Genomic DNA, 57,671 nt, shown 5'->3' on the forward strand with positions numbered 1-57,671 from the left:
TCGCGATACTGATCCTGGCCTTTTTACCGGCAACAAAAGCGCTTAATGTAACCGCTATAAAACAAACTGCTATAAACCATTTTAGTGTTTTCATTTATCGACTTATGTATGAGGTAAGTTACTAAAAAGTTATTTAAGCAAAAACTTTAAAATTTATATACATAAGTTTGTTATGTATATAAATTATTTATATGTTTGTTTTATTATGAGCACAAACCCGTTATTAAAAGGCACTTTGCAAACCATTATATTAAGACTGTTAGAAGACAATACAGAAATGTATGGTTATGAAATTACGCAAAAGGTAAAAGAAATTTCGGCAGGCGACGTACTGCTTACTGAGGGCGCATTATACCCTGCCTTACATAAACTGGAAGCCGACGGCTTTTTGGAAACTTTTACCCAGGTGGTTGATAACCGGGTGCGTAAATACTATCGCCTTACAGAACAGGGCGGCAAAGAAGTAACTAACAAAATTACCGAAGCCGAAGCTTTTATAGATCAGTTGCAGTTATTGCTAAATCTTAAACCTGCTGTAAAATGAAGCCAAACCAGGAGCAGCAAAACTTTATAAAAGCACAGCTACAAAGTATAACATACGTGCAAGAAACGTATGAAGAGTTGTATGATCATGTGCTTACTGCATTAGAGGGAGTACCCGATGATGCCCCATTTTTTGATGCGGTTAACAACATCATTGAAAATGACCTGGGCGGAGCGAAGGCCATAAAATCAATTGAGGCTAAATATTTAAAAATAGCTATCAAAGAATATATATTCGATTACTTTAGATGCTTGGGCCAATGCTTAACATCTTATTTCATGTTAATTATAATCGCGGCTACCGTTGGATATTATCTGTTGATGCAGTATGAGTGGTTTAATGCGGTTATAGGGCAAGTTATAACTTCATTTATAATTTTAATTCCGGCAGCTATTGTTGGGAGGAAAACTGTTAATACAATAGCAAACGCGCCGGTAAAAACCCTAATAATGGATTATGCAAAAACAACCATAAGGCCATTTGGAAATATCTTTATGCTCTTTTTTCCGATGCTGTTATGGACAAATGTTTCTTTAGTATGTATGAAATTACAACGAGCTAAGTTAATACCAAATCAAATAGACTATAACGGAATGCCTGTTAATGTAGCGTCAGTGCTGTTTTTTATCATCCTTATACACGCAGTAGCCTATCATAAACTATATAAGGATTGGCATAAAACATTAATGGCAAGCTATCTATAATACCTAAACCTTATCACAATTATAGTTACATTCACCTAAAAACAATTCACTAATTCACTCATTAAAAAGGATACCCGATAGCCAAATTAAAGATCAAATTCTGACCACGCCATTCGGCGCTTCTAAAGTCTATCTGGTTAATTACTACGCGCTGACCCGGTGGCAATTGTGGTTTGATGATAGGGAAGGCCAGGTCCGTACGTAATATCAATACTGATAGGTTAAAGCGTAAACCCGCGCCGGCATCGGCAGCCATTTGGCTGATAAAATTCTTGCCAAAAGCCCCCCCCGGAATAACGCTCTTGCTGTTTAACAGCCAGATGTTACCGGCATCAACAAATAAGGCGCCTTCAACTATACTGAATAGTTTAGGGCGATACTCTAAGTTAGCCTCTATCTTTATATCTCCCGATTCGTCCGGCAGGAACTGTGTACCCCCCGTAACGCTTGGAGGTGGGTTGTAAACACCCGGGCCTAACGACCTTGCCTGGAAACCACGCAGGCTGTTAGCGCCCCCAATAAAGAACTGCTGCGTATAAGGCATGACGGTTGAGTTACCATAAGGCAAACCAACGCCAACTTGTAAGCGGGTGGCAATTTTACTTGCCGGCCCTAATTTATGGTAGAACCTAATCTCGTTCTCCAACTTAACGTATTGGTTAAATGGAGTGCCGAATAATTTGCGGACTTTTCCGCTTAAGGTGTCTGCCCCGCTAATAATGCCATAAAGATTACCCGATAAACTGATCTTTCCGTTATAATAGAAAGTGTTAACCCTGGCATCTTCCATTGTGTTGGTATACGTATAGCTATAGCTTGGTCCAAAAGTAAACTGGTTATCAATAACGTGCTGTAAGGCAGGATTACGGGTTTTTGCAATGCTATCAGTATATATTTTGCTTACGCTGGCCGCATTAACATACATTACTTCTAATAAGTTTAACTCATGCTGTTTGTGTAGGTTGGGTTTCCATTGGTAACCAAACGATGCATTGAACGAATTAAGCTTATATAGTTTACTACGGTCAATAAGCGTATAGCCAGTATTTAAAATGGTATGCGGAATAAATGCACCATCGGTTTTAAAATCCCAGGGACTAATAAATCTTGGCCATGACAGCGATGGCTTGATACCAAACTGGTAAACGTTATAGCCGTTGTTACGTGCGCCAAACTGGATATCGGAACTTACAAACCCGGTTACCGCAAACAGCTCGCCGCCTTTAAATGTGTTTTTATTACGGAAGGTCAGGTTAAATTGCGTACCGTTAAAATTGGCGGAGGTCTGGCGTCCCAGGATCTCGGCTTGTAATGATTTGCGTTTGTATTGGGTCAGGTAATAAAACACGTCCAGTTTAGCCGAATCGGGTGTTACGTCCTCAAACCTGTTTTTTACATAACGAAACGGACCCAGCTCAATAAACCGGTTCAGGCTTTTGTTATGCTCTGTACGGTTATAAACTTCGCCGGGATGGAGCAGCACCGCGTTTTTAAACATAAATGCTCTTACGCTGTGTTTAGGGTCGATAACGTTATACCAGCGATAACGCTCGGCCGAATCGAGCTTCGTCGAAGTATCCCTTAAACTATATTTAGGGTAAACATAAATATCCCTGATCTGGTAGATCCAGCGGGCTTGGTCGGGGGTGGTTTCCTTCACCTTAACAAAGATATCCACCTGGTGATTGGCAATGGTACTATCATACCGCATGATCAAATAATCAGGACCGAAATAAAAGAAACCTTTTTCTTTCAACCGGGCATCAATACGGATACGTTCGTTTTTGATCACATCCAGATCGTAGCGGTCGCCAACTTTTAAAAAACTTTCTTTAGCGGTACCGGCAACTGCAGTATCTAAATCGTTATTATCCGTAGGGAATATAACCTTGCGGTAATGGTATGCCGGGCCGGTTTGTACCGTATATACCGCTTTAGCTACTTTTGATTTTTTTTTACTCACCGTATCGCCGCTAACGTTAGCCACGAAGAACCCTTCGTTTTGAAGTCGGTTGGTTAAAATACTTGCGTTTTTTACCACATCAACATTGCTTACCAAAACAGGCGGCTCGCCTAATTTAGTGTTCAGGAAATGCTTAAGCCCTCTTACTTTATTGGTGCGGGTTTTATTATAGATCCAAAGTTTATAACGCAAACCCAGGATATTGGTGTTTGGCTTAGGGCGCAGTAATTCTTCCAGATCAGTGGTTAATGCCTTGGCTTCGCTTTTCTTAGTGTTTTGTTTGTCGGTGATATTCACCCGTGCACCCGTGTATAGCTTTTGGCCGGGCGCCAGGTATTTGGTATTACTGCAGGCGCTTACAAATACAGCAAATAAAATAAAAAGTATGTATCTAAGTTTGGCCATAGTTAGTTTGATGTTTGTTTTTGTTCGGCTGGTTTGTCCGCCGGTTGCACAACTGGCGCCACAGTTTCGTCGTGTGCTTTCTCAGCCGCTTTTTGTTCTTTCTTTTTCTCTTTTTCCTTCTCTTTATATTCCTTCTGCAAATCGCGTTCGGCTTTAGATTTTCGTTTAAACAGTTCTATGAAGCGGTTATACTCGTAAGTTAAAGAGAACGCCAGGCCGGTTTCTATCACCTGCCCTTCAACCACAATAAACTGGTCGCGGCGATAGGCGCGCAGCATATAGCGGCCATCCTGCGTTAGCTTGTAGTTTATAGATAAGTTACCGGCAATGTCGGTTGTTTTTTGTCCCGGCTGATTTTGTCCCTCCAGGTTAAAGTTGTTGCCAACTGTTACTGTCAACCTGTCGTTCAGGAATTGTTTGGATAGGCCGACGTTCAGATCGGTGCGGTTCTGTTCAACGCCGCTCGAATAATCAGCGCCCGATGTTAAACCAAAGCTTAACTGTACGCCGCCACCCAGGTTTCCCGCCAGTTTATTTAACTGATCAGACAATAAGCTGCTCACGCTGTTACGGATTGCACCATTTATACTGGTACCACCACCCAGGCTTTGCAGCGGGTTATCGCCAATAAAGTGGCCCAGCACCAATACACCCAATACCTGCTTGTTTAATTCGTTAGGGTCCTGCCGTATTTGTGCCAGGCGCGTATTGACAGTCGCAATCACATCCGGCGATACGGTATAGCTGCTATCAGGCAGCACAATATCAAAAGTGATATCGGGTTTCATCAACTCATTACGCAGGTTAAGGTTTACATTAAACGGCAGCTTTTGCTTGTACATGGTAAGATTGGTACCGTCATCGCCTATTTGCTGATTTACCAGGTCAATAGGCGGTACGTTAGCTACATAAACTGCTGTCAGGTCAACATTAGCTGTAGTCGGGTCGCCCGTCCAGGTAATGCTGCTGCCTTTTTTAAAGTTGAAGGTGCGTTTTACCGTTGCATAGGCCAGGTTGTATGATCCTTGTTCCACCACATAAGTACCAGTCAAAGTAGTTTTGCCGCTTGGGTCAATACCGCCATTTAAATTTGCTTCGCCTCTTATATGTACCACGTCGCCATTGCGTTCATCAACTACGATGTTAAAGTTGGCGGCTTTGTTTATTTTGATAGTTGCGTTAACGTCCAACCCGCGTAAGTTGCTTTGTTTAAGCGAGTCGAGCTGTTTAGCCAATAGGATGGAATCCAATTTCGGCGCGTTTTGATTGATAACTTCCACAACCCCCTGCCTGTCTTCAATACCCGGATCATTTGACGGTAAAACAAAGGTCATATCTGTTTTATCATTCACGGTTAAGTTGGCATCAACCCTTGGTGATTCCTGCGTGCCGCGGACCTGGATGCGGGTATCTATATATAGCTTACCGTAGAAAAGTTTATTATCGGCCTGGGTAGAATTAACCGCCCTAAAGTTGGTGGCGTTAATATCAATACCAAATTTAAAGCTGGTAAAGGTTTTGGTGTACAAAGTACCGGTAACAATAGCTTTGTTCCCGGTTGAATCAACCAATGTAAAATCACGGAACAGTACGCCATCCTCATTAAAGGTTATCGTCTCTTTAGGCATGGTGAAGTACGAGTTAAGCATGGTGACGTTAAAGCCTACCTCGTTAAAATGCACATCGCCTCTTACCACCGGCGCTGATGTATTGCCGGTTATTTTAAGCTGACCGGTAATAGTTCCTTTAGCATTGCGGATGGCGCCAAAACTAAATCCCTCTATGCTTTTCATGTTCAGCTTAACAATGTTCAGGTCAAGATCGAACTTGCTTTCGGGACTGGTATAGTATACGCCCTGCAAATCAACCTGGTTGCCTCTGCCGGTAATACTCATGTTGGCAGCATAAGCGTTCTCTGTCTGATTATTTACTTTCAGGGCTATGTTGCCTACGGTATCGCCTTTAAAGCTGAAATCGGTAACGTTTAAATCTGCTGTAAACTTCATGGCTTTCTGGAAGTCACTGATATTGGCCTCGCCATTAATAACACCGCCAACCTGTAATGAGTCCTGCTGCGCCATTCGGGTCAACGTTTCGATATGGAAATCGCGGAAGCCAACTTTAATGGGCGAGTTAAACGCGGTGCCGGTGCTGTTAACGCTTAATACCTGGTTAGCATTGGTTATGTTAAAATTGTGGGCCAACACACCTTTGCCGCCAAACTGGAAGTAATTGTCGGCATTTACCGCCCATGGAATATAGTTAAACATTACCCCATCCTGCACAAAGCTAAACTGGTAAGCATTTGGCAACGCGCTAAATACACCAGCAATGCGATAACGTTCTTTCTTTGCTGCATCACGCACCTGCACACTCAGGTTTAGCTTATTATTTTGGGCGCTGCCGCTGATACTTGGGAAAAGCAAATCTAATGTAGATGACATTTTTATCTCATCTACTGTCAAAGCATAATTAAGCGCGTTGTTAGCCGTATTAATGGTAAGCTTACCATTGTTAATAATATAAGTATCATACACTACTTTAGGGATGGTGCCGTTAACCACAAATTCGCCGGTCGCGCTATTAAAACGTCCTGTAATATTCACCGGGTCCATTTGCTTAAGCGATGGTGCAAACTGGGTAAGCAGCGGCGTTTTCAGTATCCGCACCGCGAAGGTGAATTGTTGCGGCGAGTTAACCGGTTTAGTTTTGGCAACCGCGCTGCCCATGCTCATATCAAAATATTTGTTGATCAGATCCTGCATGGCATCGCCAACCTGGGTAAGCTTATATTTGCCGCTCAGCCGTGCGTTCATAAACGGTGTTTTTAAACGTAACGAGCTGCTATCGGCATTTGCGGTTGATACCAGGCTGATAGAATCAACCCTTATGCGCTGGTCCTTATTTACCACCAGCAGGTCGGTTACTTTAATATTAGCGTTCAGGTAATCCGGATCGGCGGTAGGCACATCAGCAATAACTTTACCGTGCAGGCGCATCGGTGTAGTGGTAAAATGCAATGCTTCCAGGTTAATGCTATCCAGCATTAAATTAGCTTTTACTGATGGATACTTTTTATTCAGATTGGCTTTAGCATCCAATGTAAAGCTGATGTTTGCGTCCCTCATCTTAGATACCACCGTATAATTACCATTGGCAGCCGTACCCTTTAGCTGCAAATTTTTATAATTATACCCTTTAACATAAGCCTGGGCCACGTTGCCATTAAACTGCAGGCTGGCTTTTTTAGGATCGAGCCCGCGGCCTTTAACATTTGCCGATAACGAAACCATACCCACCATTTTTGGCTGTTTGGTTAGCGCGCCAACGTTTAAATTATTAGCCTTGATGTTGGCCGAATAAGTGGCCCCGGTTTTACTGCCGCCGTTTTTCAGCGAAGCAATCAAATCGGCGGCGCCGTAAGTTGAACGTAAGTTTAATTTCGTGTTAAAATTGGTCATGCCGCCTTTAAAGCTGCCTTTAAGGTTCATGCTGGCCGGTATGCTGACATTTGCCGGGATGGTACCCTTAGGAACCAGCTTGGCTATATCAGTAGCGCTGGTATTGAAGTCGGCTATGTTAACGTCAAAATAAGCTTTCTTCATATCCGGCAGGCCCCTTAATTTAGCTGATGCTTTAATATGGGTGTTGCTTAGTCCGCGGACCTCCAACGAAGGAATATTTAAGTTGTCTACCTGTCCCTGTACTTTACCGTTAATAGCAAACACCGAGTTTGGCGAACTTTTAAAGGGTTCCATGCCGGCCATTGTCGGCATTAACAACAAAACATCTTTTAAGCTGATCCTGGTGCCATCAACATTAGCGTTAACCCGCAATAAGCCTATATTTTTGGTGATGGCCGCGATAGACGGATAACTAACCTGTACCTGTTTTTGAATAATAGTGCGCGGTGTTTCAACCAGCAGGTCATTCAGGTAAGCATTAGTTGGCCCGTAAAAAAAGGCGGTATGAAACCTGTTGATAGTTAACCCGCTCTTTTCATTAAACGTGAACGAATTGATCTTTCCGGAAAGAGAATCAGGGTTATAGGCAATATTTTCGGCATCGGCATTCAGTTTGGTGATATGCATGTGTGCATAGTCCAAGCCTTTGACAATTGGTGCTTGTGCTTCGTTATCAAATTTAATCTCGTCGTTAACAAATTTTATCCTGCCTAAAGTAGCGCTCCAGCCTGTTTTGTTTGGGTTTGACGTAAGGGTATCTAATTTCTTTAGCGCCTTAACAATTTCCTTTTTAACCGTTTTAGGTTTTGCAAAGGTTAGTATGGCTTTGGTATCATTAAGGTCGATGCTTTTAATACCTACCTTTTGGTTTTTAAGGTCGATCTTATCCATCTCTACCAAAAACTTGCTCAGATCTACATTGGCAGCCATCTCATCCGTACGGTAAACCACACGTACTTTCGAAATATCAATGGTACCCAAACTAAGCTCCATATTAAGCGGGGTAGTAGTGGTATCGGGCGGTGGTGGGGTTACAGCAGTTTGGATAACCTGGGCATATACGTTGGATAGGTTGATCTTTGGGATAGTGAATTTCATTTTATCCATATCAAAGTCTTTGATCCGGGTGTCGAAATGCCCCAACAGGAATTTTACATCATTACCGCTTATAGCATCCTTATAAGTTACATTTATCCGGTCGAGGATGATCTTATCCATCGAGAATTTCATGGTGGACGTAGTATCCTCGGGCTTAACTTCTTTCTTTTGCTCGCCGGTAAAAGCTTTTAGGATATAGTCATAATTAAACACGCTGTCTTTTCCGCGGCTTATTTTGGCGGTGATGCCTTGCAGATTAATCTCGTTGATCTCCACCTTATGATGCAGCAACTGCAGCATGCTGATATCAACTTTCAATTTATCGCCGGCAATAAGCGTATCTTTCTTCTGGTCCTCAAAATAAACATCCTCTAAAACCAGGAGCTTTGGCAGGCCAAGACTGATATGGCCGATCTCGACCTTAGTATGAATTTTATTTTGCAGAAAAGTTACCGCTTTGTTTTTTACAAAGTTTTGTACAGAAGGTACCTGTATTAAAATGACTACAAGTAACACCAGAAAGATGACACTTGCAATTATCCAAAGAATAGTTTTTAGAGCTATACGTCCAAATCGTCCCAATTTTATATTATTTTCAAAGTTTAAGTCGTTACTGTTGTATATTAAACAATAAGCGTGCAAAATGTTTAAGTTTTATACTTAATTATCTCATTCGGTTTAACAGAAAGTAATTACTGAGTTTTCAACATCCAATAAACGCCCACGTGTTTTTTGGTAGATTTGTATTCGTCAAAAAAAATATATTATTATATAATGCCTGATTTTTCGCACTTACACGTACATACCCAGTTTTCATTACTTGACGGTGCCGCCGATATATCAAAATTATTTAAAAAAGCAGCCGGCGATGGTATGAAGGCCCTGGCAATTACCGACCATGGTAATATGTTTGGCGCGTTTAAGTTTGTAGCCGAGGCAGGTAAGCACAATGTAAAACCAATTGTAGGCTGCGAGTTTTACGTAGTGGAGGACAGGCATAAAAAACAATTTACCAAAGAAAAGAGGGATGTACGCCGCCACCAGCTATTATTGGCTAAAAATCCCGAAGGTTATAAAAACCTGGTTAAGCTTTGCAGCTACGGCTACATGGAAGGCCTGTACAGTAAATGGCCGCGGATAGATAAAGAGCTTATTTTAAAATATCATAAAGGACTTATTGCCACTACCTGTTGTATTGGTGCATCGGTACCACAAACTATTTTAAGGGGAACCCCTGACGAAGCCGAAACAGAATTTAAATGGTGGCTTGACCTTTTTGGCGAAGATTATTACATAGAGGTACAACGCCACGAGATCCCCGAGCAGGAGATCATTAACAATACCTTGCTTAAATACGCCAAGAAATATAATGTAAAGGTTATTTGCTCTAACGATTCACACTATGTGGATCAGCAGGATAGTAACGCGCATGATATTTTATTATGCGTAAATACCGGCGATATGCAAAGCACGCCCATAGCTACGGATGAGGAGGGTGGTAAAGGCTACAGGTTTGGTTTCCCTAACGACCAGTTTTATTTTAAAACGCAGGCCGAAATGGGTAAGGTGTTTCATGATATCCCTGAATCATTAGATAATACCAACGAGATAGTTGACAAAGTAGAAGTGCTAAAGCTTAAGCGTGACATCCTGCTGCCCAACTTTGTTATCCCGCAAGAGTTCAAGATCCATAGTGAGAGTACGCCGGATGCGGATACGCTTAACCAATGGGAGTATTTAAAGCACTTAACTTTTACCGGCGCTAAAGAGCGCTATATAGATATTACACCGGAGGTTGAAGAACGCATCAACTTCGAGTTGTTTACCATACGCACCATGGGTTTTGCCGGTTACTTTTTAATTGTAGCGGACTTTATAAAGCATGGCCGGGATATCGGTGTGTTTATTGGTCCGGGCCGTGGGTCGGCAGCCGGATCGGTGGTGGCCTATTGTACAGGCATTACCAACATCGACCCGATGAAGTATAACCTCCTGTTCGAGAGATTCCTGAACCCGGATCGTAAGTCAATGCCCGATATTGATACGGATTTTGACGATGCCGGCCGCCAGAAAGTTATTGATTACGTAGTTGAAAAATATGGTAAGAACCAGGTAGCCCAAATCATTACCTATGGTTCTATGGCTGCACGTACAAGTATCCAGGATGTGGGCCGTGTGCTGGATATGCCGCTGTCTGACGTTACCGCGTTAAAGAAATTAGTGCCCGATACTTTGGGCATCAACTTAAAACAAGCCATAGAACAGGTGCCAGAACTGGCCGAGATCTATAAATCGACAGGAGATTTAAAAGGCATCGTACTTCGCGAAGCTGAAAAACTGGAAGGATCGGTACGTAATACCGGTGTACACGCGGCGGGTATCATTATTGCCCCTTATGACTTAACGGATATTGTGCCGGTTGCCACGGCAAAGGACTCCGACTTATTGGTTACCCAGTATGACGGTCGTGTAATTGAAGATGCAGGTGTAATTAAGATGGACTTTTTGGGCCTGAAAACCCTTACTATCTTAAAAGATGCTTTGAGATTGATCAAACAAAATCATGGGGTAGAGATCTCCATCGATTATATCCCGCTGGATGACGAGCTAACTTTTGAGCTATACCAACGCGGCGATACCAATGGTACATTCCAGTTTGAAAGTGACGGCATGCAAATGTACCTGCGCGACCTGAAGCCCGATAAGTTTGAAGACTTAATAGCCATGAACGCCCTTTACCGCCCGGGGCCGATAGAGTACATACCATCGTTTATTAAACGTAAACACGGTTATGAACCTGTTGAGTTTGACCTGCCGGACATGGAAGAGTACCTGGGCGAAACCTATGGAATTACCGTGTACCAGGAGCAGGTGATGCTTCTGTCGCAAAAATTGGCAGGCTTTAGTAAAGGCGATGCTGACGTTTTGCGTAAGGCCATGGGTAAGAAGCAAATTGAGGTACTAAACAAAATGGAGGCACAGTTTATGGACGGGGCAATAGCAAAGGGCCATCCGAAAGATAAGCTTACCAAGATCTGGACCGACTGGAAAGCCTTTGCGCAGTACGCGTTCAACAAATCGCACTCCACCTGTTATGCCTTTGTGGCATACCAAACTGCCTATTTAAAAGCGCATTACCCATCCGAGTATATGGCGGCGGTTTTAAATAACCAGAACAACATGGAGAAGATAACCTTCTTTATGGAAGAATGCCGCCGCATGGGGGTTGAGGTTTTGGGTCCGGATATTAACGAGTCGGACATGGCGTTTGCAGTTAACAAAAAGGGACAGGTGCGTTTTGGTTTAACCGGTGTTAAAGGAGTAGGCGATAAAGCGGTTGAAAGTATTATTGAAGAACGTGCAGAACGCGGCCCTTATAAATCTGTATATGATTTTGCACAACGATCAAATACGCGCAGTGTTAACCGCAAATCATACGAAAACCTGGTAATGGGCGGCGCATTTGATGAGTTTGGACTTAAGCGGGCACAATTCTTTGCTAAGACAGAGAACGGCATATTAACAGGTGTTGAACGTTTAATTAAATATGCTAACGATTACCAGAATACGCAAAGCACCACGCAGTCGTCGTTATTTGGCGGGTCGGTAGCATCCTATATCCCCGAACCGGCTATGCCCGAGTGTGAGGAATGGCCACTGATAGAAAAGCTGAAGTACGAAAAGGAAGTTATCGGCATATACTTAACCGGCCATCCGCTGGATAATTATAAGCTTGAGATGGAAAAGTATTGTAATACTACCATCAGCGAGTTAAAAAACATGCAGAAGGCCCGGTCGGGTGAAGGGGGCGAAGAAGTAATGGCGGCATTTGCCCAGCTGCGTAAACGCGGCGAGGTTTGTGTTGGCGGCCTGGTAGGTAATGCCCAGCATAAAATGACCAAAACAGGCAAGCCCTTTGGCACTTTTGTGTTAGAAGATTATAATGAGTCGTACGAGTTTGCCATGTTTGGCGAGGATTATATCAAGTTTAAAAACCTGATGGTTAACGGCTATTTCCTGCATATTAAAGGGAATATCGAAGAGAAATTTCGCCAGAAGGATAACTGGGACCTGCGCATTGTCAGCATGAGCCTGCTATCAGAAATGCGTGATAAGTTAACCAAATCGCTTACCGTGTTTATAGAATTGAACTCGCTTAGCGATCAGCTCTTGAATAATATACAGGACGTTATTGAAACCAATAACCAAAAATACCCCATGAAAAACTGTACCCTCAGGTTTAAGATAAGGGATGAGGCCATGTTAATCGAAATGCCGTCAAAAAGCTATAAGGTAAACCCAAGCGATGATTTAATGGCTGACATACTGAGTGTGACCAATAGCGCCGCGGTGTTGAATTGATATTTGTCACCCTAAAATCACAGTGTTATAAACACGCCTATTGTTAGTAATTTCTTTGTCAGTTTGTCAGGTATGCATTTGTGGCAAGCAATTTGAATAGTATATATTTGTACAACAATAAAATAAAAATATCATGGCTTTAGAAATAACAGACGCAAACTTTGATGAGTTGGTGCTTAAATCAGATAAACCTGTACTAATTGACTTTTGGGCAGAATGGTGTGGCCCTTGTAGAATGGTTGGCCCGGTAGTAGAAGAAATAGCAAAAGATTATGACGGTAAAGCAGTTGTAGGCAAAGTAAATGTCGATAACAACCCTGGCATATCTGTAAAATATGGTATCCGCAATATCCCTGCTTTATTATACTTTAAAAATGGCGAAATTGTAGACAAACAAATTGGCGCAGTTCCAAAATCGGTTTTAGCCGGTAAATTGGATGCTCAGTTAGCTTAATTCATTTATATATTAAAGTTTTTAAAAAGCCTTACAATTTTGTAAGGCTTTTTTTGTTCCTTTATAATACAGCATGGGGCAATTAAACGACGATCAGCAAATAAGGCATTTGGCCAACCTGGAGCTTTTGGCCCGCCAGGTGGTTGAAGGTTTTATAACTGGCCTGCACCAAAGTCCGTTCCATGGTTTCTCGGTTGAATTTGCCGAGCATAGGCTATACAACAACGGTGAGTCGGTAAAAAATATCGACTGGAAGCTGATGGCCCGTACCGATAAACTGTTTGTAAAACAGTTTGAAGAAGAAACCAACCTGCGCTGTTATTTATTGCTTGATAGCTCATCATCCATGAATTTTCCTGAAAAGGGGATGGATAAGCTGCAGTTCTCTATCTACGCCATTGCATCATTAATGTACCTGTTTAAAAAACAGCGCGACGCGTTTGCACTAAGCATATTCTCAGATAAAGTGGATTGGATAAGCCCGGTTAAATCAACCTCGACCCACTTGTTTTACCTCTATGCTGAATTAGAGAAGCTGTATAACAATCCGAAGGAAAAAACTTCAACCAGCATTACTAATGTATTGCACCAGATAGCAGAGCAGGTGCATCAGCGGTCGTTAATCATTATTTTCAGCGATATGCTTGAAAACAACCTTGACTCGGAAAAAATGAACGCCTTATTTGCTGCCATTCAGCACTTAAAATATAATAAGCATGAGGTGGTAATATTTAATGTTAACGACAAACAAAAAGAACTTGACTTTAATTTTGACAACCGCCCGCATCATTTCATCGATATAGAAAGTGGCGACGAAGTAAAGGTACACCCCGGCAAAATTCGCCAGGCATATCAAACCTCACTGCAACATTATAAGCACCAGCTTGAATTAAAATGCGCGCAATACCATATCGATATAGTTGATGCCCCTATACAGGACGGATATTATAACATACTTAAATCATACCTTATTAAACGTAACAGCATGGTGTAGGCTGCTGAAGATTGAGCGTGTGCTTTTCCCAATAAATATTTAGTAAATAATTAAACAAACCGCTCGCCAATCGCTCTAACTTACTCAACCATAAGTTCAAACAAGTAAAATCAAATTATCCAAATCAATTTACAATAGTTAGTGTTAACTATAAAACGCATAAATTATATATGAAGTTAGCTGTTGAACGTAAACCCGTAAGAGTTAATCCAGATCCCAAACGTGTTATTGCAAGATTCTTTTTTAATGGAAATGATCGCGCCAAAGAAGTTTTAGAACGTGTTATAAATATAAGTGAGGAAGAAGCATTCAGTATTATCTCTCCCTTGCTGCAAGAGTACTCTAAGCGCCACCGTAATATAACTCGTGTTTTAAACCGCCATTGCAGCAAATTAAAACCGCTTTTTACAGAATTAAATATTGATTATGATACGCTTACCGTATACCGTAAGTTATTGATTGGGTCGTATTTTACGCATGAGTATTCAATAGAGTCGGCGGCATTTTTTAACCCGTCTATTGTACAGGACCCTGATCAAAATGAACTGTCGGAGGGCGAGCGCCGGGTTATTATGAGCTTTCGGGCAGTAGGTGAGGGGCATATTTCGTCTATCACGTTCCGCCGGGCGTTGATCGACAAAAATAATAACATTACCGTTTTACCGGCAGGTAATTATATTGACGAGGCCGAAATTGTGCGTAATGCGGTTTACAATAAAAAACTGTTTTTTGATAAGGCTGCCATTACACAGATCAACATTGATGTACTGCATGAGTTGGAATCAAAACTTGATCATCACTTTGAATATTCTAACCTGCGCCGTATCATATCCGATTCGCAAAAATTGCAGGAAAGCGATATGAAAAAGCTGGAGTATGATAAGGTATTATGGCTTGCCGATTCATACTACGAGATTGTGTTTTCTTTGGACACCGATATATCGGATCGTGTGATATTCCCGATATCAGAATATGAACGTAAGGGTATTGAAGATGCACGGTTTGTTGAGTTTAGAAACGAGGATGGCAGCCGTGTTTATTATGCCACCTATACTGCTTATGATGGCGCCCTAATAATGCCTAAATTGCTGCAAACAACTGATTTTTATAATTTTAAGATAATGCCGTTATATGGTGCCGGTGCTCAAAATAAAAACCTGGCGCTATTTCCACGTAAGATAAATGGTAAGTATGTAATGATATCACGGATTGACGGTTGCAATAACTACATTATGTACTCTGACAAGATCAATATCTGGGAGAAACCGATATTACTGCAAAAGCCCAAATTTAGCTGGGAGTTTGTACAGATAGGTAATTGTGGATCGCCGATTGAAACTGAGCACGGCTGGATAGTGATCACACACGGCGTTGGCCCTATGCGCCGGTATGTGCTGGGTGCAAGCCTGCTTAAGCTGGATGACCCGGAAGTAGAGATTGGAAGGCTTAGAGAGCCTATATTGATACCTAACAGCGACGAACGCGAAGGTTATGTACCGAACGTTATTTATTCGTGCGGCTCTATTATCAATAATGGTAAACTGATTATCCCTTATGGTTTATCAGATTACTCAACCTCATTTGCCGAGATCGATCTGAATGATTTAATAGCTAAGTTTAAAGAAGACGCCAAGGAAACAAAGAAACTGGATAAGAAAGTACCGGCTTAATGTATATTAAAGTGCTATCCAATATGTATTAAATACTATACGCGGATATTTAAGATTTATTAATCTAAAAGGCCCTCAGAATTAACTGCAGGGCCTTTTATTATTTTAGCTGGATTTGGCATATCCCTTGTAATACAAATAGTGACAGTGAATTAATTAGGTAACTGTTTAACAAATTTGTATGGCGATAATTTTATATACCCCATGGATCATTTTAGAGAAATAAAAAATAATCTTGCCTGGCATAACGAAGGCAAATTTGAGGCTGAATTAATTAATGGTATAATTACCAAATTAAACTTTTGCGAACCCGGCAAAGGCCCCGATGACGTGGGTAAATGCCTTACATCAACCAACTACAAATACCTGCAGGCCGTTCACGCTTGCCTGGGCGATCTGTTTACTTTTATCGACGAAGAGAATAAAAGACTTGGTTACAAATATGCCGAGCATATACAGTTATCAAACTATCATCATGAAGACGCTGATGACAGCCATCAATCGCAGGAAGCCACGTTAAGGCCATTAATGAATTATGATGAACAGTCTCACCAAGATCAAAAAGAAAATATCTTAGGTAACAATATTGAATTATCTGCTTAGTTGAATATCAAGCGAGTTTAATACCTCAAAATCTTACGATAAAGATTCAAATAATCAGCAACCATCTTATCGCATGAGAATTGGGTGGTTGCCCAGGTATAGCAATCGACACGATTAATATCCCTTAGGCTTTTAACAGCTTCAACGGCAGTATCAATATCATTTACCAAAAAACCGGTTTCACCGTTTTTAATCAATTCAGGCATTGACCCTCTGTTAAAAGCAATAACCGGGGTGCCACAAAGCATAGCCTCTGCAACACTCATTCCAAACGGTTCATCAAAACTTATGGGGTGTAGTAAGGCCGAAGCGTTGCCTAATAAAATGTTTCGCTTTTCAGGGCCGGCACTGCCAATATAGGTTATTTGGTCGTTAAGCTGGGGTTCAATTTTGTTTTTAAAATATCCCTCGTCCTGCACTATACCGGCTATTATTAATTTGCGTTTACTTTTTTTGGCGATGTCGATAGCCTCGGCAGTTCCTTTATGTGGATGGATCCTTCCGAAATACAACAAGTAATCGTCCGGGTTTTCATTTAGTTCAAAATCTTTGGGATCAAGCCCATTATAAACTGTGGCTAAGTAATTAAGCTCGGGGCTCCGGTCGCTATTACTTATGGATACGTAATTACCGATTGAATTATATTTTTTATAAACCGGAATAATCCGTTCAGACGAAAACCCGTGAATAGTAGTGATAACAGGCGTTTTTATTAACCGCGAATAGGTTAGCGGCAAAAAGTCAAAGTTGTTGTGAATGATATCAAACTCGCCTGCCTTCTCCATTAAATTGCTAATGTGAAGGCACTCCAGCACCTTGGCGTCCTGGGTACGGTCCTCCTCATAACCTTGTTCGCAAATAGCATCCAGCTTGCCGGCAGTAATAGAATCGCCGGTAGCAAAAAGTGTAACATCAATGCCAAGCTTAATTAAGCCTTCAGCAATATTTGATGCAACCTGCTCCCACGGGCCGTAGTGCCTGGGCGGTGTGCGCCAGGCTACGGGGGCCAATACTGCTACTTTCATTTATTTAGCGGTTACCAGTTTGTTCGAAAACCGATTGTACTCGTATTCCAACTCAAACGCTTGCAGCACTGTTAAATGCGATATTAAGTAAGCTAATGTACTTTCTGCACCCTGGTTACGGTTTATACCGGTTGGCAATAAGCCGTCGCAGCAACCTTTGGTTTCATGATCATATAATGGCGCACGCAAAGTGTTTTCGCCCAGGAACCATTTATAGCATAAAAACATTTTCTCGATATGCTCGGGCTTGCGGAACAGTTGGTAAGCCTGGAAGTGCATCAACACCATCGCCATCGTCTCTATAGCCTGCTGATCGAACGTTGGGAATTTACCACCACGATAATACCAGCCATCATTACCAACCGGGCTTAAATAGCCGTTTGATAAGGTCAGGTTATCCAAAAAACCCATAGTTTTTAAAGCTATCTCTTTAACACGCTCATTACCTGTTACCTGGCAAGAGTGTAGTAAAGCTAACGGAAGGATGGCATTATCATAGGTCATGCCTTCTTCAAACCATTCCCAGTCGTCGCTACGGGTTTTTTCGTAAGCATCAACCAATGGTTGGGTCATTCTTGCCAGTTCATTCATCATACCTTCATCCGTAGGATGCATTTGCAGATAAAGCGCTATACCGATAATGGCATTACCCATACCCCTTAAATGTTTCAAAGATCCAAAATGCGGGAATGATCGCTGAAAGATCTCGGTGGCAAATTCTTTATATGAGTTACTGCTGGCATAAGCTATTAAATAGCCCAGGCTCCAGATGGTACGGCCAAATGAATCTTCGGATCCTATTTCATCCAGGTAACGCCTGTCAAAGCTCAGGAAGTTGCGGAAATTACCATCATCCGTTTGCATGTAGTGAATGTAGCTAAGGTAGATGGGCAGCAATTCAAATGCTTCCTTACTGTTACTGCGTTTATGAGCCATAATGGCCATGATCAATGCACGCGCATTATCATCCAAACAATAACCTTCTTTTAAATTAGGAATGCCATATTTAGCGTGTTGAACTATACCAGTATCGTCGGTTAAACGTAATACATGGGTAAGGCTGAATTTTGGCATTATCTCAGGGTCAACAATACTGTTCTTTAAGATCTTATCTCTGAAATCATGCTCGTAGCAGGCTTCCTGTGCAACTTTAATATACTCGGCGCCTACAACCGGCCAGCGTAAATGCAAGCCATATTCGTACGCGTTTTGTTTTAATTCTTTCAACACCCTGTCCTGGTCCAATAGTTCAATTACGATATCGGCCAAAGCATCGGCATTTTTAAAATCAAATAAACGGCCGCGGTTATGGTCCAATAGTTCGGTAGCATGCCAGTATGGTGTTGATACAACAGCAGCACCTGCACCAACGGCATAAGATAAGGTTCCGCTGGTTATTTGTGCTTCGTTTAAATAAGGCGTCACGTAAACTTCGGCAGCCGACAGGTATTGAATTAATTCTTCTTCGGCTACAAATTTATTTACAAAACACAGGTTTTGCGACACACCTAATTGATTAGCCAGTGTTTTTAAATGGTCGCGGTATTCCTCGCCCGAGTTTTTTATTACGCCGGGGTGGGTATTACCTAAAACAACGTACATAACGTCCGGGTGGTTTTCTACTATCCGCGGTAACGCACGTACCACGGTTTCCAGGCCTTTGTTACGGCTTATCAAACCGAAAGTTAAAAGCACCCGGTGGTTTTTAAACGGAGTTAAGTTTTTTACCGGGTTATCTTCCGGTGCTTCCAGGTCGGGTACACCATGTTCTATTATTTGTATTTTCTCGGCCGGGATATCATAGATAGTAGTTAAGAACTCTACAGCACGCTGGCTCATCACGATGATCTTGGCAGATTGCTCTGCTATCTCCCTGATGATAACGCGCTGCACATAACTTGGATCTTTAAGTATTGTATGTAAAATAGATATTAATGGTTTCTCTAACCTGTTTAATAATGGTAAAATATAGATCCCGCTTTCACCGCCATAAATGCCAAATTCATGTTCCATTATAACTGCATCGGCGGTGCTGGTGTTGATATAGTTTGCGGCTCTTATATAGTCTTTTTGATGATTTTGACGGATGACATATTTCACCTCCTCAGGATATTCGTATTCATGAACATCTTCCGAATCAGTTAGCGCTACTACAAAATCTCCTTTTAATAAATTTCCCCGGTCAGGGAAATTGGAGCCAATGGCACGCATTAAATTTTGGTTAAACGTAGCGATACCGCATTCGCGGGGCGGATAGGTTGAGATGTATGCTATTTTCATATTTTTTGGTAATGTGATAGTGCTGGTCATGGTGTTAGTAGCTCTTTTCGGTTAGTGTATAGTAAACTGACTAAAAAACCGTGCATTTTCACTGAAAAAATGTTATTTATACCGTTTAAGTGCACTTTTTAACAGCGTACTCTACATTTTGCATAAACCATACCAAGATTTGTGGAAACAGCTATGGAAATAAGAGAAGGAGGAATTTTACTGTAGCTTAACAATAATAACTTATTGCCTCTACTATAACCGCGCATGCTGTTTTAATTTCGTCATCACTAATGATAAGGGGAGGGGCAATGCGCATGGAATTATCGCAATGTAAAAACCAGTCGGTTATTACACCGCGTTCAATACAACGGTCTATTATTTTTTTGTTGAGATCGAAGTTTTCAAGCTCGATAGCCAGCATCAGCCCTATACCGCGGATTTGTTTTATAGTAGGGTGTACCAGTAAGCTTCGCATTAAAGTTTCTTTTTCGGTGACTTGTGCTATTAGGTTATCATTCAACAATACCTCCAGCGCAGCCAGGCCCGCTGCGCAACAAACCGGGTGGCCGCCAAAGGTGGTAATGTGCCCAAGTATCGGGTTTTCTTTTAGCGCGCCCATTATTTTGTTTGATGATATAAAAGCACCTAGCGGCATACCACCGCCAAGAGCTTTAGCCAGCAATAAAATATCCGGCACAATACCAAAATGCTCGAAAGCGAAAAGCGTACCTGTACGGCCAAATGCGGCCTGGATCTCATCTAATATCAATAAGGTGCCTGTTTCATCACAACGCTTGCGCAGGGCTTGCATATAGGCCATGTCGGGCACACGGATACCTGCTTCGCCTTGTATGGTTTCGATAATGACGCAGGCAGTTTGATCTGTTATATATTGCAGGTCATCAATATGATTAAAGCGGATAAAATTAACACCCGGCAATAATGGACGATAGGCTTGTTTAAAATCCTCATTACCCATTACGCTTAAGGCTCCATGGGAACTACCGTGGTAGGAGTTATGGCACGATATGATTTGATGCCTGCCGGTAAAACGCTTAGCTAATTTTAAAGCACCTTCAACTGTTTCGGCACCCGAATTTACAAAGTATACGGATTGCAGGTTATCGGGCAGGATAGACACCAGTTTTTCGGCGAAGCGAACTTGCGGGGTTTGCACATACTCGCCATATACCATCAGGTGCATGTACTTATCAACCTGTTGTTTTATTGCATTGATAACATACGGATTGCTATGGCCCAGGTTACTTACACCTATGCCCGATATCAAGTCGATATAGGCTTTGCCTGCCGTATCATAAAGATTAACGCCTTCGGCACGCTCAAATTCTAATAACAGTGGGAAATCTGTAGTTTGTGCATTGTTGGCTAAAAATAATTGGCGGAGGGTTAACATATCTCCCAAAAATACAAAAGGCTTACCACTTTATGCGATAAGCCTTTTTATTGTTAGTTAAAAATATTTTACTCCTGTTTGCCCGGGTTTTGTTCGTGAAGCTTACGTACCAGCTCATCATTAAATTCGCGTTCGCTTTTAATTAACTGGCTTATTTTTTCGGGAGGTAGTATCTTCATAAACTCCTCATTATAATGCTTTTTGATGTCAACCAACTGGGCCTCGTAATCCAAATCCTTTTTTACCTGTTCGGCACCATTAGCCTGCGCGTCCGAATTATTAAGGCGCTTTAAACGCCTTACTTCAAACAGCTCATTTTGATAGCGGCGATATACTGGCCAAAAACGTTCGGCCTGTGCACGGGTAAGTGCAAGCTGCTGGTTTAAAAATGCTTCTTTAACCACCTGCACACGGCGCATGCCGGAGTTTTGTGCACGGACCGCATTATTGCCGCTATTTAGTTTTTGCTCGCGCAATTGCATACGCGAATTTTGCGAATAAGCCGAATAGCTGATACATGATATCACCAACACAACAAAAACATGCTTGAACAACTTATTCTTAATCATATCTTATTGGTCGGTATAATCTTGTAAAGCGGCTTTCAATTCGGCTGCACTAACAGGCAAGCTCTCAGAAGTAACGGTATGCTGGGTATCGCCACCATCAACATTTTCTTCCAGGTAATCCTGTATATCACTTACCGGGATAGCCGATAATTCTTTATGTAAAAACGAACGATCATGTATAGCTTCCGGCGATTGCATTTGTAAAAATACACCGGTACCTATCATCAACAGGAAACAAGCAGCAGTTGCATACTTAAACGCGGTCGAAGAGATCATCCTGATAACAACGCTCTTGCGTTTTACGATATCCTGGTTAACTGTTTTATTTAAAATGTCTTTGTTTAACTTGTTAAAATAACCTTCAGGAACAGTAAGCGTATCTGCTGCATTAACCAATGCTTCTTCAATTACCAGGCGGCTTTGTATTTTGCTGCTTAGCTCCTCAAAGTAATTTGCAGGTACGGTAAAATTGTTTTCTTCGGTATTCAATAATTCCTCTACCGCTATACGGCTTTGTATGTTATTGCTTAATTCTTCAAAGTAATTTGCCGGAACTGTAAAATTGTTTCCTTCGGTATTTAATACTTCTTCAACTGCTATACGGCCTTGTATGTTGCTGCTTAAGTTTTCGAAATAATTTTCAGGAACGGTTAAACCGCTGGCCGTTATATCTAAAACTTCTTCAACCGTTATACGGCTTTGTATGTTATTCCTTAGTTCTTCAAAATAATTTTCGGGTACACTAAAGCCCTCCGTCGGAACTGATGCTTTCAATTCGTCCAGTTTAATTGCTGATGTTATACGTTCATCCAACCCCTCAAAATAGCCAACAGGCACTGTAAACGGGTTTTTTATATCCACCTGTTTAAGCTGTGCGTAATCATTTAGCCATTCTTTTTTTTCTATATCGCTTGCCATGATTACCTAATAGATGAAATTTAGATGAAAAGGTTTAATCACAATTTAAATTTAATCTTCTGCCAATAAAATAGCCTCTATTTTTTTAACTGCCAAATGGAACGATGCCTTCAAGGCCCCGACACTTGTACCCAAAACCTGCGACATTTCCTCGTATTTCATATCGTCATAATACTTCATGTTAAATACAAGACGTTGTTTTTCGGGGAGGGTAATTATTGCATTCTGTAATTTTTTTTGCGCCGCGTCGCCATTAAAATAGCTTGAATCGGCCAATGTATCTGCTAAGTTATAAGCTTCGTCCTCGATAGAAACATTATTACGTTGTTTCTTTTTATTAAGGAAGGTGATACACTCGTTGCTGGCTATACGGTACATCCAGGTATAGAGCTGCGAATCGCTGCGGAAACCTGCAAGGTTTTTCCAAACCTTTATAAAAACGTCCTGAACCAAGTCATCTGAGTCATCATGATCAATAACCATGCGGCGGATATGCCAGTAAATTTTTTGCTGATATTTAGCAAGGAGCAGGTTAAATGCTTCGTTCCGGGTCTTTTCGTCCTGGAACTTACTTAGTATCTCTGCATCTTCAACCTGTGTGGCCATGTGTAATATATTTTTTACTATAATAGTTATTTAGGGTTTTTGTTTTAAACAACTATTGGCGCTAAAGTAATTATTATTTTTTTAGCCTCACCCTAAATCCCTCTCCAAAGGAGAGGGACCTCGATGCAAAGCTGAAAACAAACTTAATAAATAATTTTAAAGCCCCCTCTCCTTTTGGAGAGGGCCGGGGTGGGGCTACAACAAATCCAGCACCTGTTGTGATGCCGCCTTGGTATCCACCTTATCAATTACCTGTTTAATAATACCATTGCCATCAATAATAAATGTAGTGCGTATGGTACCCATAAACTTTTTACCATACATGCTTTTTTCGCCCCAAACATTGTACGCATCTACTATGCTGTGATCGGTATCTGCTATCAGCGGGAACGGCAAATTATACTTGGTCTCGAATTTTTTATGTGATTTTTCATCATCAGTACTTACACCAATAACCTCGAAACCTTTACCAACCAACGATTGATAGTTGTCCCTGAAATCGCAGGCCTCGGCAGTGCAGCCCGGGGTGTCGTCCTTTGGATAAAAATAAAGGATAACGGTTTTGCCTTTAAAATCGGCTAACGAAACTGTTTTGCCATTTTGGTCCTTCGCGGTAAAATCGGGGGCTTTGTCGCCTGCTTTTAGTGTTGCCATTATCTTATAAAATCTGCTTTGTATTGTGAAAAGTTGTTTTTAGCGTCGCCAACCACCAGCTCAAATTTATGCCTGCCGGCTGCAACGCTATCATCAAAGGTATAACTTAGTATCCTGCTTTTATAATCCCATTCCATCAGCACCCATTTGTCATCTATCCGGCCATTGTAAGTTTTTACGCCTGATAGATTATCGCCTATCCGTATAAAGATCTTTTTAGCTTTCGACAGGTTAGCGCCGCTGCGGATGTTCAACGGCGTAACATAAGGCGGGGTTTCATCCAGTGTGATATAATAATCGCCAAAGGCACGGGCCTTACCCTTAATGTAGCCATTGTCATAAACGCAACTATCGCATACGCCACCAGTACCTACAATAAGCGCTTTGTCTTTTTTGTCGCCCAGGTCAACGTCCGGCTTTATCCAGATATCATACTTGTCATGAATAGGGGTAAGCCGGTTATGTAAGTGGTGGGTGATAGAATAAGCGTTAGGCTTTTTGGGCAGCGCTTCGTATTTAAAATCAACATCATCATATAAATTTCCTTGCGGGATGATGATCTTTACTTTATCGGTACTGAACTCGTTGCGTTGATTGTAGCGAAAAGCCGCCTCCGGCGACTTTAATACAGTAGTTGCGGGGAACACATATTTTGATTGTACTTTTAAAGTAATTGTAGAGGTATTGCCGGCAACATCTTTAACTACATATTCTACATCGTGCTGCCTGTCGTCATTAAAATTAATGATACCCCGGTTTACAGATTGCGGGTAAAGCGAGATATTACTGCCGGGTGGTACGAAACACTTCTGAATAAAGCGATGCGCGGTTAAATACGTTGGGTAATCAATATACGCATTAATAGCATGGGTTTGATCGAACGCGAACCGTTCGGCAGCAAAGGTATAAACCGTTTTGCCATCCAGCTTTAATTCAATTGAATATACGCCGTTAGGGTTAACTGATGCGCTGTTTTTGTCGGTAGCTGATATCCCGAAACCTACACTGCCGCTAAGCTCAATAACCTTTGGCACTTTTAGGTGATAGCTACCGGCTGCGCCGGCAACCGCCAAAAACTGGCGCGGCGTGTTCTCGCTAAAAGGTTTCCCATCTAACTGGTAAATACCCACGGCGGTTATTGCCGGTGGTATGCCATCGGGAATGGTAATGCCGAATAGCTGCGGATTGATAGTTTGTTCGCTTTTGGTATCCCTGATCTCGAAGTGGACATGCGGCCCGGCCACAGCGCCCGATTGGCCCGATATGGCAATAACATCATCTTTACAAACTGTTATCTGATCAGGGGGTAAATTAAAATCGACATCGTACAATTGGTGCGCATACTGGTAGTCGCGTAGTACTTTAGCTATTTGCGGGCTAAAGGTTTGGTTATGCATATAAACTGTTGTATATCCGTTGGGATGATCGATATAAACAATATTGCCGCCACCACCAAACTGCACCCTTATACGGGATACATAACCATCGGCAGCGGCATGCACGGGATAGCCGCTTCGTTGGTTTGTCCTGAAATCTAACCCGGCATGAAAATGATTTGGCCTTAATTCGGCAAAGCCCCCGGCGGTAGATGGCGGAAGATCAAGCGGGTAACGAAAAAAGTTTTTTGGGTATTGTTTACTTTGTATAGTTTGTGCGTGGGCGCTGAATGTATAGCAGGATATTAACAGGAGGGCAGAAAAAAACTTATTCATTAAACTAATTATAGGTGCTATATATTAACGCCGTCATGCAGAACTTGTTTCGGCATAACGCTGGCTAAGTTATTAAATTACTGTGTAACTGCAGGTTGAACAAACCTGGCACGGCTTTTACTTTACGTAAAAGTCGATCAGCTTTTCTTGCTCCAGGTAACCTTCTAATCTGTCGCCGACAGCAACTTTAGCAACACCTGCCGGTGTACCGGTAAATATCAGGTCGCCTTTTTTTAGTGTGAAATAGCGGGATACAAAAGCGACGATGTATTCGAACGAGAACAGCAGGTTACTTGTATTGCCCGTTTGCCTGGTTTGGCCGTTAACATCCAAATGGAAATTAAGCTGGTAGATATCTGTAAAATTGGTTTTAGGCACAAAGTTGCTAACGGGGGCCGAGTTATCAAACGCCTTAGCCAGTTCCCACGGCAAGCCTTTTTCTTTATGGCGCGATTGGATGTCGCGGGCGGTAAAATCAACACCTAATGCTATTTCATCATAATAACCTGCCGCAAACTTTTCGCTGATGTGCTTTCCTTCCTTGCTAATCTTCAAAACCACTTCCAGTTCGTGATGGATATCTTCAGAAAAATCAGGATGGTAAAAAGGCTTGTTGTCTTTTAATAAAGCGGTATCGGGCTTTAAAAATATTACCGGGGTAGTTGGTACTGGGTTATTTAGTTCTTTGGCGTGCTCTGCATAGTTGCGGCCAATAGCGATGATCTTCATGTAGTATAATGAATGAATTATTGAATTACAGATTATTGAATGGTAAAGTTAATAGGAATTAATTCAATAATTCACTCAATCAATAATTCAATAATTATAAAATAGAGATCCGTTTGATAATTGATTCGGTACCGGCTACCACGCGGATAAAGTAAAAGCCGCGGTTTAATTTAGGATTAACAGGGCGGGTTAGCACTTGTTCGCCGGGTTCAACCCTTTGCGAAAACAGTACCATTACATCATTACCCAATACATCCACCATTTTTATAGTGACGTTTGAGTTACGCGACAACATATATTTTAAATTGATTTGATCGGTTATAGGGTTTGGATAAACCTCTACACTGCTTAATAATTTATCGTCGGCCCGTGGTACGGATAGTTTTGTACTTGATATAACTCCAGGCTTTATGGGCGGCAGGGTAAATGATAATATGTTCTTTTTTACTTTCTTTTTAAAAGGCGAGTAATTTATCGAGTCGTGATTGGGAAGCTGCATCGCCGTAGCAAGCGCACAGTTCATGGATATTGCTATTGCAATTATTAGTATCCATGAATAAGTGGAGGTAAAATTTTTCCTCATGCGTTATAATTAGTTTTCGTTTACAAAAGTATAAATAAAGATTTCATCAATTTCAATATCCATACTTTTATTACACTATTTAACACTATTTAACAAAGATGGTTTAACGCCTAACAATTTAAATACTTATACGTTTTTACATTTTATAAGTTCTAATCAAATATTTTAATAATTTTGTGCGTTTTAAACAAAGATAGTGTCGCATCATAAAGAAGATCTACAAAAACTGACAGCCGCTGGGCTCCTTATCAGTTTAGGAATTATTTACGGAGATATAGGTACCTCTCCGTTATACGTGTTCAAAGCAATTGTTGGTAGTAAAAATGCTATATCCGATATTTTGGTATTGGGTGGGGTGTCCTGCATATTCTGGACGCTAACGTTGCAAACAACTTTAAAATATGTGGTAATAACCTTACGGGCCGATAACAAAGGCGAGGGTGGTATTTTCTCGCTCTTCTCGTTAGTGCGCCGTAAAGCCAAATGGCTGATAGTGCCGGCAGTAATTGGCGGCTGTGCCTTACTTGCCGATGGTATTATTACACCACCAATTACCATATCAGCTGCAATTGAAGGCTTGCTGCCAAGGTTCCCCAGTTTACATACCGAGCCGGTAGTAATAGCCATTATTGCGGTTTTATTCCTGATACAACAGTTTGGCTCATCAATGGTAGGCAAAGCTTTTGGCCCTATTATGTTTATATGGTTTACCATGATGGGTGTATTGGGCATATCCTATATAGTGCAGGACCCAACAATAATAAAAGCATTAAACCCGTATTACGCGTTTAAATTGTTAACAGGACATACTTATCATGCTTTTATAATTTTAGGTGCTGTGTTCCTGTGTACTACTGGTGCCGAAGCTTTATATTCAGATTTGGGCCATTGCGGCCGTAAAAATATACAGATCAGTTGGGTGTATGTTAAAACCTGCTTGGTGCTGAATTACCTGGGCCAGGGGGTTTGGCTATTACAGCATAACGGGCAGATACTTGATCTTAACCTGCTTAACCCTTTTTACCAGATAATGCCGGTGTGGTTCTTAAATTACGGTATCGGTATTGCTACCATTGCCGCTATTATTGCCAGCCAGGCCTTAATATCAGGTTCATTTACATTGATTGCTGAGGCTGTAAGATTAAACCTTTGGCCCAAAGTAAAGATCCATTACCCGAGCGAGCAAAAAGGCCAGCTGTATGTATCAAGCGTTAACTGGTTGTTATGCGCAGGCTGTATAGGTGTGGTGCTATTGTTTAAACATTCTGACAGTATGGAGGCCGCCTACGGCTTAAGTATTACGGTAGCTATGTTAATGACCACTATTTTGGTGTCGCGGTTTTTACGCCGTAAAAAAGTACCAAATTATATGGTGAACACTTTCCTTGCCATGTACCTGCTTATAGAAGGCACATTTTTATATGGTAACCTAAACAAATTTAAAGACGGTGGCTGGTTCACTTTATCAATAGGCGCGTTTTTATTTGCTGTTATGTGGACCTGGCACACTGCCCGTAAGATCAGGAACCGCTACGTTAAGTTTGTTGAGATAGATGAGTATTACAATATCATAAAAGAACTAAGCGATGACGAGACCGTACCTAAATACGCGTCGCAACTGGTGTATTTAACCAGCGCTAACTTTAACTCGGAAGTTGAATCGAAAATTATTTATTCCATCCTGCAAAAGCAACCTAAGCGTGCCGATGTGTACTGGCTGGTGCACGTTGACGTGGTGGATGAGCCTTATAAAAAAGAATACGAGGTTGATGTACTGGTGCCTAATAAATTGATCAGGATTGACTTTAAATTAGGTTTCCGTATTGAGCAGCAAATAAACTTACTGTTCAGGCGCGTGGTTGAGGACCTTGTTAAAAACGGTGAAGTTGATATTACCAGCCGTTACCAATCGTTAAACAAACATAAAATTGTTGGTGATTTTAGATTCGTGGTAATTGAGAAAGTGCTTTCGCGTTCACAAAACCTTTCTTTTTATGAGAAAGCAGTTATGGCATTTTACGCTTATCTTAAAAAAATAAGCTTATCAGAAGAGCGGGGCTTTGGGCTCGACCTGAGTTTTGTAACGATAGAGAAAGTACCATTGATGCTGGCCGCGCCGGAGACAGTGGAAATTACTCGCGTTAGTTGTTAAATGTTAAAAACATTTTAAATTAATATTTCTTCAGTATTAATACAGATTGTAAAAATAACTTTGCAATCTCTATTATTATATCTATGAAGCATTTATTAATAGCAATTTTCTGCCTTATTTCTGTAGAAGTTTGTGCACAGCAGGCAACTGATACCACCAAAAAAAAAATTGTCGATACTATTAAGAAGGACCTTTTTACCGCCCCTGATACGGTAAAAAAATTGCGGTCTAAAGTTTGGTCTTTCGTACCCGCAGCGGTTGCTGTGAGTTATGGCGCTTTATCATTTGCCATTCACCCTATCCGCAGGTTAGATTATTATGTGCAAACGGAGACGAACAAAACCAGCCCGAATTTCCACTCAAAAGCCGAAAATTATTTCCAATATGCACCGGTTGCTATGGTATATGGTTTAAACCTGGTTGGTGTTACCGGTAAAAATCGCTTTATAGACCGTACCGCCTTGTTGGGTCTTTCGGCAGGAATATTGGGTATAACAACGTTTACAACAAAAAAACTAACTCACAGGTTACGCCCCAACGGTGCCGATTACTATTCGTTTCCTTCGGGACATACCGCGAATGCTTTTATGGGCGCCGAGTTTATAGCACAAGAATATTCAGAAAAGTCATATATATATACCGCCATCGGTTATTCTTTTGCAGTTACTACCGGCGTGTTTAGGATGTATAACCGCGATCATTGGTTCAGCGACGTAGTAGCCGGGGCAGGCGTAGGTATTATATCTACCAAATTATCTTACCTGATATATCCTTATCTGCGGAACGCGTTAACCCACACCGATAAAAAAGGTAAAAGCGCTATGCTGATGCCTTTCTATCAAGATGGTGTACCTGGATTGTCGTTTGCTATGCAGTTGTAAATTATTTATACCTGATCTTATAGCCTAATATTATTGCCGAAAATAAAAAGGTTATCGCATTAGCAACTGCTACAGGTGCACTTGGAGACATTATTCCATATATCAGCCATAAAAATGTACCCACTGTAAAAACCACGTACATGGATAAAGAGATGCCCGAGGTGTCTTTGGTACGGATAGTTTTAACAGCCTGCGGTAAAAACGAAACAGTGGTGCTAAAAGCGGCCATGAAGCCTATAATTTCGATGTAACTCATTTTAATTGCAATATGCGGATGTGCAAATGTGCAAATTAATTTGGAATTAGTAGCTATCTTAGTGTAAAAAATACACTTAGGTGTTTGTGTGCTTGTTTATTTATACTTAGTTATTTGTCAACTACTTAATGCGTACCTGTACATTAAATTTGTTTACCCAATTTACTATTCTTGTAGCTATAAGTAAAATAAATAACCAAACCTATAACCAGCCATATTAAAAAACGCAGCCAGTTGGTATAGCCTAATTGTGTCATCAGGTAAAAACAGCTCATTAAACCTAATACAGGTATCAGCGATAAGTTTTTTATAAAGGCCAGCACCGTTAATACCGCCGCCAATAAAATGAACAGAAACATCGGGAAGTTCTCGTGCGCGTTCTCGCCTGAGAATAGCTCTGTAATTGGTTTCCAAAAACCTACCATACCTGCCACAAACAGCACCGGCACTATAAACTTAGCGTTGATATACGGCAAATGGAACCGGCCCTTATGCGCACTTTCTCTTGGCAATAACAAAACCCCTCCGCAAACCAATACAAAAGCAAACAAGGTGCCTATACTGGTTAGGTCGGTTACTTCTGTTAAGTTCATAAACAAAGCCGGGATAGCCACCACAAAACCAGTAACTATAGTTGCAAATGATGGTGTATGATATTTAGGATGGATACGCGAAAATGCTTTAGGCAATAAGCCATCGCGGCTCATGCTCATCCAGATCCTTGGCTGGCCCAATTGAAAAATCAACAATACGCTGGCGGTAGCTATAACCGCGCTTATAGATATTACGTAGCTTATTTTGCTTAAGCCAACCTGTTTAAATACAAATGCCAAAGGGTCGCCTACATTAAGGTCTTTATAACTTACCATACCGGTAAGCACCAGGGCAATTAAAACATATAATACCGTACAGATAATGAGCGAATAGATCATACCCCGGGGCAGGTCGCGTTGCGGGTTCTGGCATTCCTCGGCGGTAGTTGATATGGCATCAAAACCTATATAGGCAAAAAATACACCCGATACGCCTTTCATCACGCCGCTAAATCCGTTCGGTAAAAATGGGTGCCAGTTGGCAGGGGTTACATAAAAGAAGCCGATAACAATAACGGCCAGTACAACAGCTATTTTTAAATAAACCATAGCGTTGGTGGCCTTCTTGGTTTCGCGAATGCCGATGTAAACCAGGTAGGTAATAGCAATAACAATTGCCAGGGCAGGTATATTGGCTATCAATTTAATATTGCCAAAACCCGGGGCGTTGGTCCAGGCCATTGCGTGAGCTTTCATGCTGTCGGTAATATCTGCCAAATGTCCGCTGGCTGTTAACTGCGCCACACTTTCATGCGCACGGAAGGCGGTAAAATAATCCATTGTTAAATATTGCGGCATATGGATATTAAAACCTTCCAGCAGGTTAACAAAATATTCACTCCATGATATGGCTACCGCGATATTGCCGATAGCATATTCCATTAAAAGGTCCCAGCCAATTATCCAGGCTATTAATTCGCCAAATGATGCGTAGGCATAGGTATAGGCACTGCCCGCTACCGGGATTCGTGAGGCAAACTCAGCATAGCATAAAGCAGAGAATCCGCAGGTAATAGCTGTAATTATAAATAATATGGTAACACCCGGTCCACCCTCGAAAGAGGCTACACCGATGGTTGAAAAGATGCCTGCGCCAACTACTGCTGCTATCCCCATCAGGGTAAGGTCGCGTACGTTTAATTCTTTTTTAAGATGGGTTCCTGTATGCTCGGCATCACTAAAGCCGCTGGCAACGTCTGCTAATATTTTACTGATTGATTTTTTACGAAAAACGCTATTGGACATGCTTCTTAATTTGCTGTGCAGAACCAAACATAACCATTTTTTTGTTGAGATATAAGTATATGCTTACTTTGCACCCATGAAATTAGGAATAAAGGCTATTCTATACAAATTGAGATATTTTTTTATACCCTACCTGGTATTAATAGCCGCCTGTTTAATCATCAAACTAACTTATACCCGCGAAGAAATCTACTTCGCCGTAAACGCCAGCAATTGGGCCTGGGGCGATTATATAGCACACCATATAACCAATATTGGCGATGGCCTGACAACTATAATCCTGAGCGCAATAATATTGTTATTCAGTTATCGTAAAGCATTTGTTTTGGCGGGCAGTTATGCCTTAAGCTCGGGTATTGTGGCACAATCATTAAAGTTTGCTGTAAACGCGCCGAGGCCAAAATTGTATTTCCAGGATCAGTTGGCCAAGATCCATTTTGTGCCAGGCACAGATCAATTAAGCGTTCATAGTTTCCCATCAGGGCATACGGTCACCGCATTCTCAACAGCTTTAATATTAGCTTACTGGTGCAAAAATAAGTTTTGGGGATTGCCGTTATTGTTACTTGCCGTGTTGATTGGCTACTCGCGCATGTACCTGAGTCAGCATTTTTTTGAGGATGTTACCGCAGGCTCGGCAATAGGCGTGGTGGTTACTGTTAGTTGGCTCTACTGGACAGAGAACCTCGAATTTTTAAAGTCCCCCGCATGGAGCAGGGGACTGTTAAACAAATAATTTATTCGTACGCCAATCTTCTTTTCTTTTGGATGTATATTATTAAAAACACAACTAAGCCTAATGCGGCAATTACCAATATGCTGGTAATTACTACAGGCGATATGCCTTTAGCGTTTGATATATACTGATCATTTCGCTGTAATTCAGGCGATAACCTGATCGAGTTTACAAATGATTTATACTCGCCGGCTACAACCTCTTTACGCGCGTTTGGATACACATACTCAAAAATATAGGTAGCTGCATTGGTATACAGTAACACAATATTTCTTAATTGTATATCACCCTGTCCGTTATCGGTTTGCAAGGTAAACGTTTTAGCTTTTAACTTGCCGATAGTAGTGTCGCGGACAAACTGCGCGCTTGCATAGCTTGATTCGGCCTGGATACTCTTTACCTTGTCTTTAAGTACTTTATCCAGGTCGCGCTCTTTTTGTAAAGGCTTTGTGTTTTTAGCGTTAGGGGTCCTCAAAACCACTACATATCCTAATGTAGAATTTGAGGAATATACCTGCTGACCCAAAGTATCAGATTTTTGATAAGCAGAAGGTAACGATACAGTAACCAGGCTGTCAATTTTAACCGGAGTTAATTCCTGCTGGCTAAATGCTGTAAAGGCAGATAATATAAGTGTTGCGGAAATTAAAAGTGTCTTTTTCATACACACGGTTGTCCCAAAACCGTACCAAAACCGTTTTTGTAGCGGTTTTAAGACATTAAAATGGCACTAAAAATGTTAAAGTTTTGTTAAATTATCTATCCTTACGCGGTTGTATTGCTACAATAAAATCGGGCAAACATTGTAAACGATATTAGCCAAAAATATAAATACAGCCCAGCTATATCTACCAGAAATAACGGCCAAAATATCCGTTAGTAAAAAAAATATAAAGCACAAAAAATGATACCGCTCATACATGATAACCGTTTTCATATAGCCGGTGGCACCTAACTTCCCGCGGATTATTTTATATTGAGGATTACGCTTTTTCAGGAATGCATTAATATACTCGCCGTTTTGTACAAACTTGCGTATCAGCTTAATACCCAGCTTTTCATAAAATTTATGCTGATTACTTAACTGCAACAACTTAGCAGGCAATAGCAGGCTTGCGGCGCTTACCCCAATAAAAACATAACAGGTAAACAAATCGGCGGTGAGCCAAAAACCAATAACGGGGATGAAACAAAGTATGGTCCAAAAGAAATTGACTGCCTGGTTCATATTTGTTTCATCCCGGCTATGCTATAATTTTTCTATTTCGCCCTTTATAAAGGTTGCCAATTCTTTAACATAGCTGGCGCTAAAGTCAAACTTAATGCCCGCTGTCTCATAGATCTCCTTAATTGTTTTAGTGTAACCTAATTTTAGGGCAGCTAAGTATTGCTCCAATGCTTTCTCCGGATTTTCTTTATAATTTTTGTACACAGCAATAGCTCCTAATTGCGCAAAACCATATTCAATATAATAGAACGGGATCTCGAAAATATGCAGTTGCTTCTGCCATAAATTAGCTTCTGCCTCTTCCAATCCGCTCCAGTCGGCAAAGCCTGCGCCAAATGGCTCATATATTTTCAGCCACGCCTCGGCACGCTCTGATGCTAAATGGTCGGGGTTGGTATAGATCCAATGCTGAAACTGGTCGACAACCGCTACCCAGGGCAACGTTTTCAAGACATCGACCAACTGATCGCGTTTAGCACGTTTCAGGTCCTCTTCGTTATCAAAAAATACATCCCATTTATCCATTGATATCAACTCCATCGACATAGAAGCCAATTCAGCTACTTCTGACGGGCAATGTTTAAAATCATTCAACTCCAAATCGGCAGTTAAAAAGGTATGCACTGCGTGGCCGCCTTCGTGTACCATAGTGGTCAAATCGCGGAAGGTGTTGGCCGAGTTCATGAAAATAAACGGCGCGCCGGTTTCTGACAGTGGGTAGTTATATCCGCCCGGTGCCTTGCCTTTGCGGCTCTCTACATCAAACAGGTTATTATCCTTCATGATCTCCAAACGCTCGCCTAAATAACTGTTGATGTTGCGGAAACATTGGATAGACTTTTCTATCAGCTCCTCGCCGCTATTAAACGGTTTTAAGGCAGGTTTACCCGATGTGTTGACGTCCATATCCCATGGGCGCAAAGTATCCAGGCCTAAAGCTTCTTTGCGTTGTTGTGCATGCTCGCGCAGGATAGGTACGATCTCAAGTTCAATAGCTTCATGGAATGCATAGCAATCCTGCGGCGTATAATCAAAACGGCCCAACGCCTGGAACATATAATCGCGGTAGTTTTCAAAACCCGCGTTTACGGCCACTTTATGGCGCAGCACACGCAGGTGATCAAACAGGTCGTTCAACTTTTCTTTTTCCTCCAGGCGGCGGAAGGTGATCTTTTCCCAAACCTCCTGGCGCTTGGCACGATCGGTATCCTTTAAAAATACAGCGGCCTGCTCTAAAGTATATTCCTTGTCGCCGATGTGTACAGATAACGATCCGCTTATCGACTGGTATTTTTGCTGCTCAACCTGGATCTCGGTTTGGATAGGGATATTCTCCTCGCGGAATAGCTCCAACGACTTTTTAATACCGCGCAGGTAAACAAAGTACTTGTGTGCATCTAACTCATCAAAATACGGGCTTTTAACCAGCTTGATATTTAACTCGTTGCCGTAAGGCGCGGTTTTAGGCTCTATTTCGGTAGCAAAATACTGGAAATCGGCCAGCAATTGTTCGTTATTGGTATCGCAGGTCATGCGGATATAGCGCCAGGCAAAATCTTCTTCCAAAGCGGCTTCCAATTCACTGCGGTCGTGCAGCCAATGCTCTAACTCGGTAACCGAGTTGAGCTGGCGGCTAACTAAGTCTTTATACAACGGTTCCAGCGTGTCCCATTTAATTTCAAGGTCGGCAGGTATATAGGTGCGTGTTTTTTTATGGATCATGATGTTTTGATATGCGGATGTGCAGATATGCAAATGTGCGAATTAGTTGGGATGTGAGGAAACGGGAAAGGGTAAAATAAATTGGTATACCGTTTCGACACACCTGGCTCCATCTAATCACATTTACATCAATCCTTATACAAAGTCTCAGCCATATGTTTTATCCCTTCCTGGTAAGGGGTTGGTTTAAAATTAAAGGCTTTTTCAAACTTGCTACTGTCGAAAACATAGTCGTGGTTATATTGATAATACATTTCAACCGTACCCATAATTACTTTGGTAAACAAGCCGGCCATAAATAACAGGAACTTATTAATGCGCATATATTTTGGCTGAACCTTATAAATGGCTGCTGTTATTTCCAAAAGCTCTTTACCGATAATGGCGGGCGCTGTAGGCATGTGCCAGATCTGGTTATCGCTATCAGGGTTTTGACCCAGCAAATAAAGCGCTTTGCCCATATCAGGTATGTAACTAAAGCTATGTTTTGCTTTTGGATCGCCTATCCATTGTGCTTTTTGTTTTTTAGCATATTTATCAAGCACCATCATGTCCAAAAAACTGTTGGTGGGCGATGTGCCGTAAAAATCTGCTCCACGGGCAATGCTGGCCCTTAATGTGCCGGCTTTAACTTCGTCCATTAACATATTGGCTATACCCGCGCGGATCTGTCCTTTTACGCTGCTGGGTTTGTAAGGCGTTTCTTCGTTCATTGGGCCGTTAACCAAACCGTACATATAAACGTTGTCAAAAAATATCAACCGGGCGTTATTTTCTTTAGCCACATTAATAACATTGCGCATTAACACCGGCCATTGCTGCTTCCAGATGTTTTTATCGTAAACCAAACCGGCGCATAAGTAAATAACGGTTGCGCCTTTGGCTGCCGCCGATAATTCTGAGTAGTTAAGCAGATCGGCTTTTTTCCAGCTCAGTTTATCGCCTGTAAATTGTGATGGTCGCCTGCTTACCAGGCGGATGGTTTCATTGTGGTTTAATAATTCGGTGGTTAACGCGTTTGCTACTGGTCCGCCGGCTCCTAATATAGTATGCATAATCTTTCTGTTTTAGTGTGATACAAAAGTAGATCAGCCCTGATACTTAAAACGTTAACAAAAGATAAGAAAATAGTGATTAGATGATTTGAAGCGCGAATAAAATGTAGGATAAGTTACCTGGTAACAATCAATCTTCTTCTTATCCGCGAAAGCGAAACGGGGGTGATACCCAAAAAGTTGGCAATATAATGTTGCGGCATTCTTTGCAGGATTTCTTTGCCGGTGTTTAGTAACTGCAGATATCGTTCCTCTGGCGATTGGGTGATGAAAGAAGCCACCCTGTCTTCATAGCAGCATAAATAATACTCGGCAACCAGGCGGCCAAAGCGCTCCATTTTATAGGCAAGCAAAGGGTTGTTAAGCATTTGCTCCATGTCTGTGCGGCTGATGTTAATCAGGCGGGTATCTTCCAATGCCTGGATGTAGGTTAAGCTTGGCTTACGGGTAAGGTAACTTTTGTATGAGCTTACCAACTCATTCTCAAAACTGAAATAACCGGTTATATCCATACCATCCTTCATATGGAAATAGCGTACCGATCCGGTAACAATAAAGGCTACTTTATCGCATACTTTATCATACTCGGCAAAATATTGTTTCTTTTTTAGAGTGCTGAAGGTAAGATGCTGGGTAAATACAATCCACTCGGCCTCATTAAACTCAACAAACTTTTCAAGAGCCTTTCTGAAAGTAACCGATGCGATCGAGCTATCCATATCCCCGGTTTTAAAGTTTTATCCCCATAAATAATCCATGCGCCAACAACGATCTGTCCAACAAAAACAAACTGGCAAACACAACACTGGCAATGCCATTAGTTGTCATAAAAGCGAAGTTCACCCGGCTTAGATCATTCGGTTTTACCAATAGGTGCTGGTAGGTAAGCATGATGCAGAAAAACAAGATCCCCACATAATACAACAAACCAACCTGGGTATAAAACACGGGCAGCACAATAAATACCGCCGATAACACGTGCAGAAAGGTAGATAACCGCAAAGCATTTACCTTACCCATCCAGGCCGGGATAGAGTGTAGTTTTTCGGCACGGTCGAAGTCCTCATCCTGTAAAGCATAGATGATGTCAAAACCGCTAACCCAGCAAAGTACTGCTAACGAGAAGAATATAGGCAACAAAGCAAATTCGCCTGTCACCACTAAATAAGCGCCGATAGGGGCAAGGGATAAGCCCAACCCTAAAACCAAATGGCAAAGCGCGGTAAAACGCTTGGTAGCGCTATAACCCAAAACCACCATCAAAGCCACCGGGCTCAAATAAAAGCAAAGTGGGTTGATAAAATAAGTGGTAGCTATAAACAACAGGCAATTGGCAATAGTAAATGTTAAAGCCGATGCCGCGCTGATGCGCCCCGCCGGGATGTCGCGTACTTTGGTGCGTGGATTTTTGGCATCTATCTCGCGGTCCAGATAGCGGTTAAACGCCATGGCCGAGTTACGGGCAAACACCATACACAATACCATCATCACCAGCTTTGGCCACTCAAAGGTGTGGGTAGTTGTGGTAACCGCCAAAAAAAAGCCGATAAAAGCAAACGGCATGGCAAATATGGTATGCGAGAAAGTTACTAATGACAGATATTTTTTCATTTGTATGTTTTAATATTATACGCCGTCATTGCGAGGAACGAAGCAATCTCTGCACCTGCTAATCAATGTGCATAATGACTGTCTGTTGTAGAGATTGCTTCGTTCCTCGCAATGACGTGTTGGTTTATTATTTTACTTAATCAAACGTCTTATAATCCGGTATTTCAAAATCCTGGTTTATGGTGCTGATAAATCCTAAGATCTCATCACGACCCAGATGCTCCTCGGCCGAGGTAATAAAGATCTGCGGTACCTCATCAAATGTCTCTAACAAAGCCTTTTTAAACTTGGCTACGCTTTGATCTGTTTTTATGCTTGATTGTTTATCAGCCTTGGTGAATACCAATACAAACGAAAGTCCTTTTTCGCCCAGCCAGTTACAAAACTCAATATCTATTTTCTGCGGATCAAGGCGGCTGTCAATCAATACCATTACGCATTGCAGGCTTTCGCGTTTGTCCAGGTATTGTTGGATGAACTTGTTCCAGTCGGCTTTTTTGGTTTTTGATGCACGGGCATAGCCATAACCTGGTAAATCCACAATGTACCAGTTATCGTTCACCAAAAAATGATTGATGAGCTGGGTTTTACCGGGTGTTTGCGAGGTTTTGGCCAAACCTTTTTTAGCCGTCAGCATATTAATTAACGATGACTTACCCACGTTTGACCGGCCGATGAAAGCATACTCGGGCTTTACCGGTGGCGGCAATTTTGAAATTTGGGTATTGCTGCAAATAAAGTCGGCAGATTTTATGATCATGCGGCAAAGATAGTGATTTAGTGATTAGAGATTGGTGGTTAGTGATTAGTTGGTAGTTTGAATAATTAACCAAAGAAAACAGGGGAGTACTTTTGAAGAAAGTAAAAGAAATAAATTATTTTTATGACTACAAATAAAGTAAGCAACCCATAATCCAATATTTGATATGAGCATACCAGAACAGATCGAAGCGTATATTACCAGCCAGCCTGAACCAAAACGTAGCGACATGCAAGAGTTGCACAGGTTTATACTCCAGGTATTACCGGGATGTAAGTTATGGTTCCTTGATGGTAAAAACAGTGAAAATAAAATTGTTTCTAACCCCAATATAGGCTATGGATCTTACACCATAAAATATGCTGACGGAAAAACCAGGGAGTTTTATCAGGTTGGTATGAGCGCAAATACAACCGGCATCTCTGTCTACATCCTTGGTATCGAAGACAAGGCATACTTAGCCCAGTCGTATGGGAAAGAAATAGGCAAGGCGAGCGTGAGCGGATATTGTATTAAGTTTAAAACGTTGAAAGATATAAAATTGAATATACTTGGAGCTGCAATACGGTATGGGGTTGAGGCTACGAGTGAAAATTAAAATTTCACTGCTTAACGCGAGCTATTTTCAGGTAGATATTTGTAATTTACAATGCGATAACAATTAAACAAATCAAATACCGTAAATTTGATGTTTAAACATGTAATATTATGAGCGATTATAAGGTCCCTGCCCAAACCCGGATAGGCCATGTGCATTTAAAAGTGAGCGATCTGCAACAATCATTGGATTTTTATAGCGGATTACTGGGTTTTGAAATTATGCAGTTATATGGCAACCAGGCTGCTTTTATATCGGCAGGGGGGTATCATCACCATATCGGTTTAAATACCTGGCAAAGCAAAGGGGCACCACGTGCTCCTGAATATGCACCCGGATTATTCCATACCGCCATACTATACCCCGAGCGTAAAGATCTTGCCGAAATTTTGCAACGGCTGATTGATAAAAAATATCCCATCACCGGCGCGTCAGACCATGGCGTGTCAGAAGCTATTTACCTGGACGACCCCGACGGCAACGGAGTTGAATTATACTGGGACCGCCCCAAAGAACAGTGGCCGCTGGATGCGAATGGCGAAATAGAAATGTTTACCCGCCGTTTGGATATGGAGGGGTTGTTGGCTTTGGTTAAATAAGTTGTTTGATCTGCCATTTCTCACTCGTTCCTCGTTTCGAAATGAACAAAATATTAAGAAATTTCAATTAATTGTTGCATTATATGTAGTTAACTACGTAATATTGTATATAAATTAATATGATGACGACTACATTAACAATCCGGCCCATTCATAATGAATATTGCGAACAGGTAATAGATCTGATCTTATCTATCCAGCAAAAGGAATTTGGCTTAACTATAACTATTGATCAACAACCTGATCTGCGGGATATCGACGCGAATTATCATGCAGATGGCGGCAGCTTCTGGGGTGCTTTTGTGGGCGAAGAGTTAGCGGGCACTATCGCTTTAATAAATACCGGGCATCAGGCAGGCTGCATCCGTAAGATGTTTGTTAAAACGGATTACCGTGGTAAAGAGTGGGGTACGGCGCAAAAACTGCTGGATGTGCTGCTGCAGTTTTGCCGCGATAAAGATATAACCGATGTTCAGTTAGGTACAGTTGAACCACTAAAGGCGGCCCATAGATTTTATGAGCGTAATGGGTTTGAACGGATAGCGAAAGAAGACTTGCCGCCGTATTTCCCGCTCATGTTAACCGACACCATGTTTTACCAGTTACATTTAAATAAATAAAGTATGGGAGTAATTGACGAATCGGGCATATTGGCTATAGCCACCCGGATGCAACGGCTAAGCGAGCAAATGCGTAAGGATGGTTTACTGATCTACAAAGCACACGGCATCGACTTTGAGCCGAAGTGGTTCCCGGTGATATACACATTGTATTTTAAACCGCTATTAAGTGTGGTTGAGCTGGCTAACGAGATAGGTTACAGTCACCCATCAACCATTACCTTATTAAAGGAGCTGGAGAAATTAAAACTCATTAAATCAGGCAAAGATAAAGCTGATGAGCGAAAGCGCCTGGTACAATTAACCGAAAAAGGTAAAGCGTTGATAGAGCAAATGAAACCCGTTTGGCAAATTATGATAGCTGCCGCGACGCAATTAACCGATACCCAAAATAACCTGATGAAAGCCATAGCCGAGGTAGAGCAGCAAATGGAGATCCAAAGCTTTTACCAGCGTGCCAAAGTTATTATGGCAGCAAACGAATTAAAAGACTAACCCAAATTACTATTACAATGTCAATAACAATAAGAAATATTAAACCCGAAGATAATGTGGAGCTGGCGCGGATAATCCGCGAATCGCTGATTGAGTTTGATGTGCCAAAGGTGGGAACAGTTTATTCAGACCCGGATACCGACCGTTTATATCAACTGTTTGCCGAAGCTCCGGCCAGCTGCTATTTTGTAGCCGGGGAGGACGGCGCTTTAATTGGCGGCTGCGGCATTTACCCAACGCCCGGTTTACCAACCGGCTATGCCGAACTGGTAAAATTATACTTAACTGCCGCAACCCGCGGCAAAGGCATCGGCAAAATGCTGATGGATAAATGTTATGAAGCCGCGGCAGATTTGGGTTATACCCATTTATATCTTGAATCTTTCCCCCAATTGGCTAAAGCTGTAAGTATGTATGAAAAAGCGGGTTTTAAACCATTAAATGGGGCTTTGGGCAACTCGGGTCATTTTGCCTGTACGATCTGGATGGTGAAAGAACTATAGCTAAGTTTAACTGTGCCAGCTGTGCCAGGTGTTACACCTGTCCCTGGCACAGCACAGTGTTACAGGTGTTACAAGTGTGTCAGGTGGTACATTTGTTTCTGTAACAGTAACACAGTATACTGATTGAAGGGGCTACCGTGATCATAGATTAGTTGTTTGTAATGTAAGGTTAAAAACTAATCTCCAACCTCTAATCACTAATCTCTAAATCCCTATCTTTGCCGCATACTATGAGCAAAACCGTAATCCCGTACAGTCAGAAGCAGGGCACCAAAAAAGAGCAGGTGGCCGATATGTTTAACAATATATCAAAAACCTATGATTTCCTGAATCACTTCATGTCATTGGGTATTGATATCATCTGGCGCAAAAAGGCCATTAACGAGTTAAAGAAAGATCAGCCAAAACTGATCCTGGATGTAGCCACCGGTACCGGCGATTTTGCTTTCGAGGCGCTGTCTATCCTTAATCCCGATAAAATTGTCGGGGTTGATATTTCACAGGGCATGCTGGATATCGCGCAGCAAAAAATTACCAAACGTGGCTTAGGCCATAAGTTTGAAATTAAACTGGGCGACTCAGAAAAACTACCTTTCGAAGCCGGTGAGTTTGACGCGGTAACCGTTGCTTATGGTGTGCGTAATTTCGAGAACCTTGAAATGGGCATGGCCGACATCAATCGTGTTTTAAAACCGGGTGGAAAAGCCGTGGTGTTGGAGTTTTCAAAACCTAAGGTATTCCCTGTAAAGCAATTGTATAAATTCTATTTCAACTATATAACACCGGGTATCGGCAAGCTTTTTTCGAAAGATTCAAGAGCATATTCCTACCTGCCCGAGTCGGTAGCGGCTTTTCCTGATGGTAAGGATTTTTTAGCAGTTATGGATAAGGTAGGCTTTAAACATACCAAATGCAGGCCTTTAGCGTTTGGTATCTGTTCAATTTATACCGGCGTTAAATGATCAAAATAAGGTGCCTGCTAATTTTGTCCCTGTTTTTTTGCAGCCATTGCCTGTTTGCGCAGGACGTGGTACCGGCATGGGGCGGCGGGGCCGATGATAAAAATATAAGTTTCGGTTTTAGCTTTAGTTATGTAAGCAGCTACTTTAAAATTGATAAAAAGCTGGACTGGCGCAATCCTTATATAGATAACGAGGGTTTAAAAGTTACCGACTCTATAAAAAGTATAGGTTCGGCAAACTCGCAGGGTTTCGCAGTGGGTTTTTTAGCCCGTTTCAAGATAACCGAACACCTGGAAGCGCGGGTAACACCCGGATTAATTTTTGCCGACCGCAGTATTGATTATACATTTAATACACCAGGTCAGAACGTAAAAAAGGCCGTACAGGCTACCGTGATAGACCTGCCTTTACTGCTCAAATTAAAATCAGACCGTATAGGTGATTTTAGGGCCTACGTTTTAGGCGGGGTTAAATACTCGCAGGCCATAGGCAGCCGTGTAAATGCGGATGCAGGCGCCGCGCTGGCAGATAAATTAGTTAAGAATGTAAGCAGCTATGCTTCATACGAAGCCGGTATTGGCTGCGACCTGTATTTCGAGTTTTTTAAGCTATCTCCCGAAATAAAATTGTCAAACTCTTTTGGTGATGTCATGCTTCACGAAAATCATCCTTACTCAAGGCCGATTGATAAATTATCTTTACATACCCTGATGTTTAGCTTGCATTTTGAGTAGATGCCGCTTTTATGTCTCTAAAATGGTTTAATTGCCAATGAAAAAGCATAATTTCGCAGTGGATTTATAGGATATCTATGGCTAAAATTGCATTAATTACCGGGGCCACTGCAGGAATAGGCGAGGCCTGCGCGCAACTGTTTGCCCGCGAAAAATACAACCTGATACTTACCGGCCGCAGGCTGGACAGGTTAGAGAAATTAGCAGCAAGTTTAAACAAGAAGTACGATACCGAAGTAGCTGTTTGCGCCTTTGATGTGCGCGACCGCGAACAGGTTGCCAGTAACTTTGAAAGCCTGCCTGCCAAGTGGAAAAAGGTTGATGTGCTGATAAACAATGCCGGCCTGAGCCAGGGCCTTGACCCCATACAAAACGGTAGCCTGGATGATTGGGATACCATGATAGACACAAACATAAAAGGCCTTTTATACGTAAGCAAGGTGGTTTCAAACTGGATGATAGCTAATGGTAAAGGTCATATCGTAAATTTAGGATCAATAGCCGGAAAAGAAGTTTACCCTAACGGGAATGTTTATTGCGCTACAAAAGCTGCTGTTGATGCGTTAAGCAAAGGTATGCGGATTGATCTGGTATCGCACGGCATAAAGGTTACTGCCATACATCCGGGTGCAGTTGAAACAGAGTTCTCTGAAGTACGTTTTCATGGTGATAAAGAACGGGCCAAAAAAGTTTATGATGGCTTTGAACCTTTAGCAGCCAATGATATTGCCGAAACAATTTGGTTCGTGGTAACGCGCCCTAAGCACGTTAACATAAATGATATGTTAATTATGCCAACCGCGCAAGCCTCAGCAACTATTATAAACAGGAAATAGGTAAAATGTGCAGCTGTGCAAATATGCAGCTATGCAAATTATATTAAATCAATAATTCAGTTATTCAATAATTAAACAGATGTCGCTTATTACACAAATAGATCAGGATATAAAGTTGGCTATGCTGGCGAAACAGGCCGACCGTTTACAGGGCTTGCGCGCTATAAAATCGGCATTGCTATTGGCTAAGACCGAGAAAGGCGCCGCCGAAGAAATAACGCCCGAGGCTGAGATCAAAGTTTTGCAAAAGCTGGTTAAGCAACGTAAAGAATCGGCAGATATTTATAAAACCCAGGGCCGCGACGATCTGTACCAGGTAGAGATGGCAGAGATGGCTGTTATTGAGCCTTATTTACCACAACAAATGACCCGTTTTGAGGTTGAAGGCTTTATACAAGAGCTGATTGGCCGCATAGGCGCAACATCAATACAAGACATGGGCCGGGTTATGGGTATGGCCAATAAAGAACTTGCAGGGCAAGCCGATGGTAAAACAATATCAGAGGTGGTAAAACAATTATTAGGATAATTTATTTGTTTTAATTGTTGCAGGTAAACCACAATAAGCTATTTTTATAGCGGGTACATTAAGCTTAGGCTTTATTAAAATTAACACTTACAAAGATTATATATATGGGTTTCGTGCTTAAAGAGGAACGTGGTTTTAGTTACATCGATGAGGGCGAAGGACAGGTGTTATTGTTATTGCACGGCTTAATGGGCGGGCTTAGCAATTGGGAAGAGGTTATTGAGGAATTCAGACATAAATACCGGGTAATTTTACCAATGCTGCCTGTTTATGATCTGCCGGTAATAACTACAGGGGTTAAAACGTTATCAAAATACGTACATAAGTTTATAAAGTATAAAAAACTGGAGAACGTTATCCTGTTAGGCAACTCGTTAGGTGGCCACGTAGGTTTAATTTATTCGCTTGCCCATCCGGAAAAGTTGAAGGCATTGGTGTTAAGCGGTAGCTCTGGTTTATATGAAAATGCTTTTGGTGGTTCTTTCCCGCGAAGGGAAAGCATGGATTTTGTAAAAGAAAAAGTAGAATACACCTTTTACGATCCTAAAATTGCAACGCCCGAATTAATTGACGAAGTTTATAAATTAGTTAACGACAGGCATAGCGTTATACGGTTATTGGCAATGGCAAAATCGGCCATACGCCATAATATGAAAAAGGATCTGCATAAAATACATATCCCGGTTTCATTAATATGGGGCCGTAACGATAAAATAACACCACCGGAAGTGGCTGAAGAGTTTCACCAGTTGCTGCCGGATTCTGAATTGCACTGGGTAGATAAATGCGGCCATGCAGCCATGATGGAGCATCCGCAGGAGTTTAACCGCTTGTTGAAATTGTTTTTAGAAAAAATAGGAGCATAAATATGTTTGCAGTTGAATTGATAGCTGACGCAATACCGCCGATACACACCTCTGATACCATACGGAAGGTGCTTGATCGTATGGTCGAGTTTCGCGTGCGCCATTTGCCAATTGTAAACGAAGAGCAGTTTTTAGGCCTATTGGCCGAAAGCGATATGCTGCCCGAAATGGATGCCCAAACACCGATAGGTGCTCTGGGGCTATCGCTGGTTAATCCATATGTGCGCGAAGACCAGCACATCTATGATGTGATACGCCTGTTTTATGAACAAAGATTAAGCGTTGTTCCGGTGCTGGATATTAAAAAGAACTATTTAGGGCTGATTCCACTTAACCGGATGAACGAATACTTTGCTACCATAGTTTCGGTTTCGCAGCCGGGAGGTATTATTATTCTGGATACCGATAACAAAAATAATTCACTGGCGCACATGGCGCAGATAGTTGAATCAGACAATGCCCAGATCTTAAGCTCGTATGTACGCACCTTTCCCGATTCAACCCGGATGGAAGTTACCCTGAAAGTTAACAAGCAGGACATATCAAATATAGTGGCAACTTTTTTACGTTATGAATATGATGTAAAAGCCACCTTTAATCACAGCGAGCACGATGATGGTGCGATGGATAGGTACGCTTCGCTGATGAATTACTTAAATCTTTAGGCTCATTGGTTCAATGGCGCATTAGTTCATTAGTAATAATTGATTAATGGATAGGTAAAAATGCTACACCAATAAACTAATGAACCATTGAACTAATAAACTAATGAAAATAGCAGTATACGGCAGGCAGTTTAATGACGAAGCGGCACTACCTTTTATACAACAGGTGTTTGATAGCTTATCGCTGCACTCGGTTGATGTATATGTCCATCACCAGCTAAACAATTACCTTTCTGGCAAAATAAATACCGGTATATATAATGTATTAAATGATGGCGACCAGATAAAGGGCGTTATCGACGCATTTATAACCCTTGGTGGCGATGGCACCTTACTGGATATGGTGAGTGTTATCCGCGACTCGGGCGTGCCGGTTATAGGCATTAACTTTGGCAGGCTGGGCTTTTTAGCCAGTGTAAACAAAAGCGATATCGCGTCGGCTATACATGCCGTGGTAAACAAACAATACACGTTAGATGGCCGTGGCCTGTTAAGTGTCGAATCTGAGTTAAACATATTAGGTATGGATAATTTCGCGCTTAATGATATTACCATTCACAAGCGCGATGATTCGGCCATGATCACCACCAGTATGTTTTTGGATGGCGAGTTTTTAAACTCGTACTGGGGCGATGGTATCATTATAGCAACAGCAACCGGTTCTACCGCTTATTCATTAAGCTGCGGTGGCCCTATTATATTTCCTGAATCTAATAGCATAGTGGTTACGCCCGTTGCACCGCATAATTTAAATGTAAGGCCTATTATATTGCCCGATAGCAGCATCCTCTCTTTCGAGGTGGAATCGCGCAACTCTAACTATATTTTATCTTGCGATTCGAAAACGGAAATTATTGATAAACCTATGCGGTTCAAAGTGCAGAAAGCAAATTTCGAGCTAAATCTTATCCGCCTAAATAATGAAAGCTACTTATCTACGTTAAGAAACAAACTATTGTGGGGCCTTGATGCACGCAATTACTAATTTTTGGTGGATGGCTAAATCTTTAGCAGCGTTACTTTTACTATTTATTTCATTAACAGCAAAGTCTCAAGCCTGGGAAGTTGGCGGTTTTGCCGGCGGTGCAGGTTATATGGGCGATCTGAACCAAAATAACCCTTTTAAAATTTCGGGCATTGCAGGCGGTATATTTGTTAAAAAGAACTTTGACGGTTACCTGGCGCTTAAACTGGGCTATACTTATGGCTTAATTAAAGGTGCCGACAGCCTTTCGCAAAACGCACAGGCACGCAGCCGTAACCTAAGCTTCAACACTCAATTAAACGAGTTAAGCCTTACCGGCGAGTTTAACTTTATGAAGTATATACCATCAGTAAGTGAAAGCATATATACACCTTATATTTTTGGAGGGATAGCTTATACAGGTTATACCCCAAAAACTACTTACTTAGGGCGAACGTATGATTTGCGTACCATACAAACCGAAGGTAAATCATACCCCGGCAGTACAATAGCTGTACCTTTTGGCCTGGGTATTAAATATAATATAGCCGGCAGGTTAACCCTTGGGGCCGATCTGGGTTACCGGATAGCTTATACAGATTATATAGATGATGTAAGCGATGTATATGCTGATAAGAGTAAATTACCCACAGCATTGGCAGTAGCATTGTCTGATCGTTCTGCCAATCAAATTGGTGCGGCAGGTACCCAGCGTGGTGATTTAAGACCCAAGGATACCTATATGTTTATAGGGCTATCCATATCGTATACCTTTATAACACAGAAGTGTTACTATTAAGTAAACAATGCGGGGTTAAAAATGCCCCAAATTTTTGTGCAAACTTTCTTTTCATTAGCATACTAAAAAAGTACAAAGTAAGTTTTACCTTTGTCACCTGAAAATTTGGGCGTTATTTATCAAAACCCTAGATATCGGGCGTGTTGTAAAAACATACATCTATATTAAAAACACGCGTTTCAAGCCTGTATGGCTTTATTGATCGGCAAAAGGAAATGAGTTATAAGGATAAGATTGATTTGTTAAAGTTACCGCAACACATAGCTATTATAATGGATGGCAATGGCAGGTGGGCAAAAGACAAAGGCAAATTAAGAATATTTGGTCACCACAATGGTGTACTGTCTGTTAGAGATGTAGTTGAAGGTGGTGTTAACCTGGGGCTTAAATATTTAACACTTTACACTTTCTCATCCGAGAATTGGAACCGCCCCAAGTTGGAGGTTATGGCCATTATGGAGTTGATGGTTAGCACTATCAATAAAGAAATCAAAAACTTTATGGACAAGAATGTTCAGCTTAATGCAATAGGCGACCTGGACATGCTGCCCAAAAAATGTTACGAAGAGTTAATCAACGCTATTAAAACAACATCAAAAAATACCGGCCTTGTGTTAACGCTGGCATTAAGCTATAGCTCGCGCCGCGAAATTGTACATGCTGCAAAAAGCCTTGCAATTAAAGTAAAAAGTGGCGAGATAGACGTGAATGATATTGACGAAAAACTTTTTGAAAGCAACTTGTATACCGGCGATATACCCGACCCGGAGTTGTTAATAAGAACCAGTGGCGAATTTAGAATAAGCAACTACCTGCTATGGCAAATTGCCTATGCCGAGTTGTATTTTACACCAAAACTATGGCCTGATTTCAGGAAAGAAGATCTTTATGAAGCCATATTAGATTACCAGAAACGCGAGCGCCGTTTTGGTATGACAAGTGAGCAGGTAAACTAAATTTTTCCGTTTAACAAATTTTAACAACTGTATAAATTATTTTTAGCCCACTAAAATATCCGAATGAATAAATTTCTGTTTGCTATAATTTTCTCTGTAATAAGTACTGCTGCACTTGCCCAGGTCAGACAAAACCAACAGGTTTTCAGGCCATCAAGTTCCGACACTTTGAGTTATCTTAACCCTAAAGAGTATATTATTGGCGGTATTACTATTACAGGTACTGTACACCTGGATAAAGATGTGTTGGCTCAAATTGCAAAAGTAAATAAGGGCGATAAGCTGATGTTACCCGGCGAAGCAAGTGCTGCCATCGTAAAGAATTTGTATAAAGAAAATCTTTTTGATGACGTACAATTGTATGTTACCAAAATTAGCCTTGATACCGTATACCTTGAAATAGCTATTAAAGAGCTGCCGCGTTTATCAAACCTGCGTTTATCAGGCTTGCGTAAAAGCGAAATAGAGGAGATCAACAAAAAATTAGATGATAAAGGCAAAATTGTAAATACCAATTTGCTAAATAAAACCGATGCGGTAATTAAAAAGTATCTTCACGAAAAAGGCTTTTTAAATGCTACTGTAACTATTAAACAACGCCCTGATCCGGGTGATGCCAACAGTTTAATATTAGATGTTGTGATTGATAAGGGAAGAAAAGTAATGATAAACTCAGTTACTTTTGAAGGCAACAAAGATTTCTCGCAAGCTAAACTTAGAAGCTTTTTGTCAAAAACACGTACCCGTAAGTTTTATAACATATTTGGCTCTAAGAAATTTAAAGATGACAAATACATAGAAGACAAGCAAACGCTTGTTGAAAAAATGCAGGCGCGCGGTTACAGGGATGCTTCAGTAATAAGTGATACCGTTACCAAGCATGATTATGAAAGTGTAGATGTAAAGATCAAATTATATGAAGGCCACAAGTATTACTTTGGTAATATTAAATGGTCTGGCAACGCCCGTTATAACGACGATTTTTTAAACAGGGCTTTGCGTATAAAAAAAGGTGATGTATTCAGCGAAGAAACTTTAAGTAAAAGGTTAAGTGGTGGCGGCCCAAGCGGGGATGATGTTTCATCGCTTTATTTGGATGATGGGTATTTAACTTATAACTCAGATCCTGTACAAACCGGCATGCATAACGATACGGTTGATTTGGATATCCGCATATTTGAAGGACCGCAATACACCATAAACCGTGTTACTGTTAAAGGTAATGATGTAACTAACGATAGGGTAGTTATACGCGAATTGCAAACTTTGCCGGGCCAAAAATTCAGGAAATCAGCATTAATAGAAAGTACGCGTATAATAGGCCAGTTAGGTAATTTTGATGATACTAAAACAGAGCCTCGCCCGGTTAATATTAACTCGGCAGATGGTACTGTGGATCTGATCTATAACGTGGTTGAAAAACCATCAGACCAGGTTGAGCTTTCCGGTGGTTTTGGTGGTGGGCAATTTGTAGGTACGCTGGGCCTTACCTTTAACAACTTTGCTATCCGGAACATTTTCCATCTTAAAGATTATAAGCCACTACCAAAAGGCGATGGCGAAAAACTAAGTATCAGGGGGCAATCAAGCGGAAGGTCTTATCAGAATTTCTCGTTTACTTTCTCTGAGCCATGGTTAGGTGGTAAAAGACCAATATATTTCTCGGTATCAGCATATACACAGGGAAGTTCGTCGGGCCAGTATTATCCAAAATCAGACCCTAATTATAACAACCTGCGTATAAACGGTATTGGCTTTACTTTAGGTAAGCGTTTAAAATGGCCGGATAACCGTTTCCAACTAAACTACTCGTTAAACCTTGATCATTATAACCTGGATAACTACCCCGGCTATTTATTTTCAAATGGCACATCGTATAACATTAAGTTAACGCAAGAGCTTTCACGTAACTCGTTAGATGGTTCACCTATATTCCCTACAGGTGGTTCAAATATTAAATTTACGTTGCAAGGCACGCCACCATATTCATTGTTTAATAACATTAACTACAAACTGCCGCCAACACAAGAGCAATTGTATCACTTTGTTGAATATTTTAAAGTGAAATTTGACGCGCAGTGGTTTATACACCTAACAGGTAAATTTACATTAATGACCCAGGTTAGGTTTGGTTTCCTTGGCGAGTACAACTCAATAGTTCCGGGATCGCCGTTTGAGCGCTTTAAGCTGGGTGGTGATGGGATGCAGAGCTACCAGTTTTTACAGGGTAGTGATATAATTGGCTTACGTGGTTATGAAAACTTCTCTATAGTACCTGTAGGCTCAAACTACACAGCTAATAACAATCCGGGTAGCGCTATATATAATAAATATACTATTGAGCTGCGCCACCCTGTTATTGCCAGTTCATCGGCTACCATATTTTTATTGGCATTTGCCGAAGGCGGTAATGTTTGGGATAAGTTCTCGCAATTTAATCCATATAACATTAGAAGATCGACAGGTATTGGTGCAAGGATATTTTTACCTATTTTTGGTTTACTTGGTTTGGATTATGGTTATGGCTACGATGCAATACCCGGAATACCGACAGCGAATAAAGGGCAGTTTAGCTTCTCTATATCACAAAGCTTAAGCGGTGGGTTTAACTAAATAGAAAAAAGTTGATGAAAAAGGTAATTTTAGTACTGGCTTTTACGTTCTTAGGTTTCACAGCGGCGTTTGCGCAGCGGTTTGGATATGTTGACTCGGATTATATACTGAAACATATGCCTGATTATGTATCGGCTCAAAAACAGCTGGGCGCATTATCTGATCAATGGCAGAAAGAAGTGGATAACCGTTTCCAGGAAATTGACAGGATGTACAAAGCATACCAGGCCGACCAGGTTTTGATGTCGGCTGATATGAAAAAGCGTCGCGAAGACGAGGTTGTCAACAAAGAAAAGGCAGCTAAAGATTTTCAACGCCAAAAATTTGGTCCTAATGGCGAGCTTGAAACAAAAAGCAGCTCGATAATGAAACCCATACAGGATAGAGTAGCTAAAGCAGTGCAGGCTGTTGCCGAAGCGGAAAACCTGGATATGATATTTGATAAAAACAGCGAAGTGATAATGCTGTACGCTAACCCACGGTATGATAAAAGCGCCGATGTTATAACACGACTGGGATTAAAACCCGGAGTATTTGCTAAATAAAATTTTTATATATATAATCGCACAATTTTAAAATTAAACACAGAACACAAAAAACAATGAAAAAATCATTAAAAGTTGCTTTAGTTGCAGTATGCATGTTAGTAATGGGCAACTTTGCCAAAGCGCAACAAAAAATTGGATATATCAATACAAGTGACCTGATTCAGTTAATGCCTGAGTTAAAAACTATTAATACACAAATGGATCAGTTTAAAAAGACTTACATGGATGTATTACAAGGTATGGGCAATGAGCTTCAAAAAGGCGCAGCTGATTTGCAAGCCAAACAAGCTACAATGACTGACGCTGCTAAAATTGCTAAACAAAGCGAGTTAGCTGATTTGCAAAAACGCGCTCAGGATTACCAGACAAAAGCACAGCAAGACGTTGAAAATAAAGGTAACGAGTTGATGAAACCATTAACTGATAAGATCCATAATGCAATTGTAGCAGTAGCTAAAGAAAAAGGCTATGCTTATGTGTTGGACTCATCACAAACTTCATTATTGGTATTTCCACCAGCTGACGACTTAATCTCGTCTGTAAAAGTTAAATTAGGCTTAGGTGCAGCCCCTGTTGCTGGTGCAAAATAATTTAATTAAATACATTTATAAAAGCGCTCTCTAATACAGGGCGCTTTTTTTATTTTTGACCGTTGATTAGAATGACTTTATGATTGCCCCGATTTGATTTTTGTTTTCAAAGATTTGCAACCCACTAATCTCTAATTAACTAACCTCTAATCTTTACCCACGATGCAACCAATAGGTATTTTTGATTCAGGGATAGGCGGCTTAACCGTATTTCGTTCAATTGCCGAGCAGTTGCCGGGGTATGATTATATCTATCTGGGCGATAATAGCCGTGCACCTTATGGTAACCGGTCTTTTAACACTATCCATCAATATACCTGGGAATGTGTGCAATGGTTGTTTAAGCAAGGCTGTCCGCTTATTATACTGGCTTGTAACACGGCTTCGGCAAAAGCGCTGCGTAATATCCAACAGTTAGATATGAAGGGCCTGGACTCATCTAAAAGGGTGTTAGGTGTTATACGGCCCACAGCCGAGGTGATAGGAAATTATTCTACTACGAAAGAAATAGGGGTGTTGGGTACAACAGGTACGGTTCAATCAGAGTCCTACCTGATGGAGATCCAGAAGTTTTTCCCCGAGCTTGAAGTTTACCAGCAGGCCTGCCCGCTGTGGGTACCATTGGTTGAAAGCGGCGAATATGAGAAACCGGGGTCGGACTATTTTATAAAAGAATACCTTGATGAAATAATGGCAAAATCGGCCAATATTGATACGCTGTTGCTTGCCTGTACCCATTACCCATTGTTAATGGATAAAATAAAGGCGCATTTACCTGCTAATGTAAATGTTATAGCCCAGGGCGATATTGTTGCCAAAAGCCTGGTTGATTATCTGCAGCGCCACCCCGAACTTGAACAAAAGCTAACCAAAGAAGGGACGCGTAAATTTTATACCACTACCGATGATACGAGCGAATTTAACCATCATGCATCGCGGTTCTTTTCGGCTCCGGTAACTTCTGAATTTGTGTCTGTAACAGAGTTTGGTTGTAAATAGCCTCACACTATGCCCTTTCCAACGAAGAGGGATTTAGGGCGAGCTGTATAATTCCTACCATTTTAGTCAACTTTATACGCACAATCCAACCCAATCAATTCAAAATTTATTAAGTTTGCAGCTAAAGTAAATCTGGTTGAATTTTTACCTTACATATTTATTAGTTGCGATAGGCTTATTTGTTTTTTTAGCCTTCTTTACTATGTTTGGCGTGTATGCCGAACGTAAGGTATCCGCATTTATACAAGGGCGGCTTGGCCCCACCGAAGTAGGTAAATACGGCCTTTTGCAAACCGCGGCCGACATGCTGAAGCTACTGCAAAAAGAAATGATCATACCCACTGCTGCCGATAAAGTGCTGTTCTTAATGGCGCCGGTTATCATATTTGTGGCGGTATACCTGGGTTTTGCGGCATTACCCTGGGCTCCCGGCCTGGTTCCTGCTAAAATTAATATAGGTCTTTATTATATCCTGGCTATCATTTCAATTGAAACCCTGGGCATACTGATGGCTGGCTGGGGATCAAACAATAAGTATTCCATATTAGGCGCTATGCGCTCGGCAGCACAGATCATATCTTATGAGATACCTGCCGGTTTTGCATTGATATCCGTTGTGATGATAGCGCAATCGCTTGACCTGCAGACCATATCCATACAACAAGGGATCTTATCCGCAGAAAAAATAAAATTTTTAGGCTTTTGGGACGTAACTGCAAATGGCGGTATACTGTCATGGAACATTTTTAGGGCACCGCATTTAATTATAGCATTTGTAATATACTTTATAGCATCGTTGGCCGAAAGCAACCGTGCACCATTTGATATACCGGAGGCGGAATCAGAGCTGGTGGCGGGTTTCCATACCGAGTTTACCGCGTTGCAATTTGCTTTGGTATTTTTAGCCGAATATGCCATGATGTTCCTGGTATCAATGGTGGGGGTGATTCTGTTTTTAGGAGCCTGGAATACACCGCTGCCTAATATTGGCGCTGTACGCCTTGCCGACTGGACAACCGGAACAGCCTGGGGCATATTTTGGATAGCGATAAAAACATTAGGATTAATAGGATTGCAAATGTGGATCCGCTGGACATTGCCGCGTTTACGGGTTGATCAGCTGATGAACTTATGCTGGAAGGTACTAACACCATTGGCGTTTGTGTGTATGCTGATATCGGGCATATGGCGGTTATGGTTGATGTAGTAATTAGAGGTTAATTAATTAGAGATTAGGAATGTGTCGGTGAAATCAAAGAGGCATCGGTGAAATCAAAAATGATAAAGAAAGCGATAAACGGATTTACAACTGCCTTGAAGGGAATGTCTATTACCTTCGGACATCTTTTTGCGTCGCACGCAAAGCGGGAGGTAATATCTGTGAGCGATAATAATTACTTTAAACAAGTAGAGGAAGGTACAAATACCATCCAGTATCCGCACCAAAAACTACCCGTGCCCGAAGTTGGCCGGTACCAGTTGGACGTAGAAATAGATGACTGTATTGTATGCGACCTTTGCGCCAAAATTTGCCCGGTTGATTGTATCACTATCGAATCAATAAAATCAACAACAGGCTCCATCGGTGAAACTTCCGACGGTTCAAAGAAATTGTTATATGCACCCAAGTTTGATATAGACATGGCTAAGTGCATGTATTGCGGCCTATGCACAATAGTTTGCCCAACCGAGTGCATTATAATGACCAATCAATACGATAAAACGGTTTTTGAACTAAAGGACCTTAATTACGAATTTGCCGATATGGCACCGGAGGATGCCGCCGAAAAACGGCAACTGCTTGAAAACCAGTTAGCCGAAAGACAAGCAGCCAAATTAGCCGCAATGAATAAAAAGGAGGGCGAGGCATGAACTTAGTCCAGGTGCTTTTTTATGTGATGGCTTTTGTGGTAGTAGCGTCAGCTTTGTTTGTGGCAAGCAGCAAAAATTTGGTGCGCTCTATCTTTATGTTCTTTATTACGCTGTTTGGTTTGGCCGGATTATATGTTTTGGCCCTTGCCGATTTTGTGGCGGTAACGCAAATAGTGATTTATGTAGGCGGCGTATTGATATTGATATTGTTTGCGTTTATGCTATCGGGCAAAGAAACCTTGGGCATTTTACAACAGCAAAAAGGCAAGTTTATTAGTTTTAATAAACTCCCCGCTATATTATTTGCCTTGTTGTTTTTTGTGGTGATGATAAATGTGGTATTAAAAACAGATGCCCCAAACTTACCCTGGATAAAACAGGCGACCGCTGCAAATGCGGTCATTAAACCCAATGATATAATGACCGATAACATCGGCATTAATTTAATGACCCGGTATTTATTACCTTTCGAGGCTATATCTATATTGTTAATGGTGGCCCTGGTAGGTGCCGCGCATTTGGCAAGAAAGGAAAAGGGGACTGTATGATCACACTAACTGATTTCCTGATTGTGAGTGCGGCCCTGTTTTGCATTGGTTTATACATGATCATAACCAAACACAACGCCATACAAATTTTAATAGGTATTGAGTTGATGCTAAACGCGGCTATATTAAACCTGGTAGCCTTTGGCAAGTTTGATAAGATCAATAACGGCGGACAAATATTTGCCTTGTTTGCCATCGTCCTTGCTGCGGCTACCACAGCAGTAGCATTAGCTATAATATTAAACGTTTATAAAAAATACAGAACTATTGATCCTGATAAGATCAATGCGTTGAAGGATCAATAATATTTGAAAACACTTATATCATACCAGGATCTGTCCACTGTTTACTTTGCAATAGCAACGGTATTGTTGCCGCTGTTTGCCTGCATTGTAAATTGCTGTTTGCCGGGTAAGCGTAATAAGATATCGGGGTTGATAAGCACATTTGCTATTTTAGCCAGTTGTGTTTTATCAATAGTTATCTTTTCAAAAACATGGAACGGGCAACCAGTGCACGCACAGCAGTTATGGTTCACCATTGGGGCTACGCAGTTGTATGCAGGAGTGTTGCTGAATAACCTGTCGGCTATTTTGTTATTACTGGTATCGGTAATTGCCTTGCCGGTTCATATCTATTCAACCGCCTACATGAAGCACGATGACAATTATGATCGTTACTTCATATACCTAAGCCTGTTCTGCTTTAGCATGCTGGCGCTGGTTGTAGTTGATAACATGGTACTGTTATACGCTTTCTGGGAGCTGGTGGGCTTTTCGTCATACCTGTTGATAGGTTTCTGGTTTACCCGCGATAAAGCGGTACAGGCCAATAAAAAGGCATTCCTGATGAACAGGATAGGCGACGTAGGTTTGCTGACTGCTATCATCATCCTTTTTGCGCAATACCGCACTTTTGATCTGGTAGAATTATTTGGCGCAAATAGCTTAATAAGTCAGTCGACCATACAAAACGGACTATGGGTAACGCCTGCGGGTAGTCTGCCTGCCATTTGGCAATACATAGCTTGTGGGGGGATATTTTTAGGGGTGGCTGCTAAGTCGGCACAATTTCCGTTACATACCTGGCTGCCCGATGCAATGGAAGGGCCTACATCGGTATCAGCTTTAATTCATGCGGCTACTATGGTTGCAGCAGGCGTGTTTTTACTGGGTAGGGTTTATCCAATATTTAATACCACCGAGTTAGATATATTGGCCATAATCGGCTGTTTTACCGCGTTTATGGCGGCAACCATCGCGCTTACGCAAAACGATCTGAAACGGATCCTGGCTTATTCCACCATATCACAATTAGGTTTTATGGTGATGGCTATGGGGGTAGGGGCTTATGCTTCGTCGCTGTTCCATTTAGTTACTCACGCGTTTTTTAAA

General features: G+C 41.5%; 55 protein-coding genes (2 of these 55 running past the window's edge). 33 read left to right on the forward strand and 22 right to left on the reverse strand.

Translation table 11 applies throughout. The features are described 5' to 3' along the window. Positions 1 to 94: the 5' end (the start) of a PQQ-dependent sugar dehydrogenase gene (locus tag ABIB50_RS11005; RefSeq protein ID WP_429379765.1), read on the reverse strand. 1,067 nt of this gene lie to the left of the window's left edge; 94 of the gene's 1,161 nt are visible here — the first part of the coding sequence; its start codon is at positions 92 to 94; its stop codon lies beyond the left edge, outside the window. A gap of 111 nt (positions 95 to 205) precedes the next feature. Between ABIB50_RS11005 and ABIB50_RS11010 the strand changes: the two genes are divergently transcribed. Both ABIB50_RS11010 and ABIB50_RS11015 read left to right on the forward strand, forming a co-directional pair. Next, the gene (locus ABIB50_RS11010; RefSeq protein WP_429379766.1) at positions 206 to 544 is read left to right on the forward strand and encodes a PadR family transcriptional regulator; all 339 of its coding nucleotides are present in this window, start codon (positions 206 to 208) and stop codon (positions 542 to 544) included. Beyond that, complete coding sequence (locus ABIB50_RS11015; protein WP_429379767.1) at positions 541 to 1,248, forward strand: hypothetical protein; 708 nt, start codon at positions 541 to 543, stop codon at positions 1,246 to 1,248. Before ABIB50_RS11010 ends, ABIB50_RS11015 begins: the two co-directional genes overlap by 4 nt. 61 nt (positions 1,249 to 1,309) lie before the next feature. Here ABIB50_RS11015 and ABIB50_RS11020 read toward each other — a convergent pair whose 3' ends face one another. Both ABIB50_RS11020 and ABIB50_RS11025 read right to left on the reverse strand, forming a co-directional pair. Further along, positions 1,310 to 3,616 carry a BamA/TamA family outer membrane protein gene (locus tag ABIB50_RS11020; protein ID WP_429379768.1) on the reverse strand — a complete coding sequence of 769 codons (2,307 nt, stop codon included), beginning with the start codon at positions 3,614 to 3,616 and terminating at the stop codon, positions 1,310 to 1,312. Positions 3,617 to 3,618: 2 nt separating this feature from the next. After that, positions 3,619 to 8,694: a translocation/assembly module TamB domain-containing protein gene (locus ABIB50_RS11025; RefSeq protein ID WP_429379769.1), complete on the reverse strand. Its 5,076-nt coding sequence runs from the start codon at positions 8,692 to 8,694 to the stop codon at positions 3,619 to 3,621. Positions 8,695 to 8,952: 258 nt separating this feature from the next. Between ABIB50_RS11025 and dnaE the strand changes: the two genes are divergently transcribed. The 5 genes from dnaE (at position 8,953) to ABIB50_RS11050 (ending at position 16,261) form a co-directional block, all read left to right on the forward strand. Next, positions 8,953 to 12,540 (forward strand): DNA polymerase III subunit alpha, encoded by a 3,588-nt coding sequence (gene dnaE, locus ABIB50_RS11030; protein ID WP_429379770.1) that lies wholly within the window; start codon positions 8,953 to 8,955, stop codon positions 12,538 to 12,540. Between the two features lie 133 nt (positions 12,541 to 12,673). Continuing rightward, positions 12,674 to 12,994 (forward strand): thioredoxin, encoded by a 321-nt coding sequence (trxA, locus tag ABIB50_RS11035; RefSeq protein WP_429379771.1) that lies wholly within the window; start codon positions 12,674 to 12,676, stop codon positions 12,992 to 12,994. A gap of 73 nt (positions 12,995 to 13,067) precedes the next feature. Beyond that, positions 13,068 to 13,988 (forward strand): DUF58 domain-containing protein, encoded by a 921-nt coding sequence (locus ABIB50_RS11040; protein ID WP_429379772.1) that lies wholly within the window; start codon positions 13,068 to 13,070, stop codon positions 13,986 to 13,988. Between the two features lie 170 nt (positions 13,989 to 14,158). Further along, the gene (locus ABIB50_RS11045; RefSeq protein WP_429379773.1) at positions 14,159 to 15,658 is read left to right on the forward strand and encodes a glycoside hydrolase family 130 protein; all 1,500 of its coding nucleotides are present in this window, start codon (positions 14,159 to 14,161) and stop codon (positions 15,656 to 15,658) included. Positions 15,659 to 15,862: 204 nt separating this feature from the next. Further along, positions 15,863 to 16,261 (forward strand): hypothetical protein, encoded by a 399-nt coding sequence (locus tag ABIB50_RS11050; RefSeq protein ID WP_429379774.1) that lies wholly within the window; start codon positions 15,863 to 15,865, stop codon positions 16,259 to 16,261. Between the two features lie 17 nt (positions 16,262 to 16,278). On the opposite strand, the gene ABIB50_RS11055 is transcribed toward ABIB50_RS11050, so the two are convergent. The 10 genes from ABIB50_RS11055 to ABIB50_RS11100 all read right to left on the reverse strand — a co-directional run bounded on the left by ABIB50_RS11055 (position 16,279) and on the right by ABIB50_RS11100 (position 26,742). Beyond that, positions 16,279 to 17,286: a glycosyltransferase family 4 protein gene (locus tag ABIB50_RS11055; protein WP_429379775.1), complete on the reverse strand. Its 1,008-nt coding sequence runs from the start codon at positions 17,284 to 17,286 to the stop codon at positions 16,279 to 16,281. Then, positions 17,287 to 19,566, reverse strand: a complete 2,280-nt coding sequence (locus tag ABIB50_RS11060) for a glycosyltransferase (protein ID WP_429379776.1) — start codon at positions 19,564 to 19,566, stop codon at positions 17,287 to 17,289. It lies immediately after the preceding gene. A 217-nt stretch (positions 19,567 to 19,783) separates the two neighbouring features. Then, positions 19,784 to 20,971 (reverse strand): aspartate aminotransferase family protein, encoded by a 1,188-nt coding sequence (locus tag ABIB50_RS11065; RefSeq protein WP_429379777.1) that lies wholly within the window; start codon positions 20,969 to 20,971, stop codon positions 19,784 to 19,786. Between the two features lie 68 nt (positions 20,972 to 21,039). Beyond that, positions 21,040 to 21,540 carry a hypothetical protein gene (locus tag ABIB50_RS11070; RefSeq protein WP_429379778.1) on the reverse strand — a complete coding sequence of 167 codons (501 nt, stop codon included), beginning with the start codon at positions 21,538 to 21,540 and terminating at the stop codon, positions 21,040 to 21,042. A 3-nt stretch (positions 21,541 to 21,543) separates the two neighbouring features. Next, the gene (locus ABIB50_RS11075) at positions 21,544 to 22,458 is read right to left on the reverse strand and encodes a hypothetical protein (protein ID WP_429379779.1); all 915 of its coding nucleotides are present in this window, start codon (positions 22,456 to 22,458) and stop codon (positions 21,544 to 21,546) included. Between the two features lie 51 nt (positions 22,459 to 22,509). Continuing rightward, positions 22,510 to 23,064, reverse strand: coding sequence for an RNA polymerase sigma factor (locus tag ABIB50_RS11080; protein WP_429379780.1), 555 nt, complete (start codon positions 23,062 to 23,064; stop codon positions 22,510 to 22,512). A gap of 195 nt (positions 23,065 to 23,259) precedes the next feature. Next, positions 23,260 to 23,718 (reverse strand): thioredoxin-dependent thiol peroxidase, encoded by a 459-nt coding sequence (gene bcp, locus ABIB50_RS11085; RefSeq protein ID WP_429379781.1) that lies wholly within the window; start codon positions 23,716 to 23,718, stop codon positions 23,260 to 23,262. Next, positions 23,718 to 25,430: a M23 family metallopeptidase gene (locus tag ABIB50_RS11090; protein WP_429379782.1), complete on the reverse strand. Its 1,713-nt coding sequence runs from the start codon at positions 25,428 to 25,430 to the stop codon at positions 23,718 to 23,720. The genes bcp and ABIB50_RS11090 overlap by 1 nt, the downstream gene beginning before the upstream one ends. 117 nt (positions 25,431 to 25,547) lie before the next feature. Continuing rightward, positions 25,548 to 26,159, reverse strand: coding sequence for a fumarylacetoacetate hydrolase family protein (locus ABIB50_RS11095; protein ID WP_429379783.1), 612 nt, complete (start codon positions 26,157 to 26,159; stop codon positions 25,548 to 25,550). A gap of 94 nt (positions 26,160 to 26,253) precedes the next feature. Continuing rightward, complete coding sequence (locus tag ABIB50_RS11100; protein ID WP_429379784.1) at positions 26,254 to 26,742, reverse strand: T9SS type A sorting domain-containing protein; 489 nt, start codon at positions 26,740 to 26,742, stop codon at positions 26,254 to 26,256. Positions 26,743 to 26,938: 196 nt separating this feature from the next. Here ABIB50_RS11100 and ABIB50_RS11105 point away from each other — a divergent pair, with 196 nt between their 5' ends. Further along, complete coding sequence (locus ABIB50_RS11105; protein WP_429379785.1) at positions 26,939 to 28,894, forward strand: KUP/HAK/KT family potassium transporter; 1,956 nt, start codon at positions 26,939 to 26,941, stop codon at positions 28,892 to 28,894. An 83-nt stretch (positions 28,895 to 28,977) separates the two neighbouring features. Beyond that, positions 28,978 to 29,775, forward strand: coding sequence for a phosphatase PAP2 family protein (locus ABIB50_RS11110; protein ID WP_429379786.1), 798 nt, complete (start codon positions 28,978 to 28,980; stop codon positions 29,773 to 29,775). Between the two features lies 1 nt (position 29,776). Here ABIB50_RS11110 and ABIB50_RS11115 read toward each other — a convergent pair whose 3' ends face one another. Together ABIB50_RS11115 and ABIB50_RS11120 are read right to left on the reverse strand one after the other, a co-directional pair. Beyond that, the gene (locus ABIB50_RS11115; RefSeq protein WP_429379787.1) at positions 29,777 to 30,031 is read right to left on the reverse strand and encodes a SemiSWEET transporter; all 255 of its coding nucleotides are present in this window, start codon (positions 30,029 to 30,031) and stop codon (positions 29,777 to 29,779) included. A gap of 143 nt (positions 30,032 to 30,174) precedes the next feature. After that, positions 30,175 to 31,869 carry an amino acid permease gene (locus tag ABIB50_RS11120; protein WP_429379788.1) on the reverse strand — a complete coding sequence of 565 codons (1,695 nt, stop codon included), beginning with the start codon at positions 31,867 to 31,869 and terminating at the stop codon, positions 30,175 to 30,177. A gap of 76 nt (positions 31,870 to 31,945) precedes the next feature. Here ABIB50_RS11120 and ABIB50_RS11125 point away from each other — a divergent pair, with 76 nt between their 5' ends. Further along, positions 31,946 to 32,605 (forward strand): phosphatase PAP2 family protein, encoded by a 660-nt coding sequence (locus ABIB50_RS11125; RefSeq protein ID WP_429379789.1) that lies wholly within the window; start codon positions 31,946 to 31,948, stop codon positions 32,603 to 32,605. 1 nt (position 32,606) lies between these two features. Here ABIB50_RS11125 and ABIB50_RS11130 read toward each other — a convergent pair whose 3' ends face one another. The 7 genes from ABIB50_RS11130 to yihA form a co-directional block, all read right to left on the reverse strand. Continuing rightward, positions 32,607 to 33,269 (reverse strand): hypothetical protein, encoded by a 663-nt coding sequence (locus ABIB50_RS11130; RefSeq protein ID WP_429379790.1) that lies wholly within the window; start codon positions 33,267 to 33,269, stop codon positions 32,607 to 32,609. A gap of 117 nt (positions 33,270 to 33,386) precedes the next feature. Then, positions 33,387 to 33,833, reverse strand: a complete 447-nt coding sequence (locus ABIB50_RS11135; protein WP_429379791.1) for a hypothetical protein — start codon at positions 33,831 to 33,833, stop codon at positions 33,387 to 33,389. Between the two features lie 21 nt (positions 33,834 to 33,854). Then, positions 33,855 to 35,555 (reverse strand): M3 family oligoendopeptidase, encoded by a 1,701-nt coding sequence (locus ABIB50_RS11140; RefSeq protein WP_429379792.1) that lies wholly within the window; start codon positions 35,553 to 35,555, stop codon positions 33,855 to 33,857. Between the two features lie 128 nt (positions 35,556 to 35,683). Further along, positions 35,684 to 36,610: an NAD-dependent epimerase/dehydratase family protein gene (locus ABIB50_RS11145; RefSeq protein WP_429379793.1), complete on the reverse strand. Its 927-nt coding sequence runs from the start codon at positions 36,608 to 36,610 to the stop codon at positions 35,684 to 35,686. Between the two features lie 116 nt (positions 36,611 to 36,726). Continuing rightward, positions 36,727 to 37,329, reverse strand: coding sequence for a Crp/Fnr family transcriptional regulator (locus tag ABIB50_RS11150; protein WP_429379794.1), 603 nt, complete (start codon positions 37,327 to 37,329; stop codon positions 36,727 to 36,729). 10 nt (positions 37,330 to 37,339) lie between these two features. Continuing rightward, positions 37,340 to 38,221 carry a UbiA-like polyprenyltransferase gene (locus ABIB50_RS11155; protein ID WP_429379795.1) on the reverse strand — a complete coding sequence of 294 codons (882 nt, stop codon included), beginning with the start codon at positions 38,219 to 38,221 and terminating at the stop codon, positions 37,340 to 37,342. 136 nt (positions 38,222 to 38,357) lie between these two features. Beyond that, positions 38,358 to 38,981 (reverse strand): ribosome biogenesis GTP-binding protein YihA/YsxC, encoded by a 624-nt coding sequence (gene yihA / locus ABIB50_RS11160; protein ID WP_429379796.1) that lies wholly within the window; start codon positions 38,979 to 38,981, stop codon positions 38,358 to 38,360. 166 nt (positions 38,982 to 39,147) lie between these two features. Here yihA and ABIB50_RS11165 point away from each other — a divergent pair, with 166 nt between their 5' ends. The 23 genes from ABIB50_RS11165 to ABIB50_RS11275 form a co-directional block, all read left to right on the forward strand. Then, complete coding sequence (locus tag ABIB50_RS11165) at positions 39,148 to 39,579, forward strand: DUF1801 domain-containing protein (RefSeq protein WP_429379797.1); 432 nt, start codon at positions 39,148 to 39,150, stop codon at positions 39,577 to 39,579. Positions 39,580 to 39,689: 110 nt separating this feature from the next. Beyond that, positions 39,690 to 40,178: a VOC family protein gene (locus ABIB50_RS11170; RefSeq protein WP_429379798.1), complete on the forward strand. Its 489-nt coding sequence runs from the start codon at positions 39,690 to 39,692 to the stop codon at positions 40,176 to 40,178. Positions 40,179 to 40,297: 119 nt separating this feature from the next. Then, positions 40,298 to 40,798 carry a GNAT family N-acetyltransferase gene (locus ABIB50_RS11175; RefSeq protein WP_429379799.1) on the forward strand — a complete coding sequence of 167 codons (501 nt, stop codon included), beginning with the start codon at positions 40,298 to 40,300 and terminating at the stop codon, positions 40,796 to 40,798. Positions 40,799 to 40,801: 3 nt separating this feature from the next. After that, entirely contained in the window at positions 40,802 to 41,293 is a 492-nt protein-coding gene (locus ABIB50_RS11180; protein WP_429379800.1) for a MarR family winged helix-turn-helix transcriptional regulator, read from the forward strand. Positions 41,294 to 41,310: 17 nt separating this feature from the next. Continuing rightward, positions 41,311 to 41,796, forward strand: a complete 486-nt coding sequence (locus ABIB50_RS11185) for a GNAT family N-acetyltransferase (protein ID WP_429379801.1) — start codon at positions 41,311 to 41,313, stop codon at positions 41,794 to 41,796. 230 nt (positions 41,797 to 42,026) lie between these two features. Next, positions 42,027 to 42,758, forward strand: a complete 732-nt coding sequence (gene ubiE / locus ABIB50_RS11190; RefSeq protein ID WP_429379802.1) for a bifunctional demethylmenaquinone methyltransferase/2-methoxy-6-polyprenyl-1,4-benzoquinol methylase UbiE — start codon at positions 42,027 to 42,029, stop codon at positions 42,756 to 42,758. Beyond that, entirely contained in the window at positions 42,755 to 43,492 is a 738-nt protein-coding gene (locus ABIB50_RS11195) for an outer membrane beta-barrel protein (protein ID WP_429379803.1), read from the forward strand. The genes ubiE and ABIB50_RS11195 overlap by 4 nt, the downstream gene beginning before the upstream one ends. Before the next feature lie 77 nt (positions 43,493 to 43,569). Further along, complete coding sequence (locus ABIB50_RS11200; protein ID WP_429379804.1) at positions 43,570 to 44,328, forward strand: SDR family oxidoreductase; 759 nt, start codon at positions 43,570 to 43,572, stop codon at positions 44,326 to 44,328. A gap of 79 nt (positions 44,329 to 44,407) precedes the next feature. Further along, entirely contained in the window at positions 44,408 to 44,857 is a 450-nt protein-coding gene (locus tag ABIB50_RS11205) for a GatB/YqeY domain-containing protein (protein WP_429379805.1), read from the forward strand. A 104-nt stretch (positions 44,858 to 44,961) separates the two neighbouring features. Next, entirely contained in the window at positions 44,962 to 45,723 is a 762-nt protein-coding gene (locus tag ABIB50_RS11210) for an alpha/beta fold hydrolase (RefSeq protein WP_429379806.1), read from the forward strand. A 2-nt stretch (positions 45,724 to 45,725) separates the two neighbouring features. Beyond that, on the forward strand, positions 45,726 to 46,388 hold the full coding sequence (locus ABIB50_RS11215) for a CBS domain-containing protein (protein ID WP_429379807.1): 663 nt from the start codon (positions 45,726 to 45,728) through the stop codon (positions 46,386 to 46,388). Positions 46,389 to 46,491: 103 nt separating this feature from the next. Continuing rightward, positions 46,492 to 47,373 (forward strand): NAD kinase, encoded by an 882-nt coding sequence (locus tag ABIB50_RS11220; protein WP_429379808.1) that lies wholly within the window; start codon positions 46,492 to 46,494, stop codon positions 47,371 to 47,373. Between the two features lie 10 nt (positions 47,374 to 47,383). Continuing rightward, on the forward strand, positions 47,384 to 48,151 hold the full coding sequence (locus ABIB50_RS11225; RefSeq protein ID WP_429379809.1) for a DUF6089 family protein: 768 nt from the start codon (positions 47,384 to 47,386) through the stop codon (positions 48,149 to 48,151). A 197-nt stretch (positions 48,152 to 48,348) separates the two neighbouring features. Continuing rightward, a complete protein-coding gene (locus ABIB50_RS11230) occupies positions 48,349 to 49,107 on the forward strand; it encodes an isoprenyl transferase (protein WP_429379884.1) in 759 nt (252 codons plus the stop codon). A gap of 63 nt (positions 49,108 to 49,170) precedes the next feature. Then, positions 49,171 to 51,720, forward strand: coding sequence for an outer membrane protein assembly factor BamA (bamA, locus tag ABIB50_RS11235; RefSeq protein WP_429379810.1), 2,550 nt, complete (start codon positions 49,171 to 49,173; stop codon positions 51,718 to 51,720). Positions 51,721 to 51,734: 14 nt separating this feature from the next. Further along, positions 51,735 to 52,265, forward strand: a complete 531-nt coding sequence (locus ABIB50_RS11240; RefSeq protein WP_429379811.1) for an OmpH family outer membrane protein — start codon at positions 51,735 to 51,737, stop codon at positions 52,263 to 52,265. Between the two features lie 56 nt (positions 52,266 to 52,321). Then, positions 52,322 to 52,858: an OmpH family outer membrane protein gene (locus ABIB50_RS11245; RefSeq protein WP_429379812.1), complete on the forward strand. Its 537-nt coding sequence runs from the start codon at positions 52,322 to 52,324 to the stop codon at positions 52,856 to 52,858. A 162-nt stretch (positions 52,859 to 53,020) separates the two neighbouring features. Further along, a complete protein-coding gene (gene murI, locus ABIB50_RS11250) occupies positions 53,021 to 53,857 on the forward strand; it encodes a glutamate racemase (protein WP_429379813.1) in 837 nt (278 codons plus the stop codon). A gap of 136 nt (positions 53,858 to 53,993) precedes the next feature. Next, positions 53,994 to 55,064 (forward strand): NADH-quinone oxidoreductase subunit NuoH, encoded by a 1,071-nt coding sequence (gene nuoH, locus ABIB50_RS11255; RefSeq protein ID WP_429379814.1) that lies wholly within the window; start codon positions 53,994 to 53,996, stop codon positions 55,062 to 55,064. Between the two features lie 71 nt (positions 55,065 to 55,135). Then, complete coding sequence (locus tag ABIB50_RS11260; protein ID WP_429379815.1) at positions 55,136 to 55,729, forward strand: NuoI/complex I 23 kDa subunit family protein; 594 nt, start codon at positions 55,136 to 55,138, stop codon at positions 55,727 to 55,729. Next, positions 55,726 to 56,277, forward strand: coding sequence for an NADH-quinone oxidoreductase subunit J family protein (locus ABIB50_RS11265; RefSeq protein ID WP_429379816.1), 552 nt, complete (start codon positions 55,726 to 55,728; stop codon positions 56,275 to 56,277). Before ABIB50_RS11260 ends, ABIB50_RS11265 begins: the two co-directional genes overlap by 4 nt. Next, complete coding sequence (gene nuoK, locus ABIB50_RS11270; RefSeq protein ID WP_429379817.1) at positions 56,274 to 56,582, forward strand: NADH-quinone oxidoreductase subunit NuoK; 309 nt, start codon at positions 56,274 to 56,276, stop codon at positions 56,580 to 56,582. The genes ABIB50_RS11265 and nuoK overlap by 4 nt, the downstream gene beginning before the upstream one ends. Before the next feature lie 3 nt (positions 56,583 to 56,585). Beyond that, positions 56,586 to 57,671, forward strand: partial view of an NADH-quinone oxidoreductase subunit L gene (locus tag ABIB50_RS11275; protein ID WP_429379818.1) — the 5' portion only. It continues 972 nt past the right edge of the window; only the first 1,086 of its 2,058 coding nucleotides appear in the window; its start codon is at positions 56,586 to 56,588; the stop codon falls past the right edge of the window.

Source organism: Mucilaginibacter sp. UYCu711, from assembly GCF_050433825.1.
Lineage (GTDB): Bacteria > Bacteroidota > Bacteroidia > Sphingobacteriales > Sphingobacteriaceae > Mucilaginibacter.

Excerpts from the sequence above, each read along its gene's own strand:
- ABIB50_RS11010 (WP_429379766.1), top strand. The coding sequence starts at position 206 with ATGAGCACAAACCCGTTATTAAAAGGCACTTTGCAAACCATTATATTA.
- ABIB50_RS11015 (WP_429379767.1), top strand. The coding sequence starts at position 541 with ATGAAGCCAAACCAGGAGCAGCAAAACTTTATAAAAGCACAGCTACAA.
- ABIB50_RS11020 (WP_429379768.1), bottom strand. The coding sequence starts at position 3,616 with ATGGCCAAACTTAGATACATACTTTTTATTTTATTTGCTGTATTTGTA.
- dnaE (WP_429379770.1), top strand. The coding sequence starts at position 8,953 with ATGCCTGATTTTTCGCACTTACACGTACATACCCAGTTTTCATTACTT.
- trxA (WP_429379771.1), top strand. The coding sequence starts at position 12,674 with ATGGCTTTAGAAATAACAGACGCAAACTTTGATGAGTTGGTGCTTAAA.
- ABIB50_RS11040 (WP_429379772.1), top strand. The coding sequence starts at position 13,068 with ATGGGGCAATTAAACGACGATCAGCAAATAAGGCATTTGGCCAACCTG.
- ABIB50_RS11045 (WP_429379773.1), top strand. The coding sequence starts at position 14,159 with ATGAAGTTAGCTGTTGAACGTAAACCCGTAAGAGTTAATCCAGATCCC.
- ABIB50_RS11050 (WP_429379774.1), top strand. The coding sequence starts at position 15,863 with ATGGATCATTTTAGAGAAATAAAAAATAATCTTGCCTGGCATAACGAA.
- ABIB50_RS11055 (WP_429379775.1), bottom strand. The coding sequence starts at position 17,286 with ATGAAAGTAGCAGTATTGGCCCCCGTAGCCTGGCGCACACCGCCCAGG.
- ABIB50_RS11060 (WP_429379776.1), bottom strand. The coding sequence starts at position 19,566 with ATGAAAATAGCATACATCTCAACCTATCCGCCCCGCGAATGCGGTATC.
- ABIB50_RS11065 (WP_429379777.1), bottom strand. The coding sequence starts at position 20,971 with ATGTTAACCCTCCGCCAATTATTTTTAGCCAACAATGCACAAACTACA.
- ABIB50_RS11070 (WP_429379778.1), bottom strand. The coding sequence starts at position 21,540 with ATGATTAAGAATAAGTTGTTCAAGCATGTTTTTGTTGTGTTGGTGATA.
- ABIB50_RS11075 (WP_429379779.1), bottom strand. The coding sequence starts at position 22,458 with ATGGCAAGCGATATAGAAAAAAAAGAATGGCTAAATGATTACGCACAG.
- ABIB50_RS11080 (WP_429379780.1), bottom strand. The coding sequence starts at position 23,064 with ATGGCCACACAGGTTGAAGATGCAGAGATACTAAGTAAGTTCCAGGAC.
- bcp (WP_429379781.1), bottom strand. The coding sequence starts at position 23,718 with ATGGCAACACTAAAAGCAGGCGACAAAGCCCCCGATTTTACCGCGAAG.
- ABIB50_RS11090 (WP_429379782.1), bottom strand. The coding sequence starts at position 25,430 with ATGAATAAGTTTTTTTCTGCCCTCCTGTTAATATCCTGCTATACATTC.
- ABIB50_RS11095 (WP_429379783.1), bottom strand. The coding sequence starts at position 26,159 with ATGAAGATCATCGCTATTGGCCGCAACTATGCAGAGCACGCCAAAGAA.
- ABIB50_RS11100 (WP_429379784.1), bottom strand. The coding sequence starts at position 26,742 with ATGAGGAAAAATTTTACCTCCACTTATTCATGGATACTAATAATTGCA.
- ABIB50_RS11110 (WP_429379786.1), top strand. The coding sequence starts at position 28,978 with ATGAAGCATTTATTAATAGCAATTTTCTGCCTTATTTCTGTAGAAGTT.
- ABIB50_RS11115 (WP_429379787.1), bottom strand. The coding sequence starts at position 30,031 with ATGAGTTACATCGAAATTATAGGCTTCATGGCCGCTTTTAGCACCACT.
- ABIB50_RS11120 (WP_429379788.1), bottom strand. The coding sequence starts at position 31,869 with ATGTCCAATAGCGTTTTTCGTAAAAAATCAATCAGTAAAATATTAGCA.
- ABIB50_RS11125 (WP_429379789.1), top strand. The coding sequence starts at position 31,946 with ATGAAATTAGGAATAAAGGCTATTCTATACAAATTGAGATATTTTTTT.
- ABIB50_RS11130 (WP_429379790.1), bottom strand. The coding sequence starts at position 33,269 with ATGAAAAAGACACTTTTAATTTCCGCAACACTTATATTATCTGCCTTT.
- ABIB50_RS11135 (WP_429379791.1), bottom strand. The coding sequence starts at position 33,833 with ATGAACCAGGCAGTCAATTTCTTTTGGACCATACTTTGTTTCATCCCC.
- ABIB50_RS11140 (WP_429379792.1), bottom strand. The coding sequence starts at position 35,555 with ATGATCCATAAAAAAACACGCACCTATATACCTGCCGACCTTGAAATT.
- ABIB50_RS11145 (WP_429379793.1), bottom strand. The coding sequence starts at position 36,610 with ATGCATACTATATTAGGAGCCGGCGGACCAGTAGCAAACGCGTTAACC.
- ABIB50_RS11150 (WP_429379794.1), bottom strand. The coding sequence starts at position 37,329 with ATGGATAGCTCGATCGCATCGGTTACTTTCAGAAAGGCTCTTGAAAAG.
- ABIB50_RS11155 (WP_429379795.1), bottom strand. The coding sequence starts at position 38,221 with ATGAAAAAATATCTGTCATTAGTAACTTTCTCGCATACCATATTTGCC.
- yihA (WP_429379796.1), bottom strand. The coding sequence starts at position 38,981 with ATGATCATAAAATCTGCCGACTTTATTTGCAGCAATACCCAAATTTCA.
- ABIB50_RS11165 (WP_429379797.1), top strand. The coding sequence starts at position 39,148 with ATGAGCATACCAGAACAGATCGAAGCGTATATTACCAGCCAGCCTGAA.
- ABIB50_RS11170 (WP_429379798.1), top strand. The coding sequence starts at position 39,690 with ATGAGCGATTATAAGGTCCCTGCCCAAACCCGGATAGGCCATGTGCAT.
- ABIB50_RS11175 (WP_429379799.1), top strand. The coding sequence starts at position 40,298 with ATGATGACGACTACATTAACAATCCGGCCCATTCATAATGAATATTGC.
- ABIB50_RS11180 (WP_429379800.1), top strand. The coding sequence starts at position 40,802 with ATGGGAGTAATTGACGAATCGGGCATATTGGCTATAGCCACCCGGATG.
- ABIB50_RS11185 (WP_429379801.1), top strand. The coding sequence starts at position 41,311 with ATGTCAATAACAATAAGAAATATTAAACCCGAAGATAATGTGGAGCTG.
- ubiE (WP_429379802.1), top strand. The coding sequence starts at position 42,027 with ATGAGCAAAACCGTAATCCCGTACAGTCAGAAGCAGGGCACCAAAAAA.
- ABIB50_RS11195 (WP_429379803.1), top strand. The coding sequence starts at position 42,755 with ATGATCAAAATAAGGTGCCTGCTAATTTTGTCCCTGTTTTTTTGCAGC.
- ABIB50_RS11200 (WP_429379804.1), top strand. The coding sequence starts at position 43,570 with ATGGCTAAAATTGCATTAATTACCGGGGCCACTGCAGGAATAGGCGAG.
- ABIB50_RS11205 (WP_429379805.1), top strand. The coding sequence starts at position 44,408 with ATGTCGCTTATTACACAAATAGATCAGGATATAAAGTTGGCTATGCTG.
- ABIB50_RS11210 (WP_429379806.1), top strand. The coding sequence starts at position 44,962 with ATGGGTTTCGTGCTTAAAGAGGAACGTGGTTTTAGTTACATCGATGAG.
- ABIB50_RS11215 (WP_429379807.1), top strand. The coding sequence starts at position 45,726 with ATGTTTGCAGTTGAATTGATAGCTGACGCAATACCGCCGATACACACC.
- ABIB50_RS11220 (WP_429379808.1), top strand. The coding sequence starts at position 46,492 with ATGAAAATAGCAGTATACGGCAGGCAGTTTAATGACGAAGCGGCACTA.
- ABIB50_RS11225 (WP_429379809.1), top strand. The coding sequence starts at position 47,384 with ATGGCTAAATCTTTAGCAGCGTTACTTTTACTATTTATTTCATTAACA.
- bamA (WP_429379810.1), top strand. The coding sequence starts at position 49,171 with ATGAATAAATTTCTGTTTGCTATAATTTTCTCTGTAATAAGTACTGCT.
- ABIB50_RS11240 (WP_429379811.1), top strand. The coding sequence starts at position 51,735 with ATGAAAAAGGTAATTTTAGTACTGGCTTTTACGTTCTTAGGTTTCACA.
- ABIB50_RS11245 (WP_429379812.1), top strand. The coding sequence starts at position 52,322 with ATGAAAAAATCATTAAAAGTTGCTTTAGTTGCAGTATGCATGTTAGTA.
- murI (WP_429379813.1), top strand. The coding sequence starts at position 53,021 with ATGCAACCAATAGGTATTTTTGATTCAGGGATAGGCGGCTTAACCGTA.
- ABIB50_RS11260 (WP_429379815.1), top strand. The coding sequence starts at position 55,136 with ATGATAAAGAAAGCGATAAACGGATTTACAACTGCCTTGAAGGGAATG.
- ABIB50_RS11265 (WP_429379816.1), top strand. The coding sequence starts at position 55,726 with ATGAACTTAGTCCAGGTGCTTTTTTATGTGATGGCTTTTGTGGTAGTA.
- nuoK (WP_429379817.1), top strand. The coding sequence starts at position 56,274 with ATGATCACACTAACTGATTTCCTGATTGTGAGTGCGGCCCTGTTTTGC.